Origin of the sequence: uncultured Brachyspira sp. (assembly GCF_934747485.1) — a bacterium.
GTDB lineage: Bacteria > Spirochaetota > Brachyspiria > Brachyspirales > Brachyspiraceae > Brachyspira.
In genome coordinates this window covers 1-56,132 of the sequence record NZ_CAKVGN010000009.1, presented here as the reverse complement: position 1 = coordinate 56,132, position 56,132 = coordinate 1, and the positions used below count along the sequence as shown (strand labels likewise).

The window sequence follows — 56,132 nt, the reverse complement described above, 5'->3', positions numbered from 1 at the left end:
ACAGGAACTAATCCCCATAAAGCATACCACTGTTTTCTTTCTACTTTTATACCAGTCTGAGGCCCATTACCAACTATGTGTCTATGCTGTGATATACAAGAAGTTGCAAATAATACCACAACAAATACTAAAACAATAAACTTTTTCATTTTTTATCTCCTTTTTTTATTCAGTTGTTTTTAGCTACTATACAATAAAAAATAAATATTGCATTTGAAGTATAAAAAAAAATTAAATACTTCAAAAATTATTTTAAAATTTTTTTAAGCTCACTTGATTTTAACATTAATTGAACATATTTTTTATAAGAATTTTTGATGCTATTTTTATGATAAAGCCTTGTGAAATTATATAACTCTATATAGTCTATTAAAAGCATATTGTAATTATTAGCAGATGATACTTCAAAGATTATATTCTCTTCCTCTTCTTCTAAATCTATATTATATTTTTTTAAAGGCAAACCCATCTCCTCTAAATTTTTTATCTTTTCTCTTAAAGCTAAAAAATCAGCCTTAGAAATATGACCTAAAAAATATAAAAATACTAATATTTGACTGCTAAAAAAATCTGTGTATCTTTTTAAATATCTTTTTTGATCTATTTGATAATCTATAAGTTTATAATGTAAATTAATATAGTCTTTAAAATTATACGAAAGACCTCTGCACTTTTTCAATAAATCTATATTATAATAACTGCTTTTATTTTCTACTTCCTCTCCATAGTAAAAATATTTTTCATTTTCTTTATTTCTTAAAATTTTTTTATAAGCTTTTTTATAAATATCTATAAGTTTATAATAATCTTTTTTATTAATTCTTTTTTGTCTATAATAATCATAAATAAAAAACGCAATATAATATAGTTTATAATCATAATATATTTTTTCATTATTTGATTTTTTTATTTTTATTATTTGCTTATATAAAGCCTTAATTTTTCTCTCTATAAAGCATACATAATCTAAATTTATATTATATAATATCTCTCTTATATCCGTACCAAACTCAAAATTATCAATTAAAAAATCAAGTATATCCAATTCTTGAGTTATATAAAAATGTTTTTCTTTTTTTGTATCTTTACTCTTTAGTTTGTATGCAGGAAGTATTAATTTTTTATAGGTTTTTTGTTTTAGTCTGTCTTTAATTCTATCTACATAATCTTGCGTTTCTATTTTTTTATTGGTAGCACAATTATAATATTCTATAAAAGCATCTACACTAAAAAAATAAATACTACTTTTAAAATCAATATTTCTGATTTCTTCTTTATTAAGATATTCTATATTATAATCATTATACGAAAATTCCCCTTCTTTAAAAAGGCTAATATTTCTTAATTTATAATCCTTATTTTCTTTTTTCTCTCTTCCAGAAAGACTTTCAATAGTATAAATATTTTTGCTGCTATTTTTTATATTATCCAATGATGGAATAACATCTTTTTTATTGTATTTAAAACTATTATAAATAATATCTTTTTTAAAATTTTCAGATGCCATATTTTTGTAAATCCATAAGCATTTTTTTTATTGTATAATATTCTCTTCTTTTCTCTTCAATCATAATTAGAACATTTTTTAAACTATCTACCAACTGCCTTTTTAATTTTTTATTATACTCTCCTACTTCATAAATATAGTATAATGCTATAGCCCTATAATAATTATAATTAAAAGACTTTTTATCAAATCTTTTAATATGTTCTAAAATTTTACTGCCGAGATTATTTACATTTCCAAAATCATTCTCTTCTTTATATATTGAAAGTAATTTTAAAATATTTTCTAAAAACTCTATATCATCATAATTATTATTCATTCTATATTCACAAGCCTGAATATAATATTTTGCCTTTTTATAATTTCTGCAATCTTTATCTATTTTAGAAAAATATTTATAAGCCTCATCATACTTTTTAAATTGAAGCTTCAATTTTCCTATATTATAATAAGCTAAAGAATTATCTTCTATTATATCATCAACTTCAATATCATCAAAAACAATATCAATATTATTTAGTTTATAATTACACCAAGCAATATAATGGTCGCATTTTATTCTATCTACAACATTTGAAGAAGATTCTCTCATAAATATTTGTTTAGCTTTTTTAAAATCTCTTAAAGCCTCACTATATTCTCTTAATTTGTATTTAAGTTTAGCCCTATTATAATAACCGTCTGAATATTTATGATTTATTGAAGTATTGAAATCTTCTAAAGCTTCATCATATATATTTAAATTGAATTTAATAAAACCTCTCAAATTATGTAAATCATATTTTATATTATTGTTTGTTTCTATAAAATAATTATAATTTTCTATAATATCAGAATAATCATATTTAACTTTTTGAGTATTAAAATTTATCATATAATCTTTTATCTCTTCAATATTTTTTAAAATTAAAGTTTTTTTATTTTGAATGCCTAATGGATTTTTTAAGAAATTCCTTATTATATTTTTTATTAAATAATTATTTGCAAGTTTTTTTAATTGAGCAATATCTGACTTTATTTCTTTTTTAATATTTAAATTTTCTTTGTTATAAATTTTTATTAATTTCTTTTTTGACTTAATTCTATAATAGTATGATAATGGATAATATTTTTGCAGTTTTATAGATGTATCAAAATACTTAATAGCTTGTTTTAATTTCTCTATATTATTTTCTGACTTTATAAAAATAATATATCCTAACAGACAATATGCCTTATAAGAAGTATTGTCTGACTTAATTATCTCATTTAGTAATTTTGATGTTAAATTATAGGATTTATTTCTAAAAGAGCTATTAACAAGATATATTAAATTTTTTATATTACAATTTTTCATAATTATATAACCAAACACCATTAAATTATGAGCATTATAATAGAAAAATTAATAAATATCAATAAAAAAGGTGTATGCATTTTTATTGCACACACCCTAAAAACATTAAATAATTTATTTTTTAATTTTTATAATAAAAAGCCCGCCCTAAAATATTAAGACAGGCTTTTTATATAATTGTTTTATTAACAGAACTATTTGCTAAAATTAATTAAAAGCTTTAGGTCAGAATCTGAATCCTACTTGTAAACCTATATCATAAGTTACAAAAGGTGTATCAAAATACTGTGATCCAACATGTTCTGGATTTCCTGTTATAACTGTTTTTATAGAATTTATATAATCGAATCTTGTGTATAATCCAATATTTAACGCTATATTATCAGTAAAAAATATAGAATAATCTAAAGTCAATTTAGCATAAAATCCTATAGGAATACTTAATTTAATATTTGGATAATTTCCTTTGCTTCCATCGCTAAGAGAAATAGATTGACTTACTGACATAGGTATTGATACACCGCCGCCTATACCTATAGAAAATGCATTTATATTAAATTTAGGCAATAAACCAACTTTTAACGTATGGCTATATACAGAAACATTTATCTCACTTTCAGACGGTATAGGGCTTACTGCTCCAGCATCAGCACTATCAAATTTATATACTCCATAAAGACTATCAAAACTATATCCTACTTCACCTAAAAGACTAATTCAAAAATTATTCACAACTTGCCACATATAACCTATTTGAGCAGAAACTCCAGTATCAAAGCCTAATCTCTTTTCTGAATTATAATTAACTCTTAGTATTTCATTGCCATTTGGTTTAGCAACATTATTTATATAAGAGAATGTTGGAAGTAGATTTATTCCCATACCTAATGGCACATTGAGTATAAACTCGAATCCGCTTGCTGCGAATACTGATGTGCTTAATGCTGCTGCTAATACAGCTGTGAATAATAATTTTTTTAAGTGTTTCATAACAAACCCCTTATTAATATTTTTTTATTTATAACAATTAAAGATTTACGAATCTTTAATAAATTATCAAATGTTAAAATATGTTTATCTATATTAAATATATTTACTCTTTATTCAATCTTATTAATCAATAAACTTACAACCTAAGTATGGTTAGGTAGTATTTTTATTCTCACTTATGATGCTGTAAAACTGTTTGGAGAATTTTTTCCTGTCAAAAGAATTATTGTCATAAGAATTGTATAAACTCAAAAGTATTAAAGATAATAACAATACGCTTAATTCATCAGGATTTAAATTGCTGTTTTTATAATCATTTAATATAGTGTTTAAATACTTATCATTAAAAGTTTCTTTAAAATCATCATCATTAATGTTAAATATATTTTTTACTTCATGGCATATAGAATTTACTAATTCATCTTCTATATGTTTTATGTTTTTTACAATGTATTTCATCTTCATAAGCAGCTCCTTATTTTTTATTAATTTTGATAAAAAAAGTATTTCAAAAGATTTATTTTCAAAAACAACCTTTTCTATCTCTCTTATTTCAAGCCCATAAGATTTTAATTTTACTATCTCTCTTACAATATCAAGATGCTCCATTATGTAGTATCTGCTTTCTGTTCTAATCATTCCCCTCTCAACTCTGTATGCAGGAAGAAGCTCTTTATTATCCCATTCCCTAAGCAGATTAATACTCATATTTTTTATATTGTTTTTTTCCAAAAGATTTAAAAATTCTCCTATAGACATTAATCTCTTTTTACTTCTCAAAATAAATGAATATTTTGGCAAAGCATATTTTTTATTCTTTATAAAATAATACACATCAAAAGCATTTATATTTCTCTTAGCATTTTTATCTATATTGTTGTTTTCATCTCTTCTTGCCATTTTACAGTTACCTTATTTATTAAAAAATTATAATCATAGAGCCGTAAGCTGTTTTTTTATTTAGTTTGTACTTGTATCCGAAATCTTGATATTTTTTAGCTTGTCTTAAAATAACATATCTCAAAACAGGTACTTTATTTTTACTGTGACGCCCCCTTCCAAATACAACTTCCATATTAATACTCAAACTTTCACCAAATAATATTTTTAATATACATAATACCTTTAATAAATTTGTGAAATAGTTTCTTGCTTCTTTTGCTCTTTTTCTGTGTAAATCAATAAATAAGTAAATGTTCATTATATAATCTCCTTATTATAAATATTAATTTTTCTTTATACCTAATCATCATTACATATAAACTTTTTACATAATAATTTCTAATTGTTTAAGCCGCCCCAAACTAGTAAATAATTTGAGGCAGCCTGAAGAAATAAATTTTATTTCTTCTGATTAGGGTTCATCTGTTTTCCTCTATTACCCTGATTCTTGTAATAGGAATATTTGTTACAGATTTGTTGGCATTTGAAAGCATTATGATTTGATTTTTCACTCATATTGCTCCTCCTTAAAAATATAATTTTTAGTTAGGCTAAATATTTTTATCTAACCATGGTTATATATTAGGACTTTTATACTAATTTGTAATTTGACATATTCGTATGGAGGTCAATAGAGAATTTTTTTTTTGATTTTTTAAATATTTTTTATAGGAATTTCTATTTGTTTATATATATCATAGAAATTATTGATTTTTTTTATTATGTCTTCTATTTTATCATAGCTTAATTTGTATTCTTCTTCTAAAAATGAGTAGAATAATTTATTTAAAAGATTATCTGAATTGCGAATATATTCTAATTTTTTATTATTTAATTCTATCTCTTTTTTTATTAATTTGTATACTTTAAATTGTTTTATATTTTCTTCTACATCAGTAAATTTATCTTTAATTTGATAAGAAATAAAAATTAATAATTTTATTGTCTTTATGTCTTTATATAAATTAAAATTGTTAATAATATTAATGTCATGCAAATATTCAATAACTTTTTCAAACTCAGAAACAGTGCTTTTTATTTTTGTAATTTCTTTTTTTATTGATTGATATACTTCAAAGTTTTTTATATTTTCTTTTATATTTATAATTTTTTCTTCATCTTCAATTAAACCGCAAATATAATTTATTAATTCTGAAACTTTACAATAATCATATTTTTTATACTCTTCATAATCAATAATATTAAGAAAATATAAATTATTAAGCATTCTGTTAAACTTATTAATATCATTTTTTATTTTTTCAAATTCTTGTTTATACACAATTCTAAAATTTATATTATATGGATTTTTTTCTCTCTCTTTTTTTGTTTCTATTCTAATTTTTATATAATCTTTTTCATCTCTATGATAGCCTACAATATTGTATGCAATACTCATCAATATAAACTTATAATAATAAATGTATATTTCCTTATAATCATATATTGAATATCTTTTAATTATTTTCTCTTCATATTGATAAGAGTAAAGATAATTATTAATAACACTGTAATCTTCTATATTATGTTTTTTTGCCGTTTCATTATTTAAATAAAATTTGTAGAATCTGTAAATATTATGGCTTCTAAGTGTATTATATTTATAAGTGTAAAGCTCTATTATTTTTTTATATTCTTCTTCATTTATAATTTTTTTATCAGTAAATAAATACCCTATAAAATATCTTAAATAATAAAAAACACTGTCATAATATAAAATGCCTTTTTGTAATTCTTCATTTTCTTCTATTATATTATTATAGTTTTTATTATCTCTTATATCTCTTATTAGATTAAGTATTGTATCATACAAATAAAATATAGTATTCTCTAAATCTGTTATACTTATATTTTTAAAATTATTAAATATATTTTTTATATCTATTTTCTTTATTTCTTTTTGTCTTTCTTTATCATCGTTTATATTTAAAATAATTTCTTTTATATATTTTTCACTTTCAATAGTATATATATTTGATTTTAATATTTTATCAAAATTAAATATCTCTTTTGCTATCTCTTCAGTGTCATCTAAGTAGCTTATATTTCTAATAAATACAAAATCTGTGCTTTTTATGCTTTTATATATTCTTAATATTTCATCTAATACTATTAAACTTTCTAATGTATAATATCTCGTATCTTTTTTCTTATCTTCTTTATTTAATCTATATGAAGGAAGAATTGAAACAGTTTTTTTATTGTTATCATCAAAATATTCCTGCATAACTTTTTTTAATCTATCAATCTCTCTTTCTTTGATGATAAGCTCAAAATGATTATTTTTTATATTTTTTATAGTATCTTTGTAATTTTCTATTTTTCTTGAAGAATGATTAACATCATATATTAATTTATATGGGCTTATTATTTTATTAATCATTTCATATATATAAATATGGCTAAATTGTTCATAAGATTTCAAATTATTGTATAACTCTAAAAATACACCTATTTCAAAAAAGCAAATTTTATTTTCATCTAAAAAGAAATAAATATCATCTTTACAATCAGAATTTCCTTCTTTATAACTTAAATCTTTATAAAACTCTATTTCTATATATCTATACTTTCCTTTTTTTAATTGTGTTGGCTTTCCTGAATTGATTGATACTAATAATACTTTTATATCATTATTTTCTTTTTTAAGTGCATTAATTCTATTTACTATATTTTTTAGAGAATGAAGAATATAATAATCATCATAATATATATTTTTATTATTACTGTATGTGTTATATTTTGAATATATGTCAGAGCTATATTTTTCAATTATATATCTTTTATTTTTTGTCATATCAAAATCATAAATATTTAATTTGCCTTATTATAATAAAAAATTAATAAATATCAATAAAAAAGGTGCATGCATTTTTATTGCACACACCTCACGATTATTAAATTATTTTTATAAAAATTTTATATAAAGGGGATTAATTATCTACAAAATAAAGACTTATTTGTGCCCCTATATCAAAAGCACCCAAAGACTTTTTACTAAATCTATCATCAGCCTTAAATGAAGGTCCAAAATCATATCCTGCATATATTCCAAGCCCTAATGCAGCTTCTTTATTAAAGAAAAATAAATAATCAACCGTAAGCTTTATATAAGGTATCACAAACATATCAAATTTATTTTTTGTATCATTGAAATTATATTTATTATTAGCATCTACTAATTGCTGAGTTTGTTCGTTATATATTTTAGTAGTTTCAGTTGAAGCAAGAGGAATCTTAACTCCTCCTCCAAGCCCTATAAAAAATCTTGCTATATTAAGCTTTGGAAGAAGCCCTATAGATATAGTGTCAAAATTATAAGAAGTATTAACAGTAGAATAAGAATTGTTTCCACTTGCAACACTTTCTTTGTATGCAAAAACATCTCTATGATAAGCTAAATCTAATGCCAAAGAAAAGCCCAAATAATCATCAAAATCTTTATAAAAACCGGGAGTAATACCAACACCCCATTCAAAAGCACCCGATGTACTTAAAGCACCATTTTTAGTATCAACCCCTGATTTATGGGCTATTGAACTTTGTGATATAGAAGCTCCAAGAGGAACTACTATACCAATTCCCAAATCAGCAGCAAAAATATTATATGAGCTAATTAAAAATAATGAAAAAATTAGTAGCTTTCTCATAAATAATCTCCTTTTTTTAATTATTTATATCAATGAAGGACATTATTTATTATAGCAAATTGTAAATTAAATGTCAAGTAAAAGTAAATATTTTTTACTAAAAACTAATAAAAAGTAAATTTTTTTTAATTATTTTTTGGAAATGCTATTTAAAAAGTCATATATATCTAAATTTCCTTTCTTTTTAGCAATATCCGAAGCAGTTTCACCCGTTTTTGATTTGTAATTAATATCAGCACCAGCATCTACTAATATCTTAGCAATATCTAAATTTCCTGCAGCAGATGCTCCCATCAAAGCAGTATACCCCTCTTCTGTAACAGCATTAATATTAGCTTTATATACTATAAGTTCTTTTACTATATCAATATGATTTTCTATTGATGATATAATTAAAGCATTATACCCAGAATTATTTGCTTTATTAACATCAGCTTTATTTTTTAATAGTTCTTTTATTATATCTGTATAGCCGTCTATAGAAGCAGCAATTAAAGGAGTAGTTCCATCAGAAGCAGCAGTATTTACATCACTTTTGCTTTTTATTAACTCTTTTACTATGTCTAATCTTCCAAACCTTGAAGCATAAATTATAGCAGTTATACCATTAGAGCCTCTAAAATGAACATTAGCCCCAGCTTTAATTAACTTTCTTACAATATCAACATTCCCAGATATAGAAGCCATAAGTAAAGCATTGTCTCCCAAACCATTTGCCTGATTAACATCTACTTTTAACATTATAAGCCTATCAACAATATCAATATAAGCAGAATCAGAAGCTATCATCAAAGGAGTATTGCCATTTTTATCAGCAACATTTATATCTGCACCATACTCTATAAGCAAATCAAAAATATTAATATCTCCCCTCACAGAAGCCCACATCAAAGCAGACCAACCGTCATTATTTGTTATATTAATATTAGCTTTATTATCCATTAAAAGCTTAATTACAGAATAATGCCCCTCAAGTACCGCCCCCATCAAAGCAGTATTGCCAAAATTATTAGTATTATTAATATTTACATTAGCTTTAATAAGCTCTCTTACTATATCAGCATTCCCATAAAGTGCCGCCCATATTAAAGGAGTATTGCCCTGTTCATCTCTAATTTCTAAATCTTCTCCCTTATTAATAATATTTTTTAAAGTACTAATATCATCTTCAGCAATAGCTTTAATTATAGGAATCTCTATAGGCGGATTTTGTTCTTCTTCATTATAATCCTGAGAATAAAGAAAATTAAACATTATAAAAAATATAAGCAAAATAATACGCATAAAATACCCTGCAGTAAAGTTAAAGATATTATAACATATTAACATAATATTTTAAAATTACTTACTTTAAACAAACATTACTGATTAAATAACACAGCCTTAAAGTTTTTAGCAATATTAAATGCCACCTCATAATAATGATTAGAAGCTTCATCTTCAAATACATCATCAAGACATTCTTTAAATAAAGAAAGCCAACTGTCAAACAACTTCATATCGAAAGGCATAAGATTAATATGCGGCTGAACGGGATTTCCCATATAAAGTTTTTCATTTAAAAGCATAGTTTTCCAAAATTTAGCAATCTTTTCTTTATGTCTCTCCCAAGATTCATCATCAATTCCAACATGCTCATTAAATATAGGTCCTAATTCATTATGTACTCTGATTTTATCATAAAAAATATTCATCAATTTTTCTATACTTTCATCATTTATTTCATTATATTTCATAATTATATATATCCTTATTTTTTATAAAAATAGTATATTATATTTAAAATTATTACAAATAAAAAAAGCGAAGGGATTAAAATTAACCCCTCCGCAAGCAACAAACAAACTATATATTAATTATTTAGAATACTCATAGAAACCTTTACCAGTTTTTTGACCAAGCAATCCGCCTCGAACCATTTTTTTAAGTAAAGCACTAGGTCTATATTTAGGGTCTCCAGTCTCTCTTTGAAGCACTTCCATAATGGCAAGTACAATATCAAGACCAATCAAATCACCTAAAGCTAAAGGCCCCATAGGGTGATTAGCTCCAAGTTTCATAGCATTATCTATACCCTCAACAGAAGCTACCCCCATAGAATATAAATCTATTGCCTCATTAATCATAGGAACTAATATACGGTTAACAACAAAACCAGCTGTCTCATTAACCTCAACAGGAGTTTTTCCAATTTCTTCAGATATTTTAATAATTTTTTCAACAACATCTCTCGGAGTATTAATACCAGAAATAACTTCAACTAATTTCATAACAGGAGCAGGATTAAAGAAGTGCATACCAACAACTGCTCTTCCAATACCAGCACCTATTTCAGTGATAGAAAGTGAAGAAGTATTAGAAGAGAATATGCAATCAGGCTTACAAATTTCATGTAATTCTTTGAAAGTAGTTTTTTTAACTTCCATATTTTCAAAAGCAGCCTCAACTATTAAATCACAATCCTTACAAATATCTTTTAAACCTATAGATATTTTAGATAAAATTTTCTCAGCATCAGCTTTTTCCATTTTACCCTTAGCAATTCTTCCGTCAAAACTCTTAGCAATTCTTGCCTTACCGCTTGCAGCAAATTCTTCTTTAATATCGCATAAACAAACTTCATAACCTTCAGTTTGAGCAAAAGCTTGAGCAATACCAGAGCCCATAGCTCCAGCACCAATAACACCAACTTTCATTTTAATTTCTCCTTTTATTTTTATAAAAAATTTTATAATTATACTTTATTAAATAAATTAATAAGAAAATTTATCATCATTTATTATCTATTAACAAATTTTTCAACTTTTCTCTTTTCTAAGAAAGCAGCCATACCCTCTCTCTGGTCCTCGCTCTCAAAACAATCCCCAAATAACTTTTCTTCTATAATAATAGCCATATCCATCTCAACATCAAGCCCCCTATTAATAGCCCTCTTACAATTACGAATAGCAATAGGAGCATTGTTAGCAATAGTTTGAGCTAATTTTTCAGCCTGAGTCATAAGTTCAGATTGAGTATAAACAGCATTAACCAAACCAATTCTATAAGCCTCATCAGCTTTAATATTTTTAGCAGAATATATAAGCTGCTTAGCCATACCAACTCCAACCAATCGAGGAAGTCTCTGAGTACCTCCAAAGCCCGGAGTAATACCAAGTCCCACTTCAGGCTGACCAAATACAGCATTATCAGAACAAATACGTATGTCGCAGCTCATAGCTATTTCGCATCCGCCGCCCAAAGCAAAACCATTAACCGCAGCAATCACAGGTATAGGAAAAGTCTCTATCTTTCTAAATACATCATTACCCTTCTTACCAAAAGCCTCTCCCTCTGATTTGCTTGCCTTACTCATCTCAGATATATCCGCCCCAGCAACAAAAGATTTCTCTCCTGCTCCAGTTAATATTAAACATCTGATATTATTTATATTAACAGCATCTAAAGTCTTATCAAGTTCATTTAAAACCTGAGAGTTAAGAGCATTAAGAGCTTTTTCTCTGCTGATAGTAATAACAGCTATCATACCCTTCTCTTCATACTTTACAAAATCCATTAATTTCTCCTTAAATTAAATTATCATATTCTAACAAATTAAAACAGGTTTAGAAAAACACACTCTCTAAACCTGCCAACAAAATTATTACATTTCTACAATGGTAGCACAACCCATACCACCGCCGATACACAAAGTAGCAAGTCCTCTCTTAGCTCCTTTAGCATCCATCTCATGAAGTAAAGTAACAAGTATTCTGCATCCAGAAGCACCTACTGGGTGACCTAAAGCTATAGCTCCTCCATTAGGGTTAAGCTGTCTTTCAACATCTATTCCAAGCTCTCTGCCCACAGCAATAGACTGAGCAGCAAAAGCTTCATTAGATTCAATAATATCAAAATCTTTAATAGTTAAACCAGTGCGAGCCAATACTTTTTTAGTAGCAGCCACAGGACCTATACCCATAATCCTTGGTTCAACACCGCCTAAAGCACCAGTAACCCAAGTAGCCATAGGTTTAATTCCCAATTCATTAGCCTTCTCTTCACTCATTACAACAACAGCAGCAGCACCATCATTGATACTAGAAGAATTACCAGCAGTAACCCTTCCGCCGTCCGGTTTGAAAGCAGGCTTTAATTTAGCCAAACTCTCAACTGTTGTACCAGCCCTCGGACCTTCATCTTTATCAAATACTATATCGCCCTTTTTAGTTTTTATTGTAACAGGCACAATCTCTCTCGTAAAGTTACCTAAATCTTGAGCCTGAACAGCTTTTTGCTGAGACTTAGCAGCAAACTCATCTAATTCCTCACGAGTAATCTGCCAATCATCACAAATATTTTCAGCAGTAATACCCATATGATAATTATTAAAAGCATCAGTTAAAGCATCATTAACCATAGTATCTACAATAGTATTATTTCCCATTCTATAACCATAACGTGCATTTTTCAAAGCATAAGGAGCCATACTCATGTTTTCAGTACCGCCTGCAACAACTATATCAGCATTACCTGCAAGTATCATATTAGCAGCCATATTAACAGCATCAAGCCCAGAACCGCAAACAACATTAAGAGTCATAGCAGGAACCTCAACCGGCAATCCAGCTTTAATAGAACATTGACGGGCAACATTTTGTCCCTGTGAAGCTTGTATAACACAGCCCATATAAACCATATCAACTTTATTAGGTTCTACCTTAGCTCTTTTTAAAGCCTCTTTAATAACTATAGCTCCCAACTCTGCAGCAGGAACAGTACTCAATGAACCGCCCATACTTCCTATAGCTGTACGGCAGGCACTAGCTATTACTATCTTTTTAGCCATAATAAAAAATCTCCCAAAAAAAATTTATTTATTCACATCTTATACGTTTTTATTTTTTATAATATGCTTTCTTAAGTATAGTACATTTTTATTATTAATTCAAATAAAATAAACAAATTTTTATTATACCCTTATATAGTATAATATTATTATAAAAAACATATATTTAATATAATTTAAAAATAATATTTATGTTAACATAACCAAAAATAATGTTAACATAATGTAATATAATATCATCATAATATAATAAAATATTATTAAATTTGTCTTTTATTATTGACATATAAAATATTATTATTTATATTATATATATTAAGACATAAAATTTAAAAATAATAGTTTATTTTTTAGGAGAGGTTTTATGATAATAGGAAAATCACAATACGAAGAATATTTATCAAATTTTACTGATAAAAAAGTATTTTTTAGTATAAATGAAGGCGAAACTTACATAAAAAACACAAGTGCTTCTTCTGTGGTATTATCATTAAAGCTATGCAATCTATATGGTGCTCTAAACAAACAAAATATCAATTCATATTTAAAAGAATATTATAGTAAATCATTGCCTATAATAAATAATAAATACGGCGGAAAAGTTGACCAAATATCAGCTCAATATATAGTAGCAGTTTTTTCAGATAATTTTAAATTTAGAAATACAACCTATAGCGATATTTTAAAAGATGCCTATAGCTGTGCTAAAGAACTAATATCAACATTAAAAGCGAACAGATTCAGCGTAAGCATATCTATAGCTATGGGAGATTTATGTTTTTGTCAGGTTGCTGATACTGAAACATTATTTGATGAAGTGGTATGCATGGGAGAGCCTATGCTTCTTGCAAATAGATTAATAAACATAGCAGATGCAAATGAAATATTAGTTCCAGAAAATATTAATAAAATGGTTTATGCTGATAAAGAATTAAGAGCTTCATGGTCTATAAGTTCACAAGAATATAATTTTAATGAGCTTGGAAATCACTATATAAAGAAGTTAATAAAATTATAACTTATCATTAAAATATATATTTATATAAAAATGATAAGTTATATAAAACAAAAATCACATATAAAATATTTCAGGTTCAGCTCTTCTTTCAAACTGTTCTTCTAATTCATGCTGATGGTATAAATACCCCTCATCATCATAATATCTGCATTTTTCTGGGCATTTTTTTATGCAGGCACCGCATTTTGTACATATACTTACATATTTGCTCACATCATTAAAATCAATGGAACCCATAGGGCATACATGTGCACATATTTTGCAATTTGTACATTTTGATAAATTAACCTTAGGTTTTACTTTTAATATATCAATAGCATGTTCGTGTCTGTCTCTTGGGGTGTAGTATGGACGGATAGGTTCATTTCCTCTCACTTTTATAGGTTCAGGAGGTATATTTTCTACGATTCTTATCTTTTCTACTATTTTATCTACGAAATCAGAGGCAATCTGCATATCTTTTTCATCAGGTCTATTAGCCCCCAAAGTATAAGAGAAAGCATGCTCCCCAACAAATCCAGCACCCGCTATAGTATGAAATCCATTATCTTCTAATATGTTTCTAAGCTCAATTAAAGCATCATCAAAGTTTCTATTACCAAAAAGCACCACAGGTATAGCCAAAGCACCATTGCCTTTAATATTATTTTTTAAATATGGAAGCATTATATTTGGCACTCTTCCAGCATAAGTAGGAGTTCCGCATACAACTAAATCATTTTCTTCAAACTCAAGCACTTTCTCTCTTCTTTTAGGCAAGCTATAATTATATTTTTCACATTCAACATTAAGTTTTTTAGCAACATTTTCTGCTATAAAAGAAACTATTTTCTGAGTAGTACCTGTAGCACTATAATACACAGCATATACTTTTTTCACTATCATAATATACCCCCGCAGCACTTTTATATATTATATTATAATTATGTAAATAAAAATATATAAGTCAAGTAAAAAGCAAATAAAAGCAAAAATAAAAAATAAAAATATTGTTTTTGTGAAATAAAAAATAAAAAACAATAAAATAATAATACATAAATGAAATTTTTTAATAATAATATGTTAGTAAATTCTAATTGACAATTGAAATTTATTTTACTATACTAGAGTATATCAAAAAATAAATTAAGTGGGAGATTTCATGGATTATATCAAACTTTATAATCAAAAATTAACCTCGCCATATGAAGCCGTTAAGGTAATAAAATCTGGTGACTGGATAGATTACGGTTGGGTAACCGCTACACCAATAGAATTAGATAAAGCATTAGCAGAGAGAATGCCCAACCTAACAGATATAAACATTAGAGGCGGTATATTATGTTGGGAGCCTCAAATATTTAAAATTCTTAATCCAGAAAAACATTTCACATGGAACTCTTGGCACATGTCTGGTATAGAAAGAAAAGCAATAGCAAGAGGATTTTGTTTTTATGACCCTATTCGCTATTCTGAAATGCCAAGATATTATAGAGATTTGCCTCGCGGAATAGATGTAGCAATGTTCCAAGTTGGACCTATGGACGAAAATGGATATTTTAGTTTTGGTCCTAATGCTTCACATATGCAGGCTGTTATAGAAAGGTCAAAATGCGTTATAGTTGAAGTAAATGAGAATATGCCTCGCTGTTTGGGTGCTGACCATATTGGAGGAGAATCTGTACATATTAATCAAGTTGATATGATAGTAGAAGGTGATAACCCTCCTATAGTAGAATTAGGAGGAGGCGGTGCTGCTACTGAAGTAGATAAAACTGTAGCTAAACTTATAGTAGAAGAAATACCTAATTGTGCTTGTATACAGTTAGGTATTGGAGGTATGCCTAATGCTGTAGGTTCACTTATAGCAGAATCTGACCTTAAAGATTTAGGCGTGCACACAGAGATGTATGTTGATGCTTTCGTTGATATATCATTAGCCGGTAAAATCACTGGTAGTAAAAAGAATATAGATAAAGGAAGACAAACTTATGCATTTGGTGCTGGTACTAAAAAGTTATATGATTTTATTCATAATAACCCTCAATGTTTATCTGCTCCTGTAGATTATACTAATGATGTAAGAGTAATCTCTTCTATAGATAACTTTATGTCTATAAACAATGCTGTTGAAGTGGATTTATTTGGTCAAGTAAGTGCTGAATCAACAGGATTCAAACATATAAGCGGTGCCGGCGGACAATTAGACTTTGTATTAGGTGCTTATCTTTCAAAAGGAGGTAAAAGCTTCATTTGTTTATCATCAACTGTAAAAGGTAAGGATGGTGAATTACAATCAAGAATAGTTCCAAGTTTTGCTAATGGCACTATTATTACAGATACAAGGGCTAATACTCATTATGTTGTTACAGAATATGGAAAAGTAAACTTAAAAGGTTTAAGCACTTGGCAAAGAGCAGAAGCTTTAATATCAATAGCTCATCCAGATTTTAGAGAAGACTTAATTAAAAAAGCTCAAGAATGTAATATCTGGAGAAACAGCAATAAATAAGAAAATTAGTTTAATTCATAAATAAAACAAATTAATTAAAAAAGGAGAAGCAAATGTTTAAAACAACTGAACAACACGAAGAGTTTCGTGCTAAGGTCAGAGCTTGGGCTGAAGAAGTAGTAAAACCTATAGCTGTAGAGCTTGACCTTGATAATAAATTTCCAGATGAAGCTGTAAAAGAAATGGGCAAAAAGAAATTAGACATTATGGGTATACCATATGCTAAAGAATACGGCGGTGCAGGATTAGATGTTATTAGTTATGCTATAGCTGTAGAAGAACTTTCAAGAGTTGACGGCGGTGTTGGTGTAATTTTATCAGCTCACACTTCTTTAGGTTCTTATCCTATTGCTGCTTTCGGTACTGAAGAGCAAAAGAAAAAATATTTAACTCCTCTCGCTAAAGGAGAAAAAATAGGTGCTTTCGGTTTAACTGAACCTGAAGCTGGTTCTGATGCAGGCGGTACAGAAACTACTGCTGTATTAAATGGAGACCATTATATATTAAACGGTGAAAAAATATTCATCACTAATGCTCCTAAAGCTGATACTTATGTAGTATTTGCTGTTACTACTCCTGGTATTGGTACTAAAGGTATTAGTGCTTTCATAGTAGAAAAAGGTTGGGAAGGCTTTGAGTTTGGCGAACATTATAACAAACTTGGTATACGTTCATCTTCTACTGCTCAATTACTTTTCTCTGATGTTAAAGTTCCTAAAGAAAACTTGCTCGGTAAAGAAGGACAAGGCTTCAAAATTGCTATGCAAACTCTTGACGGCGGACGTATAGGTATTGCTGCTCAGGCTTTAGGTATAGCACAAGGAGCTTATGAGGCTGCTTTAGAATATGCTAAAGACAGAATACAGTTTGGCCGACCTATCGCTCAACAACAAGCTGTTGCTTTCAAACTCTCTGATATGGCTACTAAATTACGTGCTGCAAGATTACTCGTTTACAGTGCTGCTTATCTTAAAGAAAAACATGAGCCTTATGGTATGGAAGCTGCTATGGCTAAACAGTATGCTTCTGATATAGGTTTGGAAGTTGTTAATGATGCTCTTCAAATACATGGCGGTAACGGTTATATTAAAGGTGCTTACATGGTTGAGAGAGCTTATCGCGATGCTAAGATTTGTACAATCTATGAAGGTACTAACGAGATTCAAAGAGTTGTTATTTCTGCTGCTATACTTGGTAAAATGCCTAAATCTCCTGCTGCTGCAGCTGTTGGTCCTATGGCTAAAAAAGGTCCTATCACTGGCGAAAGAAGAAATATCATCTTCAAAGACGGTTCTGCTCAGGATAAAGTTAATGCTCTTGTTGCTGCTTTACAAAAAGACGGAATTGACTTCTCTGTTGGTATTGACATTAACACTCCTATAGTTGATGCTGAGAGAGTTGTTTCTGCTGGTAAGGGTATTGGCAGTAAAGAAAATATGAAACTTGTTGAGGATTTAGCTAAGGCTGCTGGTGCTGCTATTGGTTGTTCTCGTCCTGTTGCTGAGGAATTGAGATACTTACCTATCAATAGATATGTTGGTATGTCTGGTCAAAAATTCAATGGTAACTTATATATTGCTTGCGGTATTTCTGGTGCTAACCAACACTTAAAAGGTATTAAAAACGCTTCTATCATAGTTGCTATTAATATGAAAGCTTCTGCTAAAATATTCAAAAATGCTGACTATGGTATAGTTGGTGATGTAGCTGAGATACTTCCTTTACTTACTGCTGCTTTAGGCGGCGATGCTGCTAAAAAACCTGCTGAAGTACCTTACAAGAAAATTAAAAGAATTGTACCTAAGAAAGTTATGGAAATGCCAAAAATATATGTTTGTTCTGGTTGTGGTTATGAGTATAATCCATTCGTTGGAGACCCAGAAGCTGAAATAGCTCCAGGCACAGACTTTACTGCTCTTCCAGAAGAGTGGGTATGTCCTGAATGTAGTGAAGAAAAAGCTAACTTCATTAAGGCATAAATATTAATTAAGTAAAATGCTTAATTTTGATAAACTAACAAAGGAGGAAATTTAATGCATTGCGTTAGAAAAGTTACTGAAGATTTATATTGGGTTGGAGCTAATGAACATCGTTTGGCTCTATTTGAAAATGTTCACCCTTTAACTAGAGGGGTTTCTTATAACTCTTATCTTTTATTAGATGAAAAAACTGTTCTTTTTGATACTGTTGATTGGGCAGTTTGCAGACAATTCTTAGATAATATAGAATATGTTTTAAACGGTAAAAAACTTGATTATATGATTATTAACCACATGGAACCTGACCATGCTGCTTCTATTGAAGAAGTATTAATACGTCACCCTGAAACTCAAGTTATTGCTACTGAAAAAGCTTTCATGTTTATGGATCAATTTGGTTTCACTATTACTGATGACAAAAAAATACAGGTAAAAGAAGGTGATTCTAGAAAATTTGGTAAGCATGAAATTCACTTCATTGCCGCTCAAATGGTTCACTGGCCTGAAGCTATGGTTAGTTTTGACAGCACTAATGGAGTATTATTCTCTGCTGACGCTTTCGGTACTTTCATTGCTATAGACGGAAGATTGTTTGCTGATGAAGTTAACTTCGACAGAGAATGGCTTGATGAGGCTAGAAGATATTATACTAACATCGTTGGTAAATATGGCCCTCATGTACAGCATTTGCTTAAAAAAGCTGGCGGTATCATAGACAAAATTAAAATGCTTTGTCCTTTACATGGACCTGTATGGAGAAAAGATTTAGGCTACATTCTTGAAAAATACAATAAATGGAGCACTTATGAGCCTGAAACTAAAGGTGTATTAATCGTTTATGCTTCTATGTACGGTAATACTGAAGCTATGGCTGGTGTTGTTGCTTCTAAATTGGCTGAGAAAGGTGTTACTAATACTGTTATGTATGATGTTTCAAGTACTCATGTTTCTTATTTGATTTCTGAAACTTTCAAATATAGCCATGTTATACTTGCTTCTGTTACTTACAACTTGAATATTTATCCTCCTATGCATAATTATTTAGATGACATGAGAGCTCTTAATGTTCAAAAACGTAAGTTCGCTATCATAGAAAATGGTTCTTGGGCTCCTAAATCTGGTGCTTTGATGCAAGAGTTCATTGAAAACAACTTAAAACAATGCGAAATCATAGACCCTCAAGTATCTGTTTCTTCTGCTATGAAAGATGCTAATATTGGTGAGATTGATTCTTTAGTTGATGCTATAGTTGAATCTATGAAATAAATATAAAACCACTTAAAAACATTTTTGGTCGGCCGTAATTTTTGCGGTCGACTTTTTTATTTTTTACATATATAATATAAAAAATATTTTTATTAAAGAGATAATAACATGACAATAAAAAATACTCTAAATGAAGCTATTAAATTATTAGAATTAAATAAAGAAATAATGTTAATAAATATAGCAAAATCAAGCGGTTCATCACCAAGAACTTCTGATGCTATGATGATTGCATATTTTGATGAAAACAATAATAAAAAAACTCTCTCTACCATAGGCGGAGGAGTATTAGAGTTTAAAGTTTTAAACGATGCTTTCACTTTACTTCAACAAAAAGCAAACAACAAAAAAAATTATTCTCTCACCAATGAAGAATCCGGCGGAGTTGGTATGCTTTGCGGTGGAAATGTAGAAATTGATTTTAGATATATAAATAAAAATAATAAAGAAATTATAGAAAATCTAATAGAAAAAGAAAACAAAAAAAATAATAATGTATATATATTTGGAGCTGGGCATGTTTCATTAGATTTAGTTGATATTCTAAGTAAATTATCATTTAATTGTATTATAATTGATGACAGAGAAGAGTTTGCAAATAGATTTAATAATGCAATCATAGTAGATGATTATGAGAATGTATTTAATAAAATAAATATCACAGAAAAAGATTATATAATCATAGTAACTAGAGGGCATAGTTATGATTATATAGTAGAAAAAAATGCTCTAAAAACAAATGCCTATTATATTGGAATGATAGGAAGCAGCAAAAAAATAGCTACACTACATAACAGATTAAAAGAAGAAGAAAAATATACAGATGAAATGATTGAAAGAGTTCATGCCCCAATAGGCTTGCAAATAGGAGCAGAGTCAACAGAAGAGATAGCTGTAAGTATAGCGGCAGAGTTAATATTAAAAAGAGCAATATTTGAAAATAGAAGAAAAATAAAAAAACAGTAATATGCCTGAAATAATCTTAGTATGCGGTGCTGGCGGAAAGACTACATATATAGAAAACTTATCAAAAAGTTACAAAGACAAAAAAGTAATTATCACAACTACAACAAAAATTTATAAACCAAATGAATATACTGATAATATTAATTCTCACTCATTTGACAATAAAAATATAATAGTGCTTGGAAAAGAGTATGATGAAAAAAAGCTAATGTATGTTGGAGATGATAAATTAAATAATGCTATTAAATATGCTGATGTTATATTAATAGAAGCCGATGGGGCAAAACATTACCCTATAAAAATACCTAATGAAAATGAGCCGGTTATACCAAATATACTATTAGGAAAAATTTCTAAAATAGTTGTAGTAATGGGGCTTCATGCTTTAAATAGAAAATTTAGCGAAGTTTGTTTTAGGTATAATCTATGTGGAGAAATAGACAAAAACAAAATTGTAGATATTGAAACTATCAAATTTATTGCAAACAAATATTATATAAATAAGCTTAAAAATAAATGCGGCGATATTCAATTATATTTAAATGATTTCACACAAAACAAAAATATTAATTATGAAAAAACTGCATTTATAATTCTCGCTTCCGGAAGCAGCAAACGTTTTAACGGAAACAAATTAATTCATAAATTTAACTCACTTGATAATAAAACTCTATTTGAAAATACAATCAATAAAATATCTGATGTAATAAAACTATTAAAAAAAGATAAAAAGTTAAAAAACTTAGAAACATCTATAATTGTTGTAAGCATATATGATGAAATACTAAACAAAGAATTTGAAAACAAAGATTATGTTACTGTTTTTAATAATAATCATAATCAAGGTATAAGCTCATCAATAAAACTCGGACTTAAAGAAGCAATAAAAGAGAGCTGTGATAATTTTTCTTTTTTTGTATGCGACATGCCTTTTTTAGAAAGCGATGATATATTTAATATGATAAAGTATTTTTACTTCAGCCAAAAAAATATAGGTGCAATGTTTACAGAAGACAGAGTTTCTAATCCTGCCATTTTTTCTTCTAAATATATTGATGATATTCTAAAACTACAAAATGATGAAGGAGCATCAAAAATCATAAAGAAAAATATTGAAGATACTTTCTTATATACAATAGATGAAATGAAGTTAATAGATATAGATAAAAGAGAAGATTTAAAATAAAAGACAATGGGAGACAAAATCCCATTGTCTAAATATCATACAATTATTTTTTCTCTTCTTTAGGAAGAATAACATTAAGTATTATAGCAGTACAAGTAGCTATAACAACAGGGCTGCTTCCAAATACAGTTTTAGCCCAAGTAGGAAAAGTATCTAAAGCTCCTCCAACTTGAACAGTACCCATACCTAAAGCAACAGCAAGACCAACTATTAAAGTATTTCTAGGTCCCATATTTTCAGTGAATACTAATTTAATACCAGTCATAGCAATAGAAGCAAATACCATTATAGTAGCACCGCCTAATACGCAAGAAGGTATAGTAGTAAGCAAAGCAGAAAATTTAGGAAATAAACCAGCAACCAATATTATAATAGCAGCAATTAAAAATACTATTCTATTAACAACTTTTGTAGTAGCAACAATACCAACGTTTTGGCTGTAAGTAGCAGTAGGCAAACAACCAAATATAGAAGATATTATATTAATAATACCATAAGCAGTGATACCGCATTTTAATTCTTTATCAGTAGGCATTCTTCCCATACCGCCTGAAGTAGTAGCAGAAAAATCCCCAATGGCTTGAACAGAGTTTACAGCAAATAAAAGTGCTATAGCTATACAAGCAGAAGGGTCAAATACTATACCAAAAGGCAATAATTTAGGAGCTTGGAAGATGCCGGCATTAGCAACACTAGTAAAATTAATCATACCAAAGAAAAATGCTGCTATATAACCAACTATTAATCCCATAAGTATAGAAGCTAATTTTAAGAAACCTTTAGTAAACTGGTTAAAGAAGATAACAGCAATAAGAGTAATGAAAGCAACAGCCCAATACTGCCAAGAACCAAAAGGAACAACTTCACCATTTATGCTATATAAAGTGCTTCCTCCAGCCATATATCTAACAGCAGTAGGATATAATGAAAGACCAACTGTAAAAACAACAGTACCAGCAATTAAAGGCGGAAATAACTTTCTTATTTTTTCAACAGCCAAACCAAATATAAAAGCAACTATACCGCCTACTACTTGAGCCCCCAAAATAATAGCAATACCCTGTGCTCCAAGACCAATTCCTTCAGGTCCTCTGGCAATAGACTGCATAGTAGATACATAAGCAAAACTAACACCTATAATCATAGGAAGTCTTGCACCTATATGATATCCTTTAGTAATAGGTATAGGAAACAGCATGATAATAGTAGAAATTGCAGCAAATACTAATGAGGATTGAACTAATAATATTTGCTCAGGACTTCCGCTTTTAAGACCGGCTGCAGATGATACTATAAGAGCAGGAGTTACACAACCAACAATCATAGCAACTACGTGCTGAATAGCCAGCGGGAAAGCTTGAGTCATCTTTGGAACAGCTTCATATTGAAACAAAGCATCTTGAGTTTTTTCATTCATACTCATATTTCTCTCCATTTTTTTAATAATTATTTTATTTATTAAATTAATAAACTATTTTTTACAGATATCTTCCATAAAATATTTTATTAAATTTAAAGCACATTTTTTTCTATACAAAGCTGTTGACCTTGCACTATCTCTTGGCTTCATAATAGCAGAGTATGCTTCTTGTATATCTTTTATTTTATTTTTCCAATCATCAATATTTGAAGTTATAAATTTTTCTTCTATAGATTCATCTCTTGTAACCGTAACACCCAACGTACAGAAACTTATTTTAAATCTATACTTATCATTTTCTCTACAAACTAAAGCACACATAGCAAGCTTAGACAAAGCATTAGCCTTTCTTGTACCTATTTTTCTATAGAAAGAATATTCATAATTTTGTTTAGGTATTACAATATGAGTAAGTATTTCATCATCTTTTATTATAGTTTTGCTTACACCGGTGATGAAATCTTTAATTTTTACTTCTCTTTGTGAATTTTTACCTTTTAATCTTAAAACAGCATCCATTGCATAAAGCGAAGGCAAGCTGTCAGCAGAAGGAGAAGCATTGCAAATATTTCCTCCAATAGTAGCAATATTTCTTATAGGAGGACCTGCTATACCAGAAGCACTGTCTTTTAACACTTGAGGAATTAGAGGAGATTTTATTATTTCATCAAAAGTAGTTAATGCTCCTATAATGATATTATTTCCATCTTCTTTTATTCCTTTTAATTCAGCTATAGAATTTATAAAAAGTACAGGCTTCTCAAATTTAGCTATTAAATTGCTTCCTCTTAAATATTCAACCATTAAATCTGTACCGCCTGCAAAAATAATTGCATTATGTTTTGATTTTAATTCCAAAGCATCATCTATATTTTTAGCTATCAAAGTTTCTACCATAATTTTTTACCCTCCTTTGAAGCTATATCAGAAGCTCTTAATACAGCATTAACTATATGGTCATATCCAGTACATCTGCATAAGTTACCAGATAATCCCTTTCTAACTTCCTCTTCTGTAGGTTTACCATTAGTATCTCTTAATATCACCTCAGAAGACATTACCATACCAGGTATACAAAAACCGCATTGAACAGCCCCTTCATCTAAAAAAGACTGAACAACAACTTTACCTCGTTCTGTCTCTGTATATCCTTCTATAGTCATAACTTCTTTTCCTTCACATAAAGCTATAGGAACTAAACATGAATTAACAACTTTACCATCTAAAAATACAGCACAAGCACCACACTCACCTTCTCCGCAGCCTTCTTTAGTTCCAGTAAGCTTTAATTCATCTCTAATAAAATCTATTAATCTGGTTAAAGGATTTAATTCTGTAGTAATTTTTTTATTATTAACAGTAAAACTTATAGCCATTATAATACCTCCGCAATATTCTCAGGTAAAATAGGTATGCTAGTAAAATGGTGTTTTAAAGCACTTTCCATAGCAGAAGCATAAGCACTAGCAGCACCATCAAAAGTAATCTCCCCTATTCCTTTAGCACCTAATGGACCATATTGATATGGTTCACCCATTATACAAGTTTTTATTTCAGGCAAATCTAAAGAAGTAGGTATCATATAATCAGACATCTTCACTTGAAGGAACTTTCCATCTTTATTTACCAATTTTTCCAAAGCTCCCCAACCAAGTGCCTGAGCAACTCCGCCTTTTATCTGACCTTCTACTATCTTTTCATCTATAGGATATCCGCAATCAAATACTGCCCATACTCCTACAATTTTTACTTCTAATGTATATTTATCAACTTCTACTTCAACAACATTTATTCCAAGTCCATAACTAGGATAAGCATCTCCTCTTAAAGTAGTAGTATCCCAATCTATTAAATGAGTAGGGTGTTTGTAATCTTCTGTTATTTCTATTTCATCAGACTCTCTCCATCTCTCTTTTAATTTTTTAGAAGCCTCTTGTATCAAATATCCTACTATCATCACAGAACGTGAAGCTACAGTAGGACCAGTATTAGGAACAATGTCAGTATCATATTCAGCTATATCAATATCTTCTAATGGAATATTTAAATTGTATGAAGCTATTTTTCTAAATGTGGTATGAAGACCCTGACCTATTTCTGTGTTTGAAGTAAGTATAGTTACTTTTTTACCTTTCTTTCTTAATTTTAATTTAGCCTTTATTATATCTCTTTCGCCGCTTCCAGTAAAAGCACATCCATGCAAGAAACAAGATATTCCTATTCCTTTATACATAGTGTCTTTATACTCTTTTGCTTTTCTTTCGTAATCAGATTCTTTTAAAGCCCAATCAAGCATTTTAGGAAGTATTATATTATCGTGAAATACACCGCCTGTTATGGTTGGGTCATTTTGTTTTACGAAATATTTTCTTTTTAATTCTACAGGATCAACATTTATTTTTTTAGCAATATTATCCATAGTTCTTTCTATAGCAAATATTGCTTGAGGAGCCCCAAATCCCCTGAAAGCACAGCTAGGTACATTGTTAGTAACATACAATCTTCCTAATACTCTCACATTAGGGAAATTATATACGTTAGCAGCAGTATATGTACATCTTTGCATTATAACTCTTGAACTAGCTTCATAGGCACCAGCATCCATATCTGATACTACATCAAGAGCAATGATATTATTATTTTCATCAAGTGCAACTTTAGTAGTTATTTGAGCAGGCTGTCTTTTTACACTATAAGCCATATCAAATTGTCTGTCTAATATAAGTTTTACAGTTTTTTTGGATTTATGTGCAGCAACGGCAACTATTGAAGCTAAAACATCTGGATAATGTTCTTTTCCTCCGAAACCTCCGCCAATAGGTGGAGCTACCACCCTCACATCTTCACCCCCCAGCACAGGAGAAGCAGCCTTTTGTACATAATATGGACATTGCGTTGAAGAGTAAATTGATACCTTACCATTTTCCCACACTCCAACAGCACCATTAACTTCCATATATAAATGTTCTTGATATGGTGTATAATAAGTTTCTTCTATTATAGTCTTTGCTTTTTTGAATGCCTCATCAACATCACCATATCCAGCTTTGAATGATATAAATATGTTGTCTTTATTAACTATAGGTCCGCCTAATAGTTTCTTAGAATCTTCTATATTTAGTACCGCAGGCAAATCCTCATATTCTATGGTTATTTTTTCAGCTATATCATAAACTATATTTTTATCAGGACCTACCACAAGAAGTATTGTTTCACCAATATATCTTACAGTGTCTTCTGCAAATGGCGGCCAATCAGCTACTACCATAGTAGTCATATTCTTACCAGGAACATCTTTATAATCAACAGTAAAATAACCTTCAGGAAGTTCTGGTATATTTATTTTTAATATTTTAGCTCTAGCTTTGGTAGAATAAACTATTTTTGCATATAGCACGTCTTTTCCAAAGTCTATATCACTCAAATACTTAGTTTTTCCTGTTAATTTATCTATAGCATCTACTCTTGGTACAGAGTTTTTTAATTCTTTAATAAAAGTTTCCATTGTATATCCTTACTAATTAAAAACTTAAACACTAATTATGCATTATAATCCTCTGGGTTACTCTCTTTATCAGCAGGGAATATAAGATTTGCTACAATAGATATAATACAAGTTGCTGAAACAGTGTCATGGAATATAAATTTCACATAACTAGGAAGACTTACTATTGCATCCTGATGATTTGCTATTCCAAGTCCTAAAGCAAAAGTAATACCCATTACTATAATATTGCGTTCACTGAAACCAGCTTTAGCTATCATCTTGATTCCATTAATTAAAATCATAGCAAATACCGTTATTATAGAGCCGCCTAATACAGAGCTAGGTATAGCTGAGAATATAGCACCCAATTTAGGAAAGAAACCGCATAACATTAAAACGAAAGCACCTGTTGCTATACAGAATTTATTAACAACTTTAGTCATAGATACTATTCCTGCATTCTGTCCAAAAGCAGTATTTGGAAGACAGTTAAAAAATGCTGCAGTTGTAGAACCTAAAGCATCTGCTAATATAGCACCAGAAGTTTCTTTTTCGGTAGCTTCTCTGTCAAATCCCGCTATTGTAATACCAGAAGTATTTCCTATAGTTTCAAGACCTGAAGTTATATAAAGAACAGCAAAGCTTATTATAGCAGGCAAAGAAAATTCAATTTTGAAATGCATAGGAAGAGGAACTCTAAACCAAGATGCCTCAGATATAGGCTGAGTATTAACCATTCCTAAGAAAGCAGAAACCACATATCCTACAATAAGACCTATTAAAATAGCAGAATTTTTGATAATACCTTTACCAAATTTCTGCAATATAATAATAACAAATAGAGATAAAAATCCCATAGCTAAATTTTTAGGAGAACCATAATCAGGAGAACCTACTCCTCCAGCAAAATATCCAACTCCAACATTAAGAAGACTAACTCCTATAGTTACAAGTGTACATCCAACAACCAAAGGCGGAAAGAACTTACGTATATATTTATAGAAAAAACCCATTATAACTTCTGTTAAACTTCCTACCATAGCACCGCCTAATACCATTCCTATACCGCCCATAGCAGCGACACTTTGAGCAGTTGGTACAAAAGCAAAAGATGTACCCATTACTATAGGAAGATTAGCCCCAATTTGTCTGTTCTTTCCAAGTTTTATAGGATAAAGCTGAATAAAAGTTGTAAGCCCTGATACAAACATCGCACATTGAACCATAACAACCGTATCAGCTCCTGATAAACCGCATACTCCTGCAATAATTAATATAGGAGCCAAATTTGAAGTGAACATTGCCATTACATGCTGCATCCCTAAAGGAAATGCAACAGCTATACTTGGACGGCCTTCAAGTTGATAAACTAACTCTGAATTAGATTTATTTCCTTCCATAAATCATGATCCTCCTCTTTAATTTATATATACTTATTATTATAGTAAATATATTTTTTTATTTCACTACTTTAGTACCAGTTTTTCCATTAATAGCGTCTTTAGCTTTTTCAAGTAAAGTAATCATAGCTTCTTTTCCAGTAGCCTCAACAAATTGCATACAAGCCTGCACTTTTGGAAGCATAGAACCAGGAGCAAATTGACCATCATCACAATGCTTTTTAGCTTCAGATATAGTCATAGAGTCAAGCCATTTAACATCAGGTTTACCAAAATTAATAGCAACTTTTTCTACAGCTGTTAAAATGATAAGCATATCAGCATCAAGCTCTTTAGCAAGTACAGCAGAAGCAAAGTCTTTATCTATAACAGCAGCCATACCTTTTAAATGGTTGCCTCTTTTTACAACAGGTATACCGCCGCCGCCGCAGCAAATTACTAACGCTTTTTCATTAAGCATAGCTTTAATAGCAGTGCTCTCTGCAATTGCAACAGGTTTTGGAGAAGCAACAACTCTTCTGTATCCTCTTCCCGCATCTTCTTTTACTGTCCAACCCAATTCTTTAGCTTTAGACTCACCCTCTTCCTTAGTCATAAATTGACCTATAGGTTTGGTAGGATTTTTGAAAGCTGGGTCATTCTCATCAACTACCACTTGCGTAATTAATGTAGCTATTGGAGGAACTGTAATATTTCTATTAGAAAACTCTTCCATAATAGCATTCTGTAAATCATAACCAATATAAGCCTGACTCATAGCAACACATACTGATAAAGGTATAGGATTTCCAGTATTGTGATTATTAGTATATTCATTCATAGCATTATTGATAAAACCTACTTGCGGGCCGTTACCATGAGCTACTATTACTTCACATCCGCTTTCTACTAAATCTACTATGTTTTTAGCAGTTATTTTTACAGCCTGCATTTGCTCTGCAAGAGTATCTCCCAAAGCATTACCGCCTAAAGCAATAACAATTCTTTTTTTATTTCCCATTTTTATATCCTAAAAATAAAATTAATTTAATTTTAATATCATAAAAAAGTTCTTCTTTTCACAATATTAAAGATATAAAATGGTAAGTACTATTAAAAAATAGATACTTACCATTCATTATTTTCTAATTATTAGCAACCAAATACTCTTGGTTTTCCATCTGAAGCTAATTTGCTTAATACAGCTTGAGGGTCTCTAAATTTAGCTAAGAAAATCATAGCAGCTATAACATAAGGTTTGTAGCTAGCTTGTTTATAAAGAGGTACTCTATATCTGTCAAATACAGAAGCAGCAACCTCACCATCTTTACAGCTAACATCATTAATATCAGCAGGTAAGCAGTGTAAGTATAATGCTTTTCCGTCTTTAGTTTTCTTCATTTTTTCTTCAGTACAGCACCAATCTTTATGTTTAGCATTTTGCTCTAATAATCTCTTTTCAAGAGCTTTTATTCCGTCAGTGTCGCCTTTACCATAAAGGTCTGTTCTCTCTTGCATAGCAGCAAATGGAGCCCAAGATTTAGGATAAACAACATCAGCATTTTCAAAAGCTTCGTCCATATTGTTAGTGATAGTTAATTTAACGCCAGCAGCTTCAGCATTTTTCTTAGCAATAGCTTCAACTTCAGGCATAAGCTCATAACCTTTTGGATAAGCTAAAGCAACGTCCATACCTAATCTAGTGAATAAACCAGCAGCACCTTGAGGTACAGAAAGAGGTTTACCGTAAGAAGGTGAATAAGCCCAAGTCATAGCAACTTTTTTACCTCTTAAGTTTTCTAATCCGCCTAATTCGTGGATAAAGTGTAAAGAGTCAGCCATCATTTGTGTTGGATGGTCTCTATCACATTGTAAGTTTACAAGTGTAGGGATTTGCTCTAATATACCGTCATTGTAACCTTGTCTTACAGACTCAGAAACTTCTTTCATGTATTCATGACCTTTACCGATGTACATATCATCTCTGATACCTATAACATCAGCCATGAAAGATACCATGTTAGCAGTTTCTCTAACTGTCTCACCATGAGCAATTTGGCTTTTACCTTCATCTAAGTCTTGTACTTCTAAACCTAAAAGGTTACAAGCAGAAGCGAAAGAGAAACGAGTCCTTGTAGAGTTATCTCTAAATAAAGAGATACCTAAACCAGAATCAAATACTTTAGTAGACACATTGCTTTCTCTTAAGAATCTTAAAGCATCAGCAACAGTCCAAACAGCTTGTAATTCATCAAAAGTTTTGTCCCAAGTTAGGAAAAAGTCATTTTTGTACATTTTTCCAAATTCAAGGCTATCGAGTTTTGAAATATATTTTTGTATACCCATATTTTCATCCTTTTGTTTTGATTTTTTATTTAATTAATATTAATTAATTTTTTATTTATTTGCACAATATATAGTAGGTACAGCAGCATACATAGCAGCACATACAACTAAATCTTGTTTCCAAGTTTTTTCATTAGGAGCATGAGCTTGAGCTTCAGCACCAGGTCCAAAACCTATACAAGGTATTCCATTTCTTCCCATAATAGATACACCATTAGTAGAGAATGTCCATTTATCAGTAAGCGGACGAGCTTTTCTTTCTTTTTCTATTTCTGGAGTAGGTCCAATTCTTTCAGTACCATAAAGACCTTTATAAGCCTCTTCTAAAGCTTTAGTTACAGCATGGTCTTCAGGTATTACCCAAGTTGGGAAGTAACATTCTATTGGATAAACTAAACCTTTCCAAGATGGTCTTTCATAATTATACATAGATACTTCAGCACCATATTTTTTTACATTAGGAAGGCTTCTTATTTCTTCTAAACAGCTTTCCCAAGTTTCACCAGCTGTCATTCTTCTGTCTAATGATATAGAACAAGAGTCAGCAACAGCACATCTGCTTGGAGAAGTGTAGAATATTTGAGAAACTGTTACAGTACCTCTTCCTAAGAAGTTAGCTTCTTTATATTGAGGATTGTATTTTTCTTCAAGCATTTTTACTAAACCTTTGATAGGTGTAGAATCTTTAGCATCATTTTCGTTAAGGCTTCTGATGTCTTGAAGTATATCAGCCATCTTGTAAATAGCGTTATCTCCTCTTTCTGGAGCAGAACCGTGACAAGAGATACCTTTAACATCTACTCTTATCTCCATTCTTCCTCTTTGACCTCTGTAAATACCGCCGTCAGTAGGCTCAGTAGAAATTACAAACTCAGGTTTAATTTTGCTTTCTTTACAAATGTATTCCCAGCACAAACCATCGCAGTCTTCTTCTTGTACAGTACCAACAACAACAACTTGATATTTGTCGCTTAAAAGACCTAAATCTTTCATTATTTTAGCACCATAAACACCAGAAACTATACCGCCCTCTTGGTCAGAAGTACCTCTTCCGCCTATCTCTACATCATTTTCATAACCTTTATAAGGGTCAAATTCCCAGTTGTCTTTGTTACCTATACCAACTGTATCTATATGAGCATCTATACCTATTAAAGTTTTACCAGTACCCATATAACCTAAAACGTTACCCATAGGATCTATTTCTACTTTGTCAAATCCTACTTTTTTCATCTCTTCAGCAATTCTCTCAATTACGCCTTTTTCTTCGCAAGACTCGCTAGGAATTGCAACTAAATCTCTTAAAAACTTAGTCATATCAGCTTTATAGCCTTCTGCTTTTGCTTTTATTTGTTCAAATTGTTCTTTTGAAATAGCACTCATTTTTATTTCTCCCTAAAATTATATATATAAAAAAATTATTATCTCTCTTTTGCTTCCCAAATGATATTTTTCCATCTAATTGGGTCAGTATCGCCTTCTGTGCTGAATAATAATACTTTAGAATTAGAATCAAGTTTTAATTTTTTTCTTAATTCAGCATATTCATCATTAAGCATAATAGTAGCCAAAGCACCGAAAGGAGCAGCTCCAGATTCACCAGATACAACCTGAGGGTCTCCTTTTAACGGAGCAGATAACATTCTCATACCTCTTGCAGCAACTACATCTTCAGCAGCAATAAAACAATCAGCATGATTTTTAAGTATATCCCAAGAAGTAATATTAGGCTCACCGCAAGCAAGTCCTGCCATAATAGTATTTAAATCGCCTTCTACTATTCTTATTTTACCATCACCTGCCACAGCACCTTTATATAAACAAGCAGCAGCTTCAGCCTCTACTACAACCATTATAGGAGGATTATCTTTATATTTATTAGCAAAATATCCAACCATAGCACCAGCCAAAGAACCAACTCCAGCCTGTACAAATACATGTGTAGGTCTTTCGCCAAATTGCTCATCTGCCTCTAAAGCCATAGTACCATAACCTTGCATAATCCAAGCAGGTATCTCTTCATAGCCCTCCCAAGCAGTGTCCTGTACAACTACACCATTAGGCACTTTTGCAGCTTCTGCAGCAGCTTTTCTAACACATTCATCATAGTTATATTCTTCTATTGTAGCAGTAGCACCTTCAGCTTGAATATTTTTTAATCTTGTTTCTGTTGATCCTTTAGGCATAAAAATTACTGATTTTTGTCCTAATTTATTAGCAGCCCAAGCAACGCCTCTTCCATGGTTGCCGTCTGTAGCAGAGAAGAATGTAGCTTGACCGAATTCATCTTTTAATTTTTTTGAAGTAAGTACATCATAAGGAAACTCGCTTACATCTTTTCCCATTTTTTGAGCTATATATTTAGCCATAGAATAAGAACCGCCTAATACTTTAAAAGCATTAAGACCAAATCTGTATGACTCATCTTTTACTTTGATAGTTCCTAAACCTAAATATTTTGCCATTTCTTTTAATTCTGATAATGGTGTTTGTGTGTATTGAGGGAAACTTTTATGAAAAGCTTTTGCTTTCTTTACTTCCTCAATAGACATTATTGGTAAATTTTTGTCATCTGACTTAGGCATTTTATTTTCTGCCCATTTAAGCTCACTCATTTACTTCCTCCTTTTTTGAATCTATATAATTATATAGAGTGAATTTACTTATTCCAAAGTGATTTGATACTTTATCTCCGGATTTTGTTATTAAAAACACCCCAGAGTCATTTAAAAATTTAATAGCTTTTATTTTTTCGTCTTTACTCATTATAGAAGCAGGCTTTCCTATTAATTCTTCACTTTTTAATATAAGTTTCTCCATAAGTTCCTGAGCACTGTTTGGTATCTCCTCAAGCTTAGATTTATCTTCTGTTTTAATCAATAAATCTAAATCACTCTTAAATGGTATAAAACTTGTTATATCAAAGTTTATAGACAATATATATCTATATTTACCATTAATATCTTTTATAAAAACAGTTGAAGACTTTAATATTTTGCCGTTTGATGCTTTAGTAAGATAGGACAAATGATCAACTATAGGCTCGCCTTTCTTTAGCTTTTCTATAGTTTTTAATACCACATTTGAAGCACCTTCTCCTACTTGCCTTCCTGTAACACCTCCATTAATAATAAAAAGAATTGTATGCTCTAAATCATCTTCTTTTAATTCGTGAATACAAACCTCGCAATTATTTCCAAATTGCCTTGCTATTCCATGTGCCACACTCACTAAAGTCTCTAGTATTATATTAGAACTCATAAAACCTTACAAAAACCTATTATGTTTTACTATACAACAAATCAATTGATACGTTTATAGTATACTAATTTTTTTTTAGATTTTCAAGAAAAAATCTAAAAAATTTTGGATTTTTTATACAAATTCGTTGACAAATCAACTTTTTTTAATATCCTATTAAAATATAGATAATAAATTATAAAAATATGAAATTTAGGGGGAATATATGCTATTAATAGGCGGAGGTAAATTAATAACAAGAGATTCTGCTAAACCATTTATAGAAGATGGTGCAGTTCTTTGTGATGGAAGATTAATTAAAGAAGTTGGTAAAACTTCAGATTTAAAAGCAAAATATAAAGATGCTGAGTTTATAGATGCTAAAGGAAGCATCATTATGCCGGCATTTATAAATATACATGAACATATTTACTCTGCAATGGCTAGAGGTTTTAGCATTAATGGGTATAATCCTAAAGGTTTCTTAGAAATATTAGACGGTATGTGGTGGACTATAGACAGAAATCTTACTTTAGAGCAAACTAAACAAAGTGCTATGGCTACCTATATAGAATCTATTAAAAATGGTGTTACTACAGTATTTGACCATCATGCTAGTTTCGGTCATATTGAAGGTTCATTATTTGCTATAGAAGAAGCTGCTAAAACTATGGGAGTTCGTTCTTGCCTTTGTTATGAAGTTTCTGACAGAGACGGAGAGCCTAAATCTAAAGCTTCTGTTAAAGAAAATCTTGACTTCATCAAACATGCTATGGCTGATAAAACTGATATGATTAAAGGTATGATGGGAATGCATGCTTCTTTCACTATTTCTGATAAAACTATGGAAGCTTGTATGAAAGATTTACCTGAAGGCATAGGCTGCCATATTCACGTTGCTGAAGGTATAGAAGATTTGCATGCCTGCCTTAAAGAACATGGCAAAAGAATAGTTGATAGACTTTATGATTTCAAAGTTTTAGGTCCTCAAACTATATTAGTACACTGTATATATGTTAATCCTCATGAGATGGATTTAATAAAAGATACAGACACTATGACTTCTCATAACCCTGAATCTAATATGGGCAATGCTTGCGGCTGTCCTCCTACAATGGAATTGATGAAAAAAGGCATTTTAACAGGTTTAGGTACTGACGGATATACTCATGATATGATAGAGTCATACAAAGTAGCTAATGTACTTCATAAACATAATCTCTGCGACCCTAATGCTGCTTGGGGTGAATTACCTACAATGCTATTTGAAAATAATGCTAAAATGGCTAATCGTTATTTCGATACTCCTCTTGGCGTACTTAAAGAGGGTGCTGCTGCTGATGTTATCATTATGGATTATAAAAATTACACAGAATTAAGCGATAAAAACATTAACGGACATATATTATTTGGTATGAATGGCGGACATGTTAATACTACTGTTTGTAACGGTGAAGTATTGATGAGAGACAGAAAACTTACAAAAATTGATGAAGAAGCTGCTTATGCTAAAATAAGAGAAGAGTCTGCTAAGCTTTGGAAACAAATTAATAAATAATTAAAATATATTAATTAAGTAATGGGGTATATTTTTGCTCCATTACTATAAATTTTTTAAAACAGTATTAATTAATAATTGGAGGATTATAAATGAGCGATGTAATGACACCCATACCTTTTGGAAATCTTATGAACTGGGTTTTGGAAGAAAAAAAATCTGGTAAAGTATTTGGTATTTCAAGAGCGTTTAAAGCTGATAAAGCTAAATATTATGAAATTTTTGGAAGAAAATTAGAAACTCCTATAGGACCTGCTGCAGGACCTCATACTCAATTAGCTCAAAATATAATAGCTGCATACTACACAGGAAGCAGATTCTTTGAACTTAAAACAGTACAAAAAATGGACGGAGAAGAATTAAGCAAATGTGTTAATAAGCCTTGTATTACTGCTAATGATGAATGCTATAACTGTGAATGGTCTACTGAGCTTTATGTTCCTCAGGCTTTTGATGAATATGTTAAGGCTTGGGTTGCTTTAAAAGTAATTGCTAAAGAATGGGATTTGGGAGATATGGACGGTTTTCAGTTTAATATATCTGTTGGTTATGATTATGACGGCATTAAAACTGAAAAGATTGATAATTTTATTGAAGGCATGAAAGACGCTTCCAACACTCCTATATTCAAAGAATGTAAAGAATGGCTTACTAATAACATAAGCAAATTCAAAAACTTCAAAAAAGAAGATATTGATAAAATTAATGCTGATATTTGTAATTCTGTTACATTATCTACTCTTCATGGCTGTCCTCCAACAGAAATAGAAAAAATTGCTTCATACCTAATTACAGAAAAAAAATTAAATACTTTCGTTAAATGTAACCCTACTCTTTTAGGTTATGAATATGCAAGAAAAACTTTAGATGAAATGGGTTATGATTATATATCATTTACTGATTTCCACTTTAATGATGACTTGCAGTATAGCGATGCTGTTCCTATGCTTCAAAGACTTCAAAAGTTAGCTTCTGACAATTCACTTGCATTCGGTGTAAAAATTACTAATACATTCCCTGTAGATGTTAAGCAAAAAGAATTGCCTTCTGAAGAGATGTATATGTCTGGAAAATCTTTATTCCCTCTTTCTATGACAGTAGCTTCAAGATTAAGCAAAGATTTTAATGGAAGTTTAAGAATATCATATTCTGGCGGATGTGATTATTTTAATATTAATGATGTTATAGATGCAGGAATATGGCCTGTAACTATGGCTACTACTTTCCTAAAAACAGGCGGATATCAAAGAGGAGAGCAGATAGCTAAAAACCTTAAAGAGCCTAAAGCATTTACAAAAGTAGATGTTGCTAAAGCTGAAAAAATTGTTGAATGGGGTAAAAAAAGCAAACATCATGTTAAACCTATTAAGCCTCTTGCAAGCAGAAAAGTTAATAAAAAAGTACCTTTAGTTGATTGTTATATAGCTCCTTGTATGGAAACTTGCCCTATACATCAAGACCTTACTACTTATATAAGACTTAATTCTAAAGGACAATATGAAGAATCTTTCAAAGTAATAATAGAAAAAAATGCTCTTCCATTTGCCACTGGTATATTATGCCCTCATACTTGTATGGATAAATGTACTAGACAATTCTATGAAGAGCCTGTAAGTATTAGAGCTTGTAAATTAGAAGCTGCTAAAGCTGGATATAGCAAAGTAATAAGCACATTAAAACCTGCTCCTTCTATAGGAAAAAAAGCTGGTGTTATAGGTGCTGGTCCTGCTGGTCTTTCTGCGGCTTTCTTCTTGGCTCGTGCTGGAGTGGAAGTTACAGTATTTGACAAAAGAGAAAAAGTTGGCGGTGTCGTTGCTAACATTATACCTAATTTTAGAATTACAGCTGAAGAGATTGGAAATGATGTTAGCTTATGCAAACAAATGGGCGTTAAGTTTGAACTTGGCAAAGAAATAAAAGATATAAAAGAGTTTGCCAAAAATTATGATTACACTGTTGTTTGTATAGGTGCTCATAAAAACATGCCTTTAAAACTTGAGGCTGGTCAATCAATGAATGCTCTTAAATTCTTAGAAGAGTTCAACAAAACTAACGGCAATGTTGAATTAGGAGAGAATGTAGTAGTAATTGGAGGCGGTAACACTGCTATGGATGCTGCTCGTGCTGCTAAGAAAAACAAGGGTGTAAAAAATGTTAGATTAGTTTATAGAAGAACTAAGAGATATATGCCTGCACATGAAGAAGAGTTAAAAGAAGCTTTAGAAGATGGTGTTGAGTTTATGGAGTTGCTTGCACCTGTTAAATTAGAAAACGGCAAACTTTTATGCAAAAAAATGGAATTATCTGATTATGATGAAAAAGGCAGAAGAAACGTTGTTGAAACTAATGAAACAGTAGAAGTTCCTGCTAACACAGTAATAGCTTCTATTGGTGAGCAAATCGAATCTGACTTCTATAAATCTAACGGCATAGATGTTGATGATAAAGGCAAGCCAAAATGCAATGCTAATAATGAATCATCTATTAAAAATGTTTATGTTGCTGGTGATGGATTATACGGAGCTGCTACTATAGTTGAGGCTATAAGAGATGCAAGAGTTGTTGCTGAAGCTATTTTAGGTAAAGCAATTGCTCCTGATTTACCTTCTGTTTCTACTGAAGAGATTTCTTACAGCAAAAAAGGTAACTTAAAAGAAGTATCAAAAGACCCTGAAGCTACAAGATGTTTAAGCTGCGATTATATTTGTGAAAGTTGTACTGAAGTTTGTCCTAACAGAGCAAATGTTTCTATTAAAGTTGAAGGTGGAGCTAAAATATCACAAATTATACACGTTGACTATATGTGTAATGAATGCGGAAACTGTGAAACATTCTGCCCTTATAGTTCTGCTCCTTATAAAGATAAGTTTACATTATTTGCTACTGCTGATGATATGAAAAACTCTAAAAATGACGGCTTCTTATTCTTAGATAAAGAAGGTAATGCTAAACTTAGAATTGACGGCAAAGAAGAATCTTATAAGGCTGGAAGTTCTAAAAACTTTAATGGAGTTTATAGTATAGTTGATAGTGTATTTAATAATTATAAGTATTTAATACTAAAATAATTGACTTTATACTAATTGTTACATATTATTACATAGCGAAGGGAATATAAGCATCGTTCCCTTTGTTATGTTTATTTTATTAATATATTAAATTGGAGGTATAATAATGGGTGAAAGTGCCAAGATTATAATTAATGGCAAAGAAATGAGTTTTGACTCTGATAGAAAATTAATGGATGTTCTTAGGAATGATTGTAAATGTAAATCAGTAAAAGACGGATGCTCTGAAGGGGCTTGCGGAACTTGTACTGTTTTAATAGATGGTAAACCTACTAAATCTTGTATACAAACTATAGGAAGACTTCAAGGAAAAAGTGTACAAACTATAGAGGGATTTACTCAAAGAGAAAAAGATGTTTATTCTCATGCTTTTGCAGCTGCAGGGGCTGTGCAATGCGGATTTTGTATACCGGGTATGGTGATATGTGCTAAGGGGTTAATTGATAAAAATAATAATCCTACAAGGCTTGAAATTGTTGCTGCTATAAAAAATAATATTTGCAGATGTACAGGCTACAAAAAAATTATTGATGCTATAGAATTAGCAGCTAAAATGATTAGAGAAAATATTGATGTTAAAGAATATAAAGGAAAGGTAAAATTAGGCGATAGGAATATTGCAAGAGTTGATGCCAAAGAGAAAGCACTTGGTATTGGCGAATATTGCGATGATATAGAATTAGAGGGTATGCTTCATGGTGTTGCTGTTAGAACTAAATACCCTAGAGCTAAAATATTAAAAATAGATACAAGCGAGGCAAAGGCTTTTAAAGGTGTTGTTGATGTAATTACTGCTAAAGATTTACCGGGGGCAAAAAAGATTGGACATATTTTCCATGACTGGGACGTTCTTATTGGTGAAGGTGAAACTACAAAATTTATTGCAGACGGTTTAGCTTTGATTGTTGCTGAAGATGAAGCTACTGCTAAAAAAGCAAGAGATTTAGTAAAAATAGAATATGAAGAGCTTCCTCTTGTAAGAAACCCTGAAGAAGCTATGAAAGAAAATGCTCCTTTAGTTCATGAGGATAGAGAAAGCAACTTACTTACTCATGAAAGATTAGTTAAAGGTAATGCTGATGAAGTAATAGCAAAATCAAAATATAAAGTTACAAGGCACTATGAACTTCCTTGGACAGAGCATGCATTTATGGAGGCAGAAGTTGCTGTTGCTATGCCTTTTAATGGAGATGGTATATTTGTATATTCAAGCGACCAAAGCGTTTATGATACAAAAAGAGAAGTATCTATGGCTTTGGGAATAGACCCTGAAAAGGTTGTAGTAGAAAATAAATATGTAGGAGGCGGTTTCGGCGGTAAAGAAGATATGAGCGTTCAGCATTATGCTGCTATAATGGCTTATAGAACAAAAAGACCTGTTAAATTTAAACTCACAAGACAAGAGAGTATTAACTGGCACCCAAAACGCCATCCTATGAGCATAGATATGACTACTGCCTGCGATGAAAATGGCATACTTACAGCTATGAAAGCAGTTTTAATAACTGATGCTGGTGCTTATGCTTCATTATCTGGTCCTGTACTTCAAAGAGCTTGTACTCATGCTGCTGGTCCTTATAATTATCATGTTATAGATATAGAAGGTAAATCAATATATACTAACAACCCTCCTACTGGACCATTCAGAGGTTTTGGTGTTCCTCAGTCTTGTTTTGCTACAGAGATGAACATAAACTTGCTTGCTGAAATGTGCGGTTTAGACCCTTGGGAAATAAGATATAGAAATGCTATTCGCCCAGGTCAAGTACTTCCTAACTATCAAATAGCTGATGATTCTACCGGTCTTGTTGAAACATTAGAGGCTGTTAAAGATATATTCTACAACAACAAATATGTTGGTATAGCTTGTTCTTTGAAAAACTCTGGTGTGGGTGTTGGTTTGCCTGACACTGGTAGAGTTCGTTTGTTAGTAAAAGACTCAAAAGTTAATATATATTCTGCTGCTTCTTGTATTGGTCAGGGTATTGCTACTGTGCTTTATCAGATAGCAGGTGAAACTCTCAATTTGAATGATGATGAGATAATAGTTCATCAGCCTAATACTGCAACTTCTCCAGATTCCGGTACTACTTCTGGTTCAAGACAAACACTTATTACAGGTGAGGCTTGTAAGAGAGCTTGCGAAGAACTTAAAAAAGATTTAAATTCTGGTAAAACATTAAAAGATTTAGAAGGAAAAGAGTATTACGGAGAATGGCTCACAGTAACTGACAAAATGGGAGTAGATAAACCTCACCCTGTTTCTCACGTGGCTTATAGTTATGCTACTCAAGTTTGCATACTTAATGAAGACGGTACAATACAAAAGGTAGTTGCTGCTCATGATATAGGAAAAGCAATTAACCCTATAGCTTTGGAAGGACAAATTGAAGGCGGTGTTGTTATGTCTTTGGGTTATGCTTTAACAGAGAAATTCCCGCTTGAAAATTGTGTGCCTAAAGTAAAATTTGGTACTTTGGGCTTATTTAGAGCCGATAAAACACCTGATGTTGAATCTATTATTATAGAAAAAGAAGGTGTTCCTTATGGTTATGGTGCTACTGGTATAGGAGAGATTTCAAGTATACCTACTGCTCCTGCTGTTGCTTTGGCTTATTATAAATTTAACGGCGAGTTCCAAACAGAATTGCCGCTTAAAAATACTCCTTATTCAAGATAATTTATGAGTTTAATTAATAATGAACTTGTAATTGTAAGAGGAGCTGGTGATTTAGCTACTGGTGTTGTGTACTCTCTATATAAGGCTCATTTCAAAGTTATTATATTGGAGACGCAGCACCCCTCTGCTATACGAAGAAAGGTTGCATTATCTGAAGCTGTTTATGATGGTAAGACAAAAGTTGAAGATATTGAAGCTGTACTTGTAAAAAGTTATGAAGAGGCTCTTAATACAATTAATAAAATTCCTATTCTCGTTGACCCTAACTGTGAAATATTAAATCACATAAAACCAACATTTTTAATTGATGCTATAATCGCTAAAAAAAATCTTGGCACTAATAAATCTATGGCAAAATATACTATAGCATTAGGTCCCGGATTTACTGCAGGCAAAGACTGTGATATTGTTATAGAGACTATGCGTGGGCATAATCTTGGAAGAATGTATTTAGAAGGTAAAGCTATACCAAACACAGGAATACCCGGAAACATTGGAGGCAAAGAATCTGAAAGAGTAATACATGCAAGCTCTGACGGCATTATTGAAAACATAAAAAATATAGGCGATTTTGTAAAAGAAAAAGAGATTATAGCATATATAAACAACGATAACAAAAAAATAGAAGTAACAGCACCTTTTGAAGGGCTTTTGAGGGGTATTATAAGAGATGGTTTTAAAGTACGTAAGGGCTTAAAAATAGCAGATATTGACCCAAGAAAATCTGAGTATGATAATTGCTTTACTATTTCTGATAAGGCAAGAAACTTGGGCGGAGCTGTGCTTACTGCTATGATGTATTTATATAAAAATAATTAATTTCAAATTATAAATTCCTTTTATTAAATTAAAAAATTTTGTACATTTTTTATTGTTCTTTTTTCCGCCTTCGTACCCATACCTAAAGGTACTTCCTACGGTCGCAGGCACTTCCTTCGGTCGCCCTGAAGGACTCCCTTCGGTTGCTGTGCGGACTTCGTCAAAAAGTTTTTGCCCTTCGGGCACGCTTCGCGAAAACGCAAGTGTTTTAATTCTATATGTTGGAATATATAAAGTATAAAATAATAGTTCTATTTTAGCTAAAAATGCAGCCCTTTTGCTTCTTTGTGGCATGCCACAAGGGCACTTCCTTCGGTCGCAAAAGAAGTGGGGGGGTGGGGGCTAGTCCCCACAAATAAAAACTTAAAAATTTTATCATATAAGTTTTTTTATTCAACTTTTTCCCGCCGCAAAAAGTTTTCGCCCTTCGGGCACGCTTCGCGAAAGTGCAAGTATTCAAATTTTATACCTAAAAAATATATATAATGGCACTATATGTTTATGTCTATATTTCATAAAAAATGCAGTTCTTCACAAAGCGTATCCGAAAGATATAAGATTCTTTTATACCAATAAAAATTTTTTTATAAATTAAAATCCTATTATTATTCACTTATATAAGCATTTCTAAAATCATATATTGAAAAAATATCATATTTCACACCATGAAGTTTTTTACTCTGCATAACAGTAGCTTTATCATAATATATAGGAATAATAGCCATATCCTCTTGTATAAGTATACGTTCTGCATCATAAGCTGCTTTTATTCTTATATCTTCATTGGCATTAGTCATAGCAATATCAACTAAATAATCATAAACTTCATCAGTATATCCGCCGTCATTTCCTAAACCGTCAAGCTGAAAAAGTCTTAAATAACCTGTAGCCTGATTGTAAGCAACACTTGTAGCTGCCTTAATCATTTGAAAACTTCCGTCTTTTATAGACTGCAAATAACTTGTGGGCTCCTCATATCTAAGTTTTAAATCTATACCTAAATTGTTTTTATACATACTTTGAATAGCTTCTGCCACAAATAATGAAGAAGGATTAGTTGTTGTAATTAACTCTATTATAGGGAATTTTTTTATGTCTCTGTATCCTGCCTCTGCAAGCAGTTTTTTAGCTTCTTCAATATTTTTTTGATAATCGCTCTCCTTAAGAGAAAAATATTCAGGAGCATTATCTCTAAAATTATTAGTACCATTCTTTACATTGATAGGAACGAAACCATTAGCTGCTACCCTTCCTCCTCCTAAAACATTACTTACTATATAATTTCTATTTATGCCAAGTGATAATGCCTTCCTTACTAAAGGATTAGTAAAAGGCTTTCTCTTTAAGTTAACCATATAATAAGCTATTGATGTTATGTCAACTTCTCTTCCTATGCCCTGCTCTATTAAAGAAGCTCTTTCATTTTCTGGTGCCTCTGGATAAAATAATATACTCTCTGCATAAATTGCCGCAACTGCAGTATTAACATCTTCTAAAAACTCAAAAGTAATTTTTTCAGCCTTAACATTATCTTTATCCCAATAATAAGGATTTTTCTCCATGACTATTTTCACAGCTTCATCATATTCTGTAATTACATAAGGACCGTTTCCTATATAATGTTCTTTACTTAATGCCCAATCTTCCCCGTAAGCTTCTATAATATCTTCCCTCACAGGAGAAGCAATATCACTGGCCATAGCCTCCTCAAAATAAGGAAGCGGTATATCAAGCTCTATTTTTAAAGTATAATCATCTAAAGCATAAACTCCTAATTCTTCTAATGGCTTCTCTCCCAACATTATAGAATGTGCATTTTTTATTATATCAAAACCCAAAGAAAAAGGGGAAGCCACTTTAGGATCTATCAATCTTCTTAAAGTGTATACAAAATCATTTGCAGTTAATGTCTTTCCGTCAGACCATTTAGCATTTTCTCTCAAATGAAATATATAAACTGTATTATTGCTCATAGCTTCCCAGCTTTTAGCAAGTGCAGGAATTATAGTACCGTTTTCATCTCTTTGAGTAAGAGTTTCAAAAGTATGTGTTATGTAAACTGCTGTATTTATGCCTTTTGCAAATGCTGGGTCTAAACTGCTTGGCATTCCTCCTACTGATACCACTATTCCTTCATTAGATGACTTACTATTAGAACATGATAATAAAAATATATTTGCAAGCAAAATTATTATAACTTTCTTTATCATATTATTCTCTTTATACTATATATACTATTAATATTACTTTATTTAATTTTTAAAATATAATAACCAAATATATAGTTATGTCAACTATGTTATGTTAATTAAATTTTTCGCACGGTAAGCAGATTTAAAAATATAAATGTGTAATTTTTATTAATTGACATACTAAATAATAAAAATAAATCGTGCGTACTATAAAATTTTAAACTTAATAAAAACTTGGACTAAGCTGTGCTTACTGCTATGATGTATTTATATAAAAACAATTAATTTCAAATTATAGATTTTTTATTAAATTAAAAAATTTTGTATATTTTTTATTGTTCTTTTTCCCGCAGCAAAAAGAACCAAAAAATGCATATATTTTATGCTTTATATATCTGGAATATGTATTAAGTGTAAGGTAATACCTCCATTTTAGTTAGAAAAATGCAGTCCTTTTGCTTCTTTGGGTCATACCCAACAGGTACTTCTTTCAGTCGCCAAAAGAAGTTGGGGTTCTACCCTACGGGCACGCTTCGCAGGGTGGCTAGTCCCCGAAAATAATAAAAAGATAAAAAAGTAATTTTTGATAAAATACAAACCTTTAGTATATAAATAATTTTTAAATAATAATATCATATATATTTCTTGTTTCTAATACTTTTACTCCAACCTCGTATTCACGCATGTATTTAGCAAGCTTATATCCGTTTATAAGAATTATTTTTATGTCTTTTAACTCTTCTACAACCTTCTTTGCTTGCGGAGTATAATCTGAAGTGGTAATAAAAATTCCTCTGCTTATGCCATTAACATTTTTAAGACCATGTGCAAATTTTGTTATTTCTGTGTCATTAACTTTATTATTTTCTTTGTAGCATTTACATTGTACCCCCACTATATCAAAACCGAATTTATCCATAGTAAGCGTGCCGTCAATTCCCCTACCGCCGCTTCCGCCTGTTCTATATTTTTTACCATAGCCCATTTTCTCAAGCAAATCTAAACATATATTTTCAAACCTTGTCCCCTTATCAACATTGCTCTCACCCATTAGCTGCAATCTGTCTAATATATCTTTTTCTACACCCTCATAATATTCTTCAATGCTCTTTTCAACCTCGCTTCTGTTTTCATCTTCTTCTATATCATCATCATTATTATGGCTTTCGCTGTTTTATAAATATGGAGTTTTTTCTTTTAGAGTTTTGAAATCAAAGTCTGGATTTTCTTCGTAGAATTTTTTTCCGAAGTCAGTTATTTGATATATTCCTCTGCCGACACTTTCAATTAATTCTGATTTCTTTAAATAAGTTAATGACCAGTCTACTCTATCTCTAAATTTAGAATAATTACTTTTTTTTACTAATTCTAAATCTTCTTCAGATGGATTAGTATATTCTTTAATCTTTTCGTATATTTTACTTCTATGTACTGTTTCATTAGTTTCATACAAAAATCTCAATACATATTTATCATAATCTCTGTATTTCAAAAGTGCCATAATATATACTCCGAAAGCATTATTAAAAAATCATACTTCAATAATTGCTTTTTTACAAGAAAATATTTTTTTAACAAAAATTTCAAAAACATATTCTTTATTTTTTCATATTAACAAATTTATTTTTTCTACATAAATGATATAATTAATTATTAAATAAAAAAGGACTTATTAATATGCTTGCAGATTATCATATACATACAGACTTTAGTGATGATTCTAATTATCCATTAGAAGAAGTTATAAAAGATGCTATTAAACTAAATATAAATGATATTTGCATCACAGACCATGTGGACTATGGCATAAAAAAAGATTGGGACGAAATAGAAATAAAAAATAAAGATACAATTACAAATGTTAATTACCCAAAATACATAGAAGATATTAAAAAAATGAAAGATAAATACTCAAAACAAATTGATATAAAAATAGGTCTTGAATGCGGAATACAAACTTCTACTATTAACAAATATGAAGAACTATTAAAAAAATATGATTTTGATTTTATAATATTCTCTGTTCATCAGGTAGATAACAAAGAATTTTGGACACAGGATTTTCAAAAAAATAAAACGCAAAAAGAATATAATGAAGCATATTATAAAGAAATACTTGAAGTTGTAAAGAAATTCAAAAATTATTCTGTATTAGGACATTTAGATTTAATCATTCGCTATGACAAAAAAGGAATATATCCATTTGAAAAAGTAAAACCTATTATAGAAGAGATATTAAAAATAGTGATAGAAGACGGCAAAGGAATAGAATTAAATACTTCTTACAATAGATACGGCTTAAAAGACACCACTCCTTCTGTTGATATATTAAAACTATATCATAAATTGGGAGGAAATATTATAACTATAGGAAGTGACAGCCATCAGCCTTCTCATTTAGGTTTTAATATTAATGAAGCAAAAGAAATATTAAAAGATATAGGCTTTAAACAATTTTGCACTTACAATAAAATGATACCTATTTTTCATAATTTATAAAAACTTACTCGATTAAATTTATTAACTTTTTTAAGAAAATTGACAAAGCATATAATATTGTTATAATTATAAAAATAATGCCAACCTAGCTCAGTTGGTAGAGCAACGCATTCGTAATGCGTGGGTCGTGGGTTCGATTCCCATGGTTGGCTTTTAATTTGTGAAATATTTTTAATAATTAATTTATAAATAATAAAAATATAATAGTAAAACATAATATAAAAAATATGAAAGAATTTGAACTTATAGAAAAAATAAAACAACTATCAAATAATTTTAATAAAACTTCAAATATAAATATCGGCGATGATTGTGCTGTATTAAGAAATATTAGCAATCAAAAAGATATCCTTGTAACAACAGATATATTAGTTGAAAATATACATTTTAGCCTTAAATATTATTCTTTTTATGATGTTGGTTATAAATCGGCACAAGTTAATATTAGCGACATTATATGTAAAGGTGCTTTTCCTAAGAGTGTATTTGTGTCATTATCTATACCCAAAAACATTACAGAAGAAAATATATTAAAGTGGTACGAAGGATTTTTAGATGCATGCAAGCCATACAACATAGAAATCGCTGGAGGAGACACCACTAGTTCAAATAATGATTTTTTTATATCTATAACATTGATTGGAGAAATAGAAAAAAACAAAGCAATACTTAGAAGCACTGCAAAAAACAATGACAATATTTATGTTTTAGGAATTGTTGGTGAAAGTGACTTAGGATTAAAAAAACTATTATCCGGCAGCTACAGCTATGACGATGAAAGTGTAAAAACTCATTTAAGACCAAAACTTTTTTTTAATGAGTGGCAGGATATAATAAAAAAATACAAAATAAACTCATCTATAGATATTAGTGACGGACTCTTACAAGATTTATCTCATATAGCAGAGAAGTCTAATTTATATGCTAAAGTATTTGAAGATTCTAATTGGCATAAAGTTAATAGATTTTTTAATGGCAGCAAAGAAGTATTAAACTCAATACTCACAGGCGGAGAAGATTATGCTGTGTTATTTACAACGCAAGATAATATAGAAGAAAAAGATAATCTTATAAAAATAGGAAAAATAACTTCACTAAATCAAAAAAATATAGTTTCATTTATAGATAAAAATAATAAAACAGTAAATTTTAAATATAAAGGCTATACTCATATTTAAAACTTACTATCAGCAATTTTATCTAAAGCATATTTTTTATATTTCTCTCTAAGTGTTATAGAAGGTATCCACCAAGCAACAGAAAACACTTTTTTCTTTATAGATTCTATCTTTTCTTTGTAAACATCATAATCATCATAAGTTTTCATTATATAAACATTATAAGAATAGAATGCATGCTTTTTTCTATCTATTTCAACATCAAGTTTTTTCATTAAGTTATGGCAAAGTTTATAAAACTCATTTTTATTGTCTGCTTTATAATTATTAAAAGTATGAAGCAAAGAAAAGAAATTATAATAATTAGAATCTATTAAAAGTTCTTTTTTATTTTCTTGATAAGAATTAAAAACATTTTCAAAAACTTCTAATATTGCTAAAGGAATATTTTTAGTATGAGAAACATTACCTGCTAAAGAAGTGCTTCTCTGTAAATAATAATATTTAGCATTATTATTATAATACATTTTTGGATTATAAACTAAAAACCTATAAAACATATCAACATCTTCAGCAAGTCTATACTTAGAATATAATAATTTATATTCAGTTAAAAAATTTTTTTTATATAATTTATTCCAAGCAACAACCAAAGGATATTCAGGCGTATTTTCTTTTTCTGGAGTATTAACATTAAAATTACTAATGCCTTCAATATAAGAGTTTTTAAATTTCTTCTTCCAAATATTTAATCTATTATGATAATAAGGCTTTATATTATTAGTAGCTTCATTAACAGTGTATATATTATTTGTAAAAACTATATCAGCATTATATTTAATAGCTGTATTATATAACTCTTCAATAAAATTCTCAGACACAAAATCATCAGAATCTATAAAAGAAACATACTCGGCACTACTTTCTAATAAACCGCTATTTCTTGCAAAACCTAAACCCTGATTTTCTTTATGACTAATAATTTTTACTCTGCTGTCTTTAGTTATATATTCTTTAATAATACTTTCAGAATTATCTGTGGAGCAATCATTCACACAAATTATCTCTATATCTTTTAATGTTTGATTGATAACACTATCTAAACATTTTTTTAAATATTTCTCAACATTATAAATTGGTATAATAACAGAAACTTTTGGCATAAAAAACAATCCTATTAATTTTGATAACTAAATTATACATTAATTATAAAAATAATATATATAAAATTTGATTTATATATATAAAAAGTATATCATAATGAATATTTAATTTTTTATTAAAAGAGTACATTATGATATTAATAACAGGAGGAGCTGGGTTTATAGGCTCACATATAGCAGATATATTAATACAAAATAATTATAAAGTTATTATTGCTGACAATTTATCTACAGGCAAAAAGGAAAATATAAATAACAAAGCAGTTTTCTACAATATAGATATAAAAAATTATGATGCTTTAGAAACTGTATTTAAAAATAACAAAATAGAACATATAATACATTTAGCAGCACAAGTATCCGTACCCAATTCTATAAGAAATCCTATTAATGATGCTAATGAAAATATAATAGCAACTCTTAATATAATAGAATTATCTAAAAAATATAATATAAAAAAAATTATCGTAAGCTCAAGTGCAGCTGTATATGGTATTCCTAAAGAACTGCCAATAGATGAAACGCATAGCACTATTCCTATTTCATATTATGGCTTATCTAAACTCACTATGGAAAAATATTTAATATTATCAGATATAAATTATATAATTTGCAGATTTTCTAATGTTTATGGACCAAGACAAACACCGCATGGCGAAGCTGGTGTAGTTTCAATATTTATGGATAATGCAATTAATAATAAAGATTTAAATATATTTGGAGATGGAAATCAGACTAGAGATTTTATATATGTTGAAGATATAGCTAAAATATTTTTATTTTTTATAGAAAAAAATATTTCAAATGAAATTTTCAATATTTCTACTAATAACTCTATAAGCATAAATAAACTTGCTAATATTATAATTAATATATCAAAATCAAATATCAAAATAAACTACTTAGACAAAAGAGATGGTGATATAGATAATAGTATTTTAAATAATACAAAATTACTTAATTTAATAAATATAAATTTCACAACCATAGATGAAGGATTAAGAAAATTATTAAAAACATTATTATAATATTTTTAATTATTTAGAATATATATCTATTATTTTCAGTAAAACTTCTGTCATTTTTTCTAAAGATTGAACAGAAATATATTCAAATCTGCTATGTGCATTTTCTCCTCCGGTAGACAAATTAGGACAAGGTAAATTTCTAAATGATAATCTTGCTCCATCTGTACCACCCCTAATAGGAACTATTCTCTCTTTTATGCCGCATTCATTAAAAGCTTTCTTAGCATTTTCTATTAAATGCATATGAGGAAGTATTTTTTCTTTCATGTTGTAGTAACTGTCTTTAAGTTCAATTTCAAATGTCTTTTCACCATATTTTTTATTTAGAAACTCACATACATTTTTTATAAACTCTTTTTTATTTTCAAATTTAGATTTGTCATGGTCTCTTATTATATATTCAAGTTTTGCTTTCTCTTCATTTCCGCTTATAGAAGATAAATGATAAAACCCTTCATAATTTTCTGTATGCTCAGGTCTTTCATTTTGAGGAAGCATATTATTAAACTCCACACCAAGCAATATTGCATTTTTCATTTTATTTTTAGCATAACCCGGATGAACATTAACTCCATTAACAATTACATTACAAGAAGCAGCATTAAAGTTTTCGTATTCTATCTCTCCCAATTCACCGCCATCAATAGTATAAGCAAAATCTGCATTAAAATCTTCAACATTAAAATAATCTATACCAGAGCCTATTTCTTCATCAGGAGTAAATGCTATCTTTATCTCGCCATGCTCTATAGTTTTATCTTTCATAATAGTTTCTATCATAGTCATAATTTCAGCAATACCTGCCTTATCATCAGCACCCAAAAGAGTTGTTCCATCTGTTACTATCAAATCAGAACCTATATATTTATTTAAATTACTGAAATCCTTAGCACTAAATATTATGTTTTTTTCTTTATTTAAAACTATATCTTTTCCATCATAATTTTTGACTATATTAGCCTTTATATCTTTACCGCTAACATCTTCAACTGTATCTAAATGAGCAATAAAACCTATTTTTGGTTTATTTTCTTTTCCTTTAGTTGCGGGAATTGCAGCATACACAAAAGATTTATCATCAATATAAGAATTATCAACTCCCAAATCTCTTAACTCTTTTAATAAATATTCAGCAAATACTCTTTGAGAAGCAGAACTTGGAGTTTCATTCTCATTAGCAGCAGATGATGTAGTATCAAAAGTTGTATATTTTATAAATCTTTCATAAGCTTTCATAGTATATAATCCTTAAATTTAATATTTATATATTATCAAAAAAGAGAAAATATTCAATATATTATTTCATTGATATTTTAATTTGTTTATGTTATACTTTTTGAAAATAAATGAATATATTGATAATTTAATAAATATGTATGCAACACAACACAACACAACACAACACAACACAACACAACACAACACAACACAACACAACACAACACAACACAACACTAATTAAAATACTATTTATAATTATTATTTATTCATCAATAAGACTAAATGCTCAAACAACAAATACTAACTCCGCTAAATACGGGGTTTTAAGTGCATCATTAGAATTAACAGCATATGGAAGAATGAGCGACTTAATAGAGCAAACAGGAAACGAAGATACATTAGGTGTTCTTCTTTATGGAGATTTGCATTATATAAAAGAATATAAATATGCATCCATTGAAGCAAATATCAATGCGAGATTTTATGAACCATTATCACATAAGGCAAGATTTTATAAAGATATGTCGCCTCCTGTTTTTGACTTTTCTAAGATGAATCTATTTGTGAATTTTAAATATATCGGCATAAGAGCCGGAGTATTAGAACCATACACAAAAAATATACCTATGACATCATATTTCCCTACCCTATTTTATTTTCATACAGTAAGCAGCAATAAAGCAACAGTGTTATCAGGACCAAGAGATATGCCTATAGGTTATGAAACGCAGCTTATACCAAGATACGATACAGGACTTATGATAGAGTCATCATTTTACGGGGTGTTTATTGGAGTTGGTATGGTTAATGGAGAGATGGGGCTTGATGCTAATTCTTCTAAAGGGTTAATGGCTAAAATATCTTACAGCAATGATTATATTAATACTGGAGTAGCTGGAATAGTTACAGAATTAGGGTCTATACCAATAAAAGAATGGGGAGATAGTGTTAATGCTTTCTTTTATTTTAAAAATGGAAGAGATGGGAGATTTACAGTTGGTATAGAAGGATTTTGGTTTAGGCATGGAATAAGAAGAGATAATGAATACTTTCCGGGAGAAAATAATATAAATAAACATCACTATAATGAAGGATATTATACTGACTTTTCTGTGCAAACATTTAATGGAAATGAGCCTTATTATGCTATGAGCGGTTTTCTTTTCTTTGAAGCAAGAAGATTATGGATTATAGATATTACTGCACATGTTGGCGTTCATGATAATAATATTTATTCAAACAGCGAAGATATTTTTCAGCCTAAGTATAGAGCATTTTTAAAACTCACTTTTAATGTTACAGAAGATTTTAAAATTATGATTTCAGATACATTTACTTATGACCCTGTATATAAAAATAACTATCAATACTATGAACTTGAAGACAGATATCAAGTGGGCGTAATATCTTACGAGTCAAAAAATGGCGGACACTATACTGTAGACAATGATTTTTATATAGGGCTTAGTTTTAAGTTTGGAGGAGTTTGGGGCAAATAAAAATAATTAAGAAACAAAATTATCAATTTCTTTTAAAATATTTTCTCTTAAAATATTTCTTTTTGTTTTAATTTCTTTTAGAATATCTAATGCAAGAGAAGCATCTTTGAGAGATTTTCTTATCTGCCAAAAACCGCTGTCCCAAAGAGATATTTTAAATTTATCAACATTAACTTTTTCTATGTTAGTATAAAAATATTTATAAAGCTCTTTTGAAATATCAATTAAGTCTTTAGCTTCTTTTGTGAGAGAAATATTTTTTAAATAATTATATACAAATCTGCTTTCTCCATCATAACTAAAAAAACTATTATTGCAAAAAACTTCTTTATAATCAAAAGGATAAAAATGATTAATTATCTTATAAAATTTATTATTATAAAAAACATTATCCATAGCAGATGTTTGATTTGAAGTAGAAAATAAACTCCACACTATACAATCATTTTTAAAATCATCAGAAAAACTTTTTTTTGGAATGATAAATTGGTCGCTGCCATTAAGCCAATTAACTTTTACACTTCTTCTAACAGCATGTATAATCATAGCTTTTTCAAAATTTTCTTTTGTAATAGAAAGAGAACCAGCCGAAGCTTGAGGAGCAGAAAATATTGCTGTGAGATTTTGTTTTTGTAAATCACTCCCACAGCTCATAAGAGAGCCTATAAAACCATCGCATATTTTGTTTCTTATATCCTTTCCATTTTCTTTTACAACTATAGCCGATGATAAAGGCACAAATGATGATGTTGTTCTTATTCTTTTTATCCATTTATTTAATAGCTCTTCTCTTGAGACTACACTATAATTTTTTTTAATAGTCAAATCTCCATTATCATCAAGTATATCTAATACTATATTTTCTTTTTTTATATTAAACAATTTTGAAACTTTCCATATTATAAAACTCACAGGAAAAGGAGTTGTTTTTGAAGTGTTGTCAAAATTAGAAGAAGAAAATATAAAACCATTCATAAACTTATAATTACAAACATTGTTTCTAAACTTTTCGTTGTTGTTTGATTTTATATAATTAGTCTTAGAAAATATTGCTAAATAAAGTTCTCTCTCTGAAAACTCTCTGTATATTCTAAACATAAACTGGGCATAAAGCTCCCTTGAAGATTCTCCCAATTTTTCGGCATGCATAATATCTCTTATCTTGCTAATGCTAACATTTTTTTTGCTTTTTGAATTTGTGCCTGCAACTTGACTTGTAGCATATGGAGGATTTATAAATATTAACCATTTTAAGTTTTTATTATTTAAGTCTTTTATTAATTTTTTGGGAAGCTTTTGATAATTAAAAATATTGTCAGAAACAACTATATCATCATTCAAATAATCATATTGAAATAAACAAGCTCCTCTAAACTTTTCCTTGCAATAATCAATATCTTTTTCATCTATTGTAGACATATACAAATATTTATATAATTCTTTATCTAAATAATATTCTAAATTCCCTGTTCCAGACGCCATATCCCATATTCTATAATTACCGCTTTTTAATTCATCTATAGATATTACACTATTTATATACTCTAAAGACTTTTTGGCAAATATGAAAGGCGTATAAAACTCACCTAAATATCTTTTTTTTGAATTATATTCACTCATATATTTATAATATCTGTGTAAATTGTGTCTCTTTAGATTTTTTATTATCTATCTCAATTATCTCTTTTTCATCATTATCATAAGAAACCGTTATAGACAAAGTTTTACTATCTTCTTTAGAGAAATACCCCATTATGTTTGCAGATTTTAATACCGCTTCTTTTATATTCTCAACTTCACCATAAAGCTCTAAATAACCAAAAGGTCCTTTATTATAATTTGGTCTAAATGTAATAGCGTTTTTTCTCTCTCTTTTTTCTAATGCATCATTTTCATTTTCATTTCTGCCGAGTATGAGTTTAGCATTATTATCAATTCTTATATGCCTTCCTATAGCCAAATACTGCATAAGCTCCATATTAATAATATCTCTTCCATTATGAGAAACCAACTCCTCGTATCTTCTTCCGTAACTTTTATCAACTATAGAACAGCAGCCCCCAGAAGGAATAGGATAATCATCTATACCAAACTCTTTAGCAAGCTCCATCTGAACCTGCCTGCTTCGGCCGTATATATCATAAAGATTTTCTCTGTTTATAAGTCTCTCGCTTTCTGCTATTGTGATTGGAAGGAGTTTTGCAGATAATGGCCTTAAAAGTTTTCCTTCAAGTCCGCTTTCTCTTATGGAATTAATTAGGTCTTGAGATTTTTGACTCATAGGTCTTTGTCCTTTAACTTCTCCAGTAGCAATAAAATCAAAACCCTCTTCTTCCATTATCTTTTTTGCAGTTTTAAGCATAAGTATATGGCAATCCAAACAAGGGTTAATAGAACTTCCATAACCATATTTTGGATTTAAAAACATATCAATATATTTATCTTTCAAAGAAACAAATCTTATTGGAATATTAAGAAAATCAGCAGCCTTTTTAGCAGGGTCATCATAATGTATATTCATAAGCTCATTTTTAATCACAGGATATTCAAGCCCAGTAACAAATCTTATAGCAAGAACATCAATATTTTCTCTTTTTAATATAGCCCCAACAAGCATACTGTCAAGCCCGCCAGAAAGAAGCAAAATAGCCTTAGCTTTTTTCATTTACATTTACCTTTATTTAATAATTTTTTTGAGTATATATTTATTTTCTAATTTATTCAATAATAATAATTTATTAAAAATATTTAGGAGCAATATATATTATTTTCATTAAAAAAATACCTATTCTTATAATTTAATTAATAAACCTCTAACAAATATATTTGATTATATAAATTTTTATTTATTCAACTTTTTACCATCTTCACGGTGCGAACTTCGTCAAAGTTGCAAAAAATACAAATGTTTTGGCTTTATATATAAACCAATATATATATAATCTAAAACAATATTTATATCTTTGAATAAAAATGCAGTTCTTCGCAAAGCGTATCCGAAGGAATAAAGCTTCTTTTATGCCAATACCGAAGGCACTTTCTAAGCTCGTCCTGAAGAACTCACTTTGGTCGTAAAAGAAGTGTGGGGCTACTCTATGGGTACGCTTCGTAGTGGCTAACACATAGAAATAAAAAACTTAAAAATATTTCTTACAAAATTTATTTATTTCAGTATATATTTATTTGCACAGGAGCCAGACATATTGCAGTTAGGAATTCCTTAATTTCTTAAAGTATAGCATAGGTGTATCATAAT

At 29.6% G+C, this 56,132-nt stretch carries 46 protein-coding genes, 1 tRNA gene and 1 pseudogene; 16 read left to right on the top strand and 32 right to left on the bottom strand.

The annotated features are described in order from the left end of the window. Nucleotides 1–247 precede the first annotated feature (247 nt). The 13 genes from Q0H31_RS03050 to Q0H31_RS02990 form a co-directional block, all read right to left on the bottom strand. Nucleotides 248–1,507 carry a hypothetical protein gene (locus tag Q0H31_RS03050; protein ID WP_295295715.1) on the bottom strand — a complete coding sequence of 420 codons (1,260 nt, stop codon included), beginning with the start codon at nt 1,505–1,507 and terminating at the stop codon, nt 248–250. Beyond that, nucleotides 1,497–2,843 carry a tetratricopeptide repeat protein gene (locus tag Q0H31_RS03045; RefSeq protein ID WP_295295714.1) on the bottom strand — a complete coding sequence of 449 codons (1,347 nt, stop codon included), beginning with the start codon at nt 2,841–2,843 and terminating at the stop codon, nt 1,497–1,499. The genes Q0H31_RS03050 and Q0H31_RS03045 overlap by 11 nt, the downstream gene beginning before the upstream one ends. 225 nt (nt 2,844–3,068) lie before the next feature. Then, on the bottom strand, nt 3,069–3,410 hold the full coding sequence (locus Q0H31_RS03040) for a hypothetical protein (RefSeq protein ID WP_295295713.1): 342 nt from the start codon (nt 3,408–3,410) through the stop codon (nt 3,069–3,071). A 150-nt stretch (nt 3,411–3,560) separates the two neighbouring features. Beyond that, on the bottom strand, nt 3,561–3,833 hold the full coding sequence (locus Q0H31_RS03035) for a hypothetical protein (protein WP_295295712.1): 273 nt from the start codon (nt 3,831–3,833) through the stop codon (nt 3,561–3,563). A gap of 153 nt (nt 3,834–3,986) precedes the next feature. Next, on the bottom strand, nt 3,987–4,733 hold the full coding sequence (locus Q0H31_RS03030; RefSeq protein ID WP_295295711.1) for a MerR family transcriptional regulator: 747 nt from the start codon (nt 4,731–4,733) through the stop codon (nt 3,987–3,989). A gap of 19 nt (nt 4,734–4,752) precedes the next feature. Further along, nucleotides 4,753–5,034, bottom strand: a complete 282-nt coding sequence (locus Q0H31_RS03025) for a Smr/MutS family protein (RefSeq protein WP_295295710.1) — start codon at nt 5,032–5,034, stop codon at nt 4,753–4,755. A gap of 396 nt (nt 5,035–5,430) precedes the next feature. Next, nucleotides 5,431–7,572 carry a hypothetical protein gene (locus tag Q0H31_RS03020; RefSeq protein WP_295295709.1) on the bottom strand — a complete coding sequence of 714 codons (2,142 nt, stop codon included), beginning with the start codon at nt 7,570–7,572 and terminating at the stop codon, nt 5,431–5,433. 136 nt (nt 7,573–7,708) lie between these two features. Next, nucleotides 7,709–8,425: a hypothetical protein gene (locus Q0H31_RS03015; RefSeq protein ID WP_295295708.1), complete on the bottom strand. Its 717-nt coding sequence runs from the start codon at nt 8,423–8,425 to the stop codon at nt 7,709–7,711. A gap of 129 nt (nt 8,426–8,554) precedes the next feature. Then, complete coding sequence (locus tag Q0H31_RS03010) at nt 8,555–9,709, bottom strand: ankyrin repeat domain-containing protein (RefSeq protein WP_295295707.1); 1,155 nt, start codon at nt 9,707–9,709, stop codon at nt 8,555–8,557. A gap of 77 nt (nt 9,710–9,786) precedes the next feature. Then, entirely contained in the window at nt 9,787–10,161 is a 375-nt protein-coding gene (locus Q0H31_RS03005; RefSeq protein WP_295295706.1) for a group III truncated hemoglobin, read from the bottom strand. 120 nt (nt 10,162–10,281) lie between these two features. Next, complete coding sequence (locus Q0H31_RS03000) at nt 10,282–11,121, bottom strand: 3-hydroxyacyl-CoA dehydrogenase NAD-binding domain-containing protein (protein ID WP_295295705.1); 840 nt, start codon at nt 11,119–11,121, stop codon at nt 10,282–10,284. Nucleotides 11,122–11,204: 83 nt separating this feature from the next. After that, the gene (locus tag Q0H31_RS02995; RefSeq protein ID WP_295295704.1) at nt 11,205–11,981 is read right to left on the bottom strand and encodes an enoyl-CoA hydratase-related protein; all 777 of its coding nucleotides are present in this window, start codon (nt 11,979–11,981) and stop codon (nt 11,205–11,207) included. Nucleotides 11,982–12,068: 87 nt separating this feature from the next. Next, nucleotides 12,069–13,253 (bottom strand): acetyl-CoA C-acetyltransferase, encoded by a 1,185-nt coding sequence (locus tag Q0H31_RS02990; RefSeq protein ID WP_295295703.1) that lies wholly within the window; start codon nt 13,251–13,253, stop codon nt 12,069–12,071. Nucleotides 13,254–13,617: 364 nt separating this feature from the next. Between Q0H31_RS02990 and Q0H31_RS02985 the strand changes: the two genes are divergently transcribed. After that, complete coding sequence (locus Q0H31_RS02985; RefSeq protein ID WP_295295702.1) at nt 13,618–14,271, top strand: hypothetical protein; 654 nt, start codon at nt 13,618–13,620, stop codon at nt 14,269–14,271. Between the two features lie 54 nt (nt 14,272–14,325). Here the strand turns inward: Q0H31_RS02985 and Q0H31_RS02980 are convergent, their stop codons facing one another. Next, nucleotides 14,326–15,156: an EFR1 family ferrodoxin gene (locus tag Q0H31_RS02980; protein WP_295295701.1), complete on the bottom strand. Its 831-nt coding sequence runs from the start codon at nt 15,154–15,156 to the stop codon at nt 14,326–14,328. A gap of 256 nt (nt 15,157–15,412) precedes the next feature. On the opposite strand from Q0H31_RS02980, the gene Q0H31_RS02975 reads away from it, so the two are divergent. The 6 genes and pseudogenes from Q0H31_RS02975 (at nt 15,413) to yqeC (ending at nt 22,159) form a co-directional block, all read left to right on the top strand. Further along, complete coding sequence (locus tag Q0H31_RS02975; RefSeq protein WP_295295700.1) at nt 15,413–16,762, top strand: butyryl-CoA:acetate CoA-transferase; 1,350 nt, start codon at nt 15,413–15,415, stop codon at nt 16,760–16,762. A gap of 53 nt (nt 16,763–16,815) precedes the next feature. After that, a pseudogene (locus Q0H31_RS02970) lies at nt 16,816–17,943 on the top strand (acyl-CoA dehydrogenase); the annotation flags it as partial. Nucleotides 17,944–17,961: 18 nt separating this feature from the next. Beyond that, nucleotides 17,962–18,741, top strand: coding sequence for an FAD-binding protein (locus Q0H31_RS13205; protein ID WP_366938235.1), 780 nt, complete (start codon nt 17,962–17,964; stop codon nt 18,739–18,741). Between the two features lie 54 nt (nt 18,742–18,795). Next, nucleotides 18,796–20,007 carry an FprA family A-type flavoprotein gene (locus tag Q0H31_RS02960; RefSeq protein WP_295295699.1) on the top strand — a complete coding sequence of 404 codons (1,212 nt, stop codon included), beginning with the start codon at nt 18,796–18,798 and terminating at the stop codon, nt 20,005–20,007. A 108-nt stretch (nt 20,008–20,115) separates the two neighbouring features. Then, the gene (gene xdhC, locus Q0H31_RS02955; protein ID WP_295295698.1) at nt 20,116–20,973 is read left to right on the top strand and encodes a xanthine dehydrogenase accessory protein XdhC; all 858 of its coding nucleotides are present in this window, start codon (nt 20,116–20,118) and stop codon (nt 20,971–20,973) included. Nucleotide 20,974: 1 nt separating this feature from the next. Further along, the gene (gene yqeC / locus Q0H31_RS02950) at nt 20,975–22,159 is read left to right on the top strand and encodes a selenium cofactor biosynthesis protein YqeC (RefSeq protein WP_295295697.1); all 1,185 of its coding nucleotides are present in this window, start codon (nt 20,975–20,977) and stop codon (nt 22,157–22,159) included. A gap of 43 nt (nt 22,160–22,202) precedes the next feature. On the opposite strand, the gene Q0H31_RS02945 is transcribed toward yqeC, so the two are convergent. From Q0H31_RS02945 to Q0H31_RS02900, 10 genes are all read right to left on the bottom strand, one after another. After that, nucleotides 22,203–23,582 (bottom strand): solute carrier family 23 protein, encoded by a 1,380-nt coding sequence (locus Q0H31_RS02945; RefSeq protein WP_295295696.1) that lies wholly within the window; start codon nt 23,580–23,582, stop codon nt 22,203–22,205. Nucleotides 23,583–23,630: 48 nt separating this feature from the next. Then, nucleotides 23,631–24,476, bottom strand: coding sequence for an FAD binding domain-containing protein (locus Q0H31_RS02940; protein WP_295295695.1), 846 nt, complete (start codon nt 24,474–24,476; stop codon nt 23,631–23,633). Beyond that, entirely contained in the window at nt 24,470–24,955 is a 486-nt protein-coding gene (locus Q0H31_RS02935; RefSeq protein WP_295295694.1) for a (2Fe-2S)-binding protein, read from the bottom strand. Before Q0H31_RS02935 ends, Q0H31_RS02940 begins: the two co-directional genes overlap by 7 nt. Beyond that, entirely contained in the window at nt 24,955–27,084 is a 2,130-nt protein-coding gene (locus Q0H31_RS02930; RefSeq protein WP_295295693.1) for a xanthine dehydrogenase family protein molybdopterin-binding subunit, read from the bottom strand. The genes Q0H31_RS02935 and Q0H31_RS02930 overlap by 1 nt, the downstream gene beginning before the upstream one ends. A gap of 35 nt (nt 27,085–27,119) precedes the next feature. Continuing rightward, the gene (locus tag Q0H31_RS02925; protein ID WP_295295692.1) at nt 27,120–28,466 is read right to left on the bottom strand and encodes a nucleobase:cation symporter-2 family protein; all 1,347 of its coding nucleotides are present in this window, start codon (nt 28,464–28,466) and stop codon (nt 27,120–27,122) included. Between the two features lie 58 nt (nt 28,467–28,524). Beyond that, nucleotides 28,525–29,466 carry a carbamate kinase gene (gene arcC, locus Q0H31_RS02920; RefSeq protein ID WP_295295691.1) on the bottom strand — a complete coding sequence of 314 codons (942 nt, stop codon included), beginning with the start codon at nt 29,464–29,466 and terminating at the stop codon, nt 28,525–28,527. Nucleotides 29,467–29,597: 131 nt separating this feature from the next. Further along, nucleotides 29,598–30,791 (bottom strand): knotted carbamoyltransferase YgeW, encoded by a 1,194-nt coding sequence (gene ygeW / locus Q0H31_RS02915; protein ID WP_295295690.1) that lies wholly within the window; start codon nt 30,789–30,791, stop codon nt 29,598–29,600. A gap of 51 nt (nt 30,792–30,842) precedes the next feature. Then, the gene (locus Q0H31_RS02910) at nt 30,843–32,174 is read right to left on the bottom strand and encodes a YgeY family selenium metabolism-linked hydrolase (RefSeq protein ID WP_295295689.1); all 1,332 of its coding nucleotides are present in this window, start codon (nt 32,172–32,174) and stop codon (nt 30,843–30,845) included. Between the two features lie 38 nt (nt 32,175–32,212). After that, on the bottom strand, nt 32,213–33,406 hold the full coding sequence (gene dpaL / locus Q0H31_RS02905) for a diaminopropionate ammonia-lyase (protein WP_295295688.1): 1,194 nt from the start codon (nt 33,404–33,406) through the stop codon (nt 32,213–32,215). Beyond that, nucleotides 33,399–34,052 (bottom strand): transcriptional regulator, encoded by a 654-nt coding sequence (locus Q0H31_RS02900; protein ID WP_295295687.1) that lies wholly within the window; start codon nt 34,050–34,052, stop codon nt 33,399–33,401. Before Q0H31_RS02900 ends, dpaL begins: the two co-directional genes overlap by 8 nt. Nucleotides 34,053–34,257: 205 nt before the next feature. Between Q0H31_RS02900 and ssnA the strand changes: the two genes are divergently transcribed. The 4 genes from ssnA to yqeB all read left to right on the top strand — a co-directional run bounded on the left by ssnA (nt 34,258) and on the right by yqeB (nt 42,156). Next, nucleotides 34,258–35,589: a putative aminohydrolase SsnA gene (gene ssnA, locus Q0H31_RS02895; RefSeq protein WP_295295686.1), complete on the top strand. Its 1,332-nt coding sequence runs from the start codon at nt 34,258–34,260 to the stop codon at nt 35,587–35,589. A gap of 92 nt (nt 35,590–35,681) precedes the next feature. Next, nucleotides 35,682–38,657 (top strand): putative selenate reductase subunit YgfK, encoded by a 2,976-nt coding sequence (ygfK, locus tag Q0H31_RS02890; RefSeq protein ID WP_295295685.1) that lies wholly within the window; start codon nt 35,682–35,684, stop codon nt 38,655–38,657. Between the two features lie 106 nt (nt 38,658–38,763). Continuing rightward, complete coding sequence (gene xdh, locus Q0H31_RS02885) at nt 38,764–41,337, top strand: selenium-dependent xanthine dehydrogenase (protein ID WP_295295684.1); 2,574 nt, start codon at nt 38,764–38,766, stop codon at nt 41,335–41,337. A gap of 3 nt (nt 41,338–41,340) precedes the next feature. Beyond that, a complete protein-coding gene (gene yqeB / locus Q0H31_RS02880) occupies nt 41,341–42,156 on the top strand; it encodes a selenium-dependent molybdenum cofactor biosynthesis protein YqeB (protein WP_295295683.1) in 816 nt (271 codons plus the stop codon). Here the strand turns inward: yqeB and Q0H31_RS02875 are convergent. The 4 genes from Q0H31_RS02875 to Q0H31_RS02860 all read right to left on the bottom strand — a co-directional run bounded on the left by Q0H31_RS02875 (nt 42,139) and on the right by Q0H31_RS02860 (nt 45,849). Next, the gene (locus Q0H31_RS02875; protein WP_295295682.1) at nt 42,139–42,450 is read right to left on the bottom strand and encodes a hypothetical protein; all 312 of its coding nucleotides are present in this window, start codon (nt 42,448–42,450) and stop codon (nt 42,139–42,141) included. The genes yqeB and Q0H31_RS02875 overlap by 18 nt on opposite strands. 311 nt (nt 42,451–42,761) lie before the next feature. Beyond that, a complete protein-coding gene (locus tag Q0H31_RS02870; RefSeq protein WP_295295681.1) occupies nt 42,762–44,366 on the bottom strand; it encodes a peptide ABC transporter substrate-binding protein in 1,605 nt (534 codons plus the stop codon). A gap of 601 nt (nt 44,367–44,967) precedes the next feature. After that, nucleotides 44,968–45,399, bottom strand: coding sequence for a restriction endonuclease (locus Q0H31_RS02865; RefSeq protein ID WP_295295680.1), 432 nt, complete (start codon nt 45,397–45,399; stop codon nt 44,968–44,970). A 123-nt stretch (nt 45,400–45,522) separates the two neighbouring features. Beyond that, the gene (locus Q0H31_RS02860) at nt 45,523–45,849 is read right to left on the bottom strand and encodes a winged helix-turn-helix domain-containing protein (RefSeq protein WP_295295679.1); all 327 of its coding nucleotides are present in this window, start codon (nt 45,847–45,849) and stop codon (nt 45,523–45,525) included. Between the two features lie 176 nt (nt 45,850–46,025). Here Q0H31_RS02860 and Q0H31_RS02855 point away from each other — a divergent pair, with 176 nt between their 5' ends. The 3 genes from Q0H31_RS02855 to thiL all read left to right on the top strand — a co-directional run bounded on the left by Q0H31_RS02855 (nt 46,026) and on the right by thiL (nt 48,025). Continuing rightward, nucleotides 46,026–46,847 (top strand): histidinol-phosphatase HisJ family protein, encoded by an 822-nt coding sequence (locus Q0H31_RS02855; RefSeq protein WP_295295678.1) that lies wholly within the window; start codon nt 46,026–46,028, stop codon nt 46,845–46,847. A 79-nt stretch (nt 46,848–46,926) separates the two neighbouring features. After that, nucleotides 46,927–46,999 (top strand) — tRNA-Thr (locus Q0H31_RS02850). A gap of 75 nt (nt 47,000–47,074) precedes the next feature. Then, on the top strand, nt 47,075–48,025 hold the full coding sequence (gene thiL / locus Q0H31_RS02845) for a thiamine-phosphate kinase (RefSeq protein ID WP_295295677.1): 951 nt from the start codon (nt 47,075–47,077) through the stop codon (nt 48,023–48,025). Here the strand turns inward: thiL and Q0H31_RS02840 are convergent. Beyond that, nucleotides 48,022–49,128 (bottom strand): glycosyltransferase family 2 protein, encoded by a 1,107-nt coding sequence (locus tag Q0H31_RS02840; protein WP_295295676.1) that lies wholly within the window; start codon nt 49,126–49,128, stop codon nt 48,022–48,024. The two genes, thiL and Q0H31_RS02840, sit on opposite strands and share 4 nt — an antisense overlap. 131 nt (nt 49,129–49,259) lie before the next feature. Between Q0H31_RS02840 and Q0H31_RS02835 the strand changes: the two genes are divergently transcribed. Beyond that, the gene (locus Q0H31_RS02835; RefSeq protein ID WP_295295675.1) at nt 49,260–50,156 is read left to right on the top strand and encodes an NAD-dependent epimerase/dehydratase family protein; all 897 of its coding nucleotides are present in this window, start codon (nt 49,260–49,262) and stop codon (nt 50,154–50,156) included. Nucleotides 50,157–50,165: 9 nt separating this feature from the next. On the opposite strand, the gene pepT is transcribed toward Q0H31_RS02835, so the two are convergent. After that, nucleotides 50,166–51,392: a peptidase T gene (gene pepT / locus Q0H31_RS02830; RefSeq protein ID WP_295295674.1), complete on the bottom strand. Its 1,227-nt coding sequence runs from the start codon at nt 51,390–51,392 to the stop codon at nt 50,166–50,168. Nucleotides 51,393–51,631: 239 nt separating this feature from the next. Between pepT and Q0H31_RS02825 the strand changes: the two genes are divergently transcribed. Beyond that, nucleotides 51,632–52,876 carry a hypothetical protein gene (locus tag Q0H31_RS02825; RefSeq protein WP_295295716.1) on the top strand — a complete coding sequence of 415 codons (1,245 nt, stop codon included), beginning with the start codon at nt 51,632–51,634 and terminating at the stop codon, nt 52,874–52,876. A 6-nt stretch (nt 52,877–52,882) separates the two neighbouring features. On the opposite strand, the gene Q0H31_RS02820 is transcribed toward Q0H31_RS02825, so the two are convergent. Both Q0H31_RS02820 and Q0H31_RS02815 read right to left on the bottom strand, forming a co-directional pair. Beyond that, on the bottom strand, nt 52,883–54,496 hold the full coding sequence (locus tag Q0H31_RS02820) for a hypothetical protein (protein ID WP_295295673.1): 1,614 nt from the start codon (nt 54,494–54,496) through the stop codon (nt 52,883–52,885). 4 nt (nt 54,497–54,500) lie between these two features. Then, nucleotides 54,501–55,541: a thiamine biosynthesis protein gene (locus Q0H31_RS02815; protein WP_295295672.1), complete on the bottom strand. Its 1,041-nt coding sequence runs from the start codon at nt 55,539–55,541 to the stop codon at nt 54,501–54,503. Between the last annotated feature and the right edge of the window lie 591 nt (nt 55,542–56,132).

Excerpts from the sequence above, each read along its gene's own strand:
- Q0H31_RS02820 (WP_295295673.1), bottom strand. The coding sequence starts at position 54,496 with ATGAGTGAATATAATTCAAAAAAAAGATATTTAGGTGAGTTTTATACG.
- Q0H31_RS03000 (WP_295295705.1), bottom strand. The coding sequence starts at position 11,121 with ATGAAAGTTGGTGTTATTGGTGCTGGAGCTATGGGCTCTGGTATTGCT.
- Q0H31_RS02975 (WP_295295700.1), top strand. The coding sequence starts at position 15,413 with ATGGATTATATCAAACTTTATAATCAAAAATTAACCTCGCCATATGAA.
- Q0H31_RS02900 (WP_295295687.1), bottom strand. The coding sequence starts at position 34,052 with ATGAGTTCTAATATAATACTAGAGACTTTAGTGAGTGTGGCACATGGA.
- Q0H31_RS02860 (WP_295295679.1), bottom strand. The coding sequence starts at position 45,849 with ATGGCACTTTTGAAATACAGAGATTATGATAAATATGTATTGAGATTT.
- yqeB (WP_295295683.1), top strand. The coding sequence starts at position 41,341 with ATGAGTTTAATTAATAATGAACTTGTAATTGTAAGAGGAGCTGGTGAT.
- arcC (WP_295295691.1), bottom strand. The coding sequence starts at position 29,466 with ATGGGAAATAAAAAAAGAATTGTTATTGCTTTAGGCGGTAATGCTTTG.
- Q0H31_RS02930 (WP_295295693.1), bottom strand. The coding sequence starts at position 27,084 with ATGGAAACTTTTATTAAAGAATTAAAAAACTCTGTACCAAGAGTAGAT.
- pepT (WP_295295674.1), bottom strand. The coding sequence starts at position 51,392 with ATGAAAGCTTATGAAAGATTTATAAAATATACAACTTTTGATACTACA.
- Q0H31_RS02840 (WP_295295676.1), bottom strand. The coding sequence starts at position 49,128 with ATGCCAAAAGTTTCTGTTATTATACCAATTTATAATGTTGAGAAATAT.
- Q0H31_RS02925 (WP_295295692.1), bottom strand. The coding sequence starts at position 28,466 with ATGGAAGGAAATAAATCTAATTCAGAGTTAGTTTATCAACTTGAAGGC.
- ygeW (WP_295295690.1), bottom strand. The coding sequence starts at position 30,791 with ATGGGTATACAAAAATATATTTCAAAACTCGATAGCCTTGAATTTGGA.
- Q0H31_RS03015 (WP_295295708.1), bottom strand. The coding sequence starts at position 8,425 with ATGAGAAAGCTACTAATTTTTTCATTATTTTTAATTAGCTCATATAAT.
- Q0H31_RS03050 (WP_295295715.1), bottom strand. The coding sequence starts at position 1,507 with ATGGCATCTGAAAATTTTAAAAAAGATATTATTTATAATAGTTTTAAA.
- Q0H31_RS02945 (WP_295295696.1), bottom strand. The coding sequence starts at position 23,582 with ATGAGTATGAATGAAAAAACTCAAGATGCTTTGTTTCAATATGAAGCT.
- Q0H31_RS03005 (WP_295295706.1), bottom strand. The coding sequence starts at position 10,161 with ATGAAATATAATGAAATAAATGATGAAAGTATAGAAAAATTGATGAAT.
- Q0H31_RS02875 (WP_295295682.1), bottom strand. The coding sequence starts at position 42,450 with ATGCCACAAAGAAGCAAAAGGGCTGCATTTTTAGCTAAAATAGAACTA.
- Q0H31_RS02815 (WP_295295672.1), bottom strand. The coding sequence starts at position 55,541 with ATGAAAAAAGCTAAGGCTATTTTGCTTCTTTCTGGCGGGCTTGACAGT.
- Q0H31_RS02910 (WP_295295689.1), bottom strand. The coding sequence starts at position 32,174 with ATGAGTGCTATTTCAAAAGAACAATTTGAACAAATAAAAGCAAAAGCA.
- Q0H31_RS02835 (WP_295295675.1), top strand. The coding sequence starts at position 49,260 with ATGATATTAATAACAGGAGGAGCTGGGTTTATAGGCTCACATATAGCA.
- Q0H31_RS03025 (WP_295295710.1), bottom strand. The coding sequence starts at position 5,034 with ATGAACATTTACTTATTTATTGATTTACACAGAAAAAGAGCAAAAGAA.
- Q0H31_RS02870 (WP_295295681.1), bottom strand. The coding sequence starts at position 44,366 with ATGATAAAGAAAGTTATAATAATTTTGCTTGCAAATATATTTTTATTA.
- Q0H31_RS03010 (WP_295295707.1), bottom strand. The coding sequence starts at position 9,709 with ATGCGTATTATTTTGCTTATATTTTTTATAATGTTTAATTTTCTTTAT.
- ygfK (WP_295295685.1), top strand. The coding sequence starts at position 35,682 with ATGAGCGATGTAATGACACCCATACCTTTTGGAAATCTTATGAACTGG.
- Q0H31_RS02990 (WP_295295703.1), bottom strand. The coding sequence starts at position 13,253 with ATGGCTAAAAAGATAGTAATAGCTAGTGCCTGCCGTACAGCTATAGGA.
- Q0H31_RS02940 (WP_295295695.1), bottom strand. The coding sequence starts at position 24,476 with ATGGTAGAAACTTTGATAGCTAAAAATATAGATGATGCTTTGGAATTA.
- Q0H31_RS02985 (WP_295295702.1), top strand. The coding sequence starts at position 13,618 with ATGATAATAGGAAAATCACAATACGAAGAATATTTATCAAATTTTACT.
- dpaL (WP_295295688.1), bottom strand. The coding sequence starts at position 33,406 with ATGAGTGAGCTTAAATGGGCAGAAAATAAAATGCCTAAGTCAGATGAC.
- Q0H31_RS02960 (WP_295295699.1), top strand. The coding sequence starts at position 18,796 with ATGCATTGCGTTAGAAAAGTTACTGAAGATTTATATTGGGTTGGAGCT.
- Q0H31_RS02995 (WP_295295704.1), bottom strand. The coding sequence starts at position 11,981 with ATGGATTTTGTAAAGTATGAAGAGAAGGGTATGATAGCTGTTATTACT.
- Q0H31_RS03035 (WP_295295712.1), bottom strand. The coding sequence starts at position 3,833 with ATGAAACACTTAAAAAAATTATTATTCACAGCTGTATTAGCAGCAGCA.
- Q0H31_RS02865 (WP_295295680.1), bottom strand. The coding sequence starts at position 45,399 with ATGGGTGAGAGCAATGTTGATAAGGGGACAAGGTTTGAAAATATATGT.
- yqeC (WP_295295697.1), top strand. The coding sequence starts at position 20,975 with ATGCCTGAAATAATCTTAGTATGCGGTGCTGGCGGAAAGACTACATAT.
- Q0H31_RS02935 (WP_295295694.1), bottom strand. The coding sequence starts at position 24,955 with ATGGCTATAAGTTTTACTGTTAATAATAAAAAAATTACTACAGAATTA.
- Q0H31_RS02980 (WP_295295701.1), bottom strand. The coding sequence starts at position 15,156 with ATGATAGTGAAAAAAGTATATGCTGTGTATTATAGTGCTACAGGTACT.
- Q0H31_RS02855 (WP_295295678.1), top strand. The coding sequence starts at position 46,026 with ATGCTTGCAGATTATCATATACATACAGACTTTAGTGATGATTCTAAT.
- Q0H31_RS13205 (WP_366938235.1), top strand. The coding sequence starts at position 17,962 with ATGCCTAAATCTCCTGCTGCTGCAGCTGTTGGTCCTATGGCTAAAAAA.
- thiL (WP_295295677.1), top strand. The coding sequence starts at position 47,075 with ATGAAAGAATTTGAACTTATAGAAAAAATAAAACAACTATCAAATAAT.
- Q0H31_RS03045 (WP_295295714.1), bottom strand. The coding sequence starts at position 2,843 with ATGAAAAATTGTAATATAAAAAATTTAATATATCTTGTTAATAGCTCT.
- xdh (WP_295295684.1), top strand. The coding sequence starts at position 38,764 with ATGGGTGAAAGTGCCAAGATTATAATTAATGGCAAAGAAATGAGTTTT.
- Q0H31_RS03030 (WP_295295711.1), bottom strand. The coding sequence starts at position 4,733 with ATGGCAAGAAGAGATGAAAACAACAATATAGATAAAAATGCTAAGAGA.
- ssnA (WP_295295686.1), top strand. The coding sequence starts at position 34,258 with ATGCTATTAATAGGCGGAGGTAAATTAATAACAAGAGATTCTGCTAAA.
- xdhC (WP_295295698.1), top strand. The coding sequence starts at position 20,116 with ATGACAATAAAAAATACTCTAAATGAAGCTATTAAATTATTAGAATTA.
- Q0H31_RS03020 (WP_295295709.1), bottom strand. The coding sequence starts at position 7,572 with ATGACAAAAAATAAAAGATATATAATTGAAAAATATAGCTCTGACATA.